The sequence below is a fragment of the Paraburkholderia fynbosensis genome (genome assembly GCF_902859935.1).
Lineage (GTDB): Bacteria > Pseudomonadota > Gammaproteobacteria > Burkholderiales > Burkholderiaceae > Paraburkholderia > Paraburkholderia fynbosensis.
Genome location: NZ_CADIKI010000003.1, coordinates 171,066 through 227,717 on the forward strand (window position 1 = coordinate 171,066; position 56,652 = coordinate 227,717).

Here is a 56,652-nt window from a genome sequence, read left to right on the forward strand (position 1 = left end):
CAGACCGCCGCGCCGCGTGTCTCTCCCACCCCCACACATCGCCACGCCCGCCGCATTATCCCATCGCGCCGGCCCACGCTGCACGCCGGTACAATCACGCGATGACTCCCCGCGACCTCACTTTCGTTCTCGGCGGCGCCCGTTCGGGCAAGAGCATGCACGCCGAACAGCTTGCCGACGACAGCGCTCTCCCCGTCACCTACATCGCCACCGCGCGCGTGGCCGACGACGCCGAATTCAGTGCGCGCATCGCGCATCATCGCGCGCGGCGTCCCGCGCATTGGCAGTTGCTCGAAGCAGGCGTCGACCTCGCGGGTGCCGTCACGCGAAGCGACGCCCCCGGCCATTGCCTGCTGATTGACTGTCTGACCCTGTGGCTCGCCAATGTGCTCTGTCCGGCTGAAGGCGAAGCGCTGCCGATCGATCGTTATCACGCGCAGGTCGCCGCACTCGAAGCGGCGCTCGTGAACGCCCACGGCAAGATCATCGTGGTCAGCAACGAAATCGGCCTGGGCGTGGTGCCGCTCGGCGCGACCACGCGTCTTTATGTCGACGAGCTCGGCCGCCTCAATCAGCGCATCGCCGCATTGAGCACCACGGCCACGATGATGGTCGCCGGCTTGCCGCTCGCGCTGAAAACAGCGGGCCTCGCATGATGCTCTCGCTTCCTCTCCTCGTGACGCTCGCGACCGCGGGCGTGGTCATCGACCGCTGGTTCGGCGAGCCGCGCGTCGCGCATCCGCTGGTGGGTTTCGGCAACTGGGCGAAGCGTCTCGAGAAGCGCTACAACACGGGCCGGCGCTTGCGGCTCAAGGGACTCCTCGCGTGGGCACTGGCGGTGCTGCCGCCGGTGCTGATCGCGTGGTGGCTGGTCGCGGTGCTGCCGTTCTTCGCCGCCTGCGCGGTGCACGTCATGCTGCTGTGGTTCGCGCTCGGCGCGCGCAGCCTGCACGATCACATTGCGCCGATCGCGCGGGCTCTTGTGCAACGCGATCTCGAAGAAGCGCGCCAGCTGACCGCGCGCATCGTGTCGCGCGAAACCGCGCATGCCGATGAAGCCGCGCTCTCGCGTGCGGCCGTCGAATCGGCGCTCGAAAACGGCAACGACGCGATCTTCGGCGCGCTGTTCTGGTTCGCGATCGCGGGCGGCCCGGGCGCGCTCGGGTTTCGTCTGGCCAACACGCTCGATGCCATGTGGGGTTATCGCACGCCGCGCTATCTGCGCTTCGGCTGGGCCGCGGCGCGCCTCGACGACGTGCTCAACTGGATGCCCGCGCGTCTGACCGCCGCCAGCTATGCATTGCTCGGCGACACGCATACCGCCTGGCGTTGCTGGCGCGAGCAGGCACCGCGCTGGGACAGCCCGAATGCGGGGCCGGTAATGGCCTCCGGCGCCGGCAGCCTGAACGTGCTGATCGGCGGGCCGGCGGTGTATCACGGCGCGCTCGAACAGCGCCCGACCCTCGGCTTCGGCCACCCCGCCAAGGCCAGCCACGTGACGGCGGCGCTGGCGCTGGTCGAGCGGACGATCATTCTGTGGCTGGCTGTGCTGATCGTGCTGGCGTTGCTGAGCGTGCCCTTTCATGGTTGATCACATGGCGGACCACCCGAGCAGCGCGGCGAACGACATCGTGGTCCACGGCGGCAATCTGCACGAAGCGGCCGAACGCTACGGCATCCCGTACGCGCAGTGGCTCGACCTCTCGACCGGCATCAATCCGCACGGCTATCCGGTGCCGCCCGTGCCCGCCGATGCGTGGCGGCGTCTGCCCGACGAAGGCGACGACTTCGCCGCCTGCGCCGCGCGCTACTACCGCGCACCCGATGCGGCGCACGTGCTGCCCGTCGCCGGCAGCCAGGCGGCGATTCGCGCGTTGCCCGCGTTACTGCCGCGCGCAAGCGTCGGCATCGCGCCGCTCACGTACAGCGAATACGCGCCGGCGTTCGCACGAGCCGGACATCGCGTCGCGCCGCTCGACGTGTGCTGCGAGCGTTTGCCGGACGCGCTCACGCACGCAATCGTCGCGAATCCTAACAATCCGACGGCCGTGCATCTGAGCGCCGACAAATTGCTGCGCTGGCATGCGCAATTGCGCGCACGCGGCGGCACGTTACTGGTCGATGAAGCTTTCGCCGATACGATGCCCGAGGCGTCGCTCGCGGCCAGCACGCACCTCGACGGACTGATCGTGTTGCGCTCGCCGGGGAAATTTTTCGGGCTCGCCGGCGTGCGCGCGGGCTTCGCGCTCGGTGCGCCCGCGTTGCTCGACACCTTGCGGCGCACGCTGGGCGCGTGGACGGTCGGCGGCCCGGCGCGCCACGCAGTCAAGGCCGCATTCGCCGACCAAGCGTGGCAACGGCAAATGCGCGCGCGACTCGACGGCGAAAGCGCGCGACTGGCCGAGCGATTGCGCGCTTACGGTTTTGCCATACACGGCACGCCGCTTTTCGCATGGACCGATGACGCGCGCGCCGCCGCTTTGCACGAAGCGCTGGCGCGGCGTGGCGTATGGACCCGGCTCTTCACCGCGTCGGGCAGCGTGCGTTTCGGTTTGCCCGCTAGCGAAGCCGAATGGACACGCTTCGAAGCAAGCCTGCGCGAAGCGATGCAGGCACTCGATATCGCGCGAGGCGGTTGACGTAGCGAGGCAGGCACGACCCTGCAGCGTCCCCTCATGCCCTTCACGCACACCAACCTCCTCGCCCGATGACCCGACCCGCCCGCCTCATTCCGCGCTTCATCGCCGCGTTGCTTTGCGTGACTTCGCTGGGCGCCCACGCCGCGATCACCGTCACCGACGACACCGGCGCAACCGTCACCTTGCCCGCTCCCGCGCAGCGCGTGATCAGCCTCGCGCCGCACGTCACGGAGCTGTTGTACGCGGCGGGCGGCGGCGCAAAAATGGTCGGCGCGGTGTCGTACAGCGACTACCCGCCGCAAGCGCAGCAGCTGCCGCGCGTCGGCGACAACAAGGCGCTCGACCTCGAGCGCATCGTCGCGTTGAAGCCCGATCTGATCGTCGTCTGGCGGCATGGCAATGCGCAGCGTCAACTCGAACGCCTGCGCGAGCTGCACGTGCCGCTGTTCTTCAGCGAGCCGCATCATCTCGACGACGTAGCCGTTTCGCTGACGAAGCTCGGGCAATTGCTCGGCACGTCGCCGGCTGCGGATGCCGCGGCGGCCGCGTATCGTCAGGACATCGCACGGTTGCGCACGCGGTATGCGAGCCGGCCGCCGGTCGGGGTGTTCTATCAGGTGTGGGACAAGCCGCTGATGACGCTCAACGGCGAGCATATGGTCAGCGACGTGATCACGCTGTGCGGCGGCCGCAACGTGTTCGCAGGACTTCAGCCGCTGGTGCCGACCGTCTCGACCGAAGCGGTGCTCGCCGCGAATCCGGAAGCGATCGTCACGTCGGCGCCCGGCGCGACGCAGCCGGATACGCGCTTGCCGCAACTCGACACATGGCGCGCGTGGCCCGCGCTCACGGCTGTCGCGCATCAGAACCTCTTCGCCATCGACGGCGATCTGATCAACCGGCCAGCCCCGCGCATCGTGCAAGGCGCGCAGCGGCTATGTGAAGATCTGGAGACGGCGCGCTCGCGCAGGAAGCCGGGGGCGCAGTGATGTGAAGGCATGCCGATCGTCGCGCGATCAACCCGACCTCAAGGGCAACCACGCACCTCGCAATCAGCCCCGCCTTGCTCGCACCACCCGTCCCCACCCCCGTCACGCATTCCACCGCACCAGCGACCACCGCTGTGCGTCATCATTGCGGCGCAACCAGACGACCCCCGCCATTTCGAGCGACCATTTCAGACACCGCTCCAGCGGCACGTCCAGCACCAGCGACGCGATCACGCGCATCACGCCGGCATGCGTGACCACATACGCCGGCGACAGCTCGCGCGTCTGCACGAACGCATCGACCCACGCGCGCACGCGCTCGACGAATTGCGCCACGCTCTCGCCGCCATGCGCACGCGCGTGTTCGAAATTCGCGGCCCAGTCGTCGAGCAGCGTGCGATCGATCTCGTCCCAGCGCTGTGTTTCCCATTCGCCGAAGTTCATTTCCATCAGCTGGTCGTCGTGACTGAGCACGCAACCGAAGTCGTTCGCTATTTCGGCGGCGAGCGCCGAGCAGCGCGTGAGCGGACTCGAGATCAACACGCGCGGCGCCGGCACCTGCAACTTCGCGAGCTTCAACGCGAGCGCGCTCGACGAAATCGCGGCGTCGGCGGCGAGCGCAACGTCGCTGTGGCCGTAGCACACGCCCGCATCGAGCGCCACGGCGGGATGACGAATCAGGACGATATCCATGCAAGCCCCACCAGGTAGATGATCAATTCGAAGATCTGCTGCGCGAAGCCGAGGCAGTCGCCGGTATAGCCGCCAATGCGTTTGACGAAATAGCGGCCCAGTGCAAACCGCAGCGCGATCAGCACCGCCAACGTCACGGCCGCGAAGCGCCAGTCCGGCACGCCAGGCCCATTCGGCCACAGCAGCCAGGGTAAGCCGAACAACGCCGTGCACAGCAACGCAGGGCCGCTCAGGCGCTGCGCGACCGGCTTGGCCTTGCCTTCGGCGCGAACATAGTCGAGCGTGGCCAGATAGCTGATCGCGCACGCGCGGCTCGCCGCATGTGCGGCAATCATCAGACTTGCGGCACGCAACGGCGGCAATACCGTGAGCGTCTGCCACTTCAACGCTAGCGCGATCACCAGTGCGATGGCGCCGAAAGCGCCGATGCGTGAGTCATGCATGATGCGCAACGCATCGCTGCGGTTATATGCGCCACCGAACGCATCGACGCAATCGGCGAGACCGTCCTCATGAAAGGCGCCTGTCGCCAGTAACGACGCGGCCATCGACAGCAATACCGCCACGCCCGCCGGAAGCACGCGCAGCGCCGCCAGATAGACCAGCGCGCTGAGCGCGCCGATCAACGCGCCGACCAAAGGGAAATAGCGCGCGGCCGCATTCAGATAATGCGGCTCGTAGCCGACCCAGCGCGGCACAGGCACGCGCGTGAAATAACCGAGCGCCGTAAAGAAATAGCGCAGTTCCGCGAGCGGGTTCATGAATGGGCCGGGTGTCTGGGGGTATCTGTGAGTGGCTGCGAGCGGCTGGTGCGTCACCGTGAAACGGTTCACGCATCGCGATTCGCGACGCCCGCCGAATCGAAGCTCGCCATTTCGTTGACGAATGCCGCGGCAGCGCGCAAGAGCGGCACCGCGAGCGCCGCGCCGGTGCCTTCGCCCAGGCGCAGGTCGAGCGACAGCAATGGCAGCGCACCGAAATGATCGAGCATGCGCCGGTGCCCCGCTTCGTTCGACGCATGCGCGAACACACAGTACTCGCGCACGCTCGGTGCGAAGGCATCGGCGATCAGCAACGCGGAGGTCGCGATGAAACCATCGACGAGGATCGTCATCCGCGCTTCGGCGGCCGCGAGATACGCGCCGGCCATCATTGCGATCTCGAAACCGCCGAAGGTTGCGAGCACGTCGAGCGGCGCGGTGGCTCCGGCATGCTGCGCGAGCGCCGCTGCGAGCACGTTGCGTTTTTTTGCGAGCCCCGCGTTGTCGAGACCGGTGCCACGGCCGACGCATTCGTCGATCGGCACGTTGCATACACGGCTCATCAGACACGCGGCCGACGACGTGTTCGCGATCCCCATCTCGCCGAAGCCGATCACGTTGGTGCCGAGCGCCGCGTGATGCCGCACGCGCGCCGCGCCCGCCTGCATCGCGGCGAGCGCTTGCGCATGGGTCATCGCGGGTTCGTGCGCGAAGTTGCGCGTGCCGCTCGCCACCGGAACATCGACGAGGCCGTCGGTCGACGGCAACGGCGTCGCGATGCCCGCATTGACCACTTCGAGTTCGATACCGGCGACCCCGCTCAATGCATTGATCGCCGCGCCGCCCGCGAGAAAATTGGCGACCATCTGCGCGGTCACCGCTTGCGGATACGGGCTCACGCCTTCCGCGGCAATGCCGTGGTCGCCGGCGAACACGATCATCGCCGGGCGCTGCACCGTCGGCTTCGTGCTGCGCTGAATCAGGCCCATCTGACGCGCGAGCGTTTCGAGCCGCCCAAGACTGCCCGGCGGCTTGGTCTTGGTATCGATGATGTGTTGCAGCTCGGCGCGCAGCGTTTGATCGAGCGGTGCGACTTCGGGCAAACCGGCCGGGCGTGGCAAAGAGGTCATAAGCGTGGTCTGAAATGAGAGTGTTTTGATCGGGCGATTATCCTGCCGGCGCGTCATCGCCGGCGGGCGATCCATGACGCGCACGCGGCGCAGGAATCAGCGCCTCGTGTTCGCCGTCGCGAATCAGAATCAACGGATAGCCGAATGCGCGGCTCGTCAGCGTGGGCGTGAGCACGTCATGCACCGGCCCGGCATACGCGCCGCCCGCGCCGTCGAGCAGCAGCGCGTGCGTCGCGAAGCGGCGCGCCAGATTCAGGTCGTGGCACGAGAACATCACAGTGCGGCGCGGCTCGCGCGTCCATGCGGCGAGCGCGTCGAGACAGTCGATCTGATGATGCAAATCGAGATGCGACAACGGTTCGTCGAGCAGCAACAATGGCGCGTCCTGACACAGCACCGCCGCCAGCGCGACGCGTTGACGCTCGCCGCCCGACAATGACAGCACGTCGCGCGCGGCGAAGTCGGCGAGGCCCAGCAGGTCCAGCGCGGCACGCGCGGCAGCGCGATCCGCTTCGCGCTCCCAGCCCCAGCCGCTCAGATGCGGAAAGCGATTCAGCGTCACGATGTCGAGCACGCTCGCGCTGAACGCATCGGGTGCGCTTTGCGGCATCAATGCGCGCCGCTGGGCGAGCGGCAACGGCGGCCAGTCGGACAGGCGCAGGCCATCCAGTTCCACATGGCCCGCTGCGGGGCGCAACAGACCCGCGAGCGTGGACAGCAACGTGGTCTTGCCCGCGCCGTTCGGGCCCGCGACGCACCAGATCTCGCCGGCATGGAACGTATGCGTGAACGCATCGAGCAAGGTGCGCGCGCCGGCGCGCAAGGTCAGGCGTTGCGCGCTGAGCGCGGCGGGTTCGAGGTGGGTATGAGCGTGCGTCATCGGCGTTTGCGCAACAGCATCCACAGGAACACCGGCACGCCGACGATCGACGTGATCACGCCGACCGGCAATTGCGCCGGCGCAATCACGGTGCGCGCGATCAGGTCCGCGCCCATCACCGCGACGCCGCCGCCGAGCGCGGCCGCAGGCAACAGCATGCGCTGATCGTTGCCGAACGCGAGCCGCAACATATGCGGCACCACCAGACCGACGAAGCCGATGGTGCCCGCCGTGGTGACTGCCGCCGCCGCCGCGAGCGACGCCACCAGATAGACGCGCAAACGCAGCGGCATCACCGCGACGCCCAATGCTTGCGCAGCTGCGTCGCCGCGCAGCAGCAGGTTCAGGCGCGGGGCCACCGGCACGATTGCCAGCAACGCGACGATCAAAGCAACGAGCGCGGTCCACGGCAGCGCACCGCCGTTGAGGTCGCCGGTCAGCCAGAACAACATGCCGCGCAAACGGCTGTCGGGCGCGAGGTTGAGCAGCAGCGTGATAAGCGCGCCCCACCCCGCCGCGATCACCGCGCCCGTCAGCAGCAAACGCGGCGACGTGTCCTGCGGCTCGCCGCGCCACAATTCGCGGCGCGCGAGACCGAGCACCAGCAGGATCGATACGAAGGCGCCGGCGAAGGCGCTGGCATCGACGATCCACCATGCACTGCCGGCGATCATCGCCACCAGCGCGAAGCTTGCCGCGCCACCCGACACGCCCAATATGTACGGTTCGGCAAGCGGGTTGCGCAACAGCACCTGCAACAGCGCACCGGCCAACGCCAGCAACGCGCCGCATGCGAAGCCGGCCAGCGCGCGCGGCAAACGCAGCGTGCGCACGATCTCGCTCGCCAGATCCGCCGACCCGCCCGGCACCCCAGACAACCCATGCGACGGCAGCAGCGCCGCCAGCACGCGCGACGGCGCGAGCGACACGCTACCCAGCGCGAGCGACGCCATCAGCACCGCCAGCGCGAGCACCGCAAGTGCGAGCCAGATGGCGGCCGCCCGTTTCGCGTTCATCACGCGCACGGCGGCCGGCATCGAACCAGGATGCCGGCTCATTCGCGCACGTTCAGCGCGGCGCAGCCATCACTGCTGCTGCCAACCGATCGTGACATACGCGCCACGTCCCGGCGAGTTATACGAGTAGGCCGTTTCATAGTCCTTGTCGAACAGGTTATGGATTTGCGCGCTCACGTACCACGCTTTCGTGATGTTGTAGCGCGCCGAGAGATTCACGACGCCGTAGCCGCCCAGCTTGCCGCTGCTGTCCTCGCGCGGGCCGCTCACGATCCACTCGCCGCCGACGCGCCATCCCGCGATGCTGCGATTCACCGTCAGCGAGCCGAAACGCCGCGCGCGCCGCACGAGGTCGACATCGTTGTCGAGGTCGACGGGATTTTGCAGCGTCAACGACGCGCGCACGTCCGTCTTGCCGACATGTCCGCTCCACGATCCTTCGAGCCCCTGTACCTTCGCACGGCCGACGTTCTCGGCCAGATAGATGCCGGGCGTCACCTGCGCGTAGTCGATCAGATTCGAATAGCGCGTCTGGAATGCGCTCAGACGCATCACGCCGAGTGCGTTCGACGCGTACTGCACCGCCGCTTCGAGCGAATGACTGTGCTCGGGCTGGATCGACGGATTGCCGCTGAGCGGATAGTACAGATCGTCGAAACTCGGCGCGCGAAACGAATCCGAATAGCTTGCGGTTGCCTTCCAGTGTTCGGCGATGTCGAAACCGTAGCCGAGATAGTAACTGTTCGCCCCGCCGAAATCGGAATACTGGTCGTGCCGCACGTTGGCTTGAATCTGGTTGCGCCCGAAGCGTCCCGTGTAGCCGATGAAGCCCGAATCCACATGACGGTCCGGCGCCGCGAACGTATCTGAGTCGAGGCTTTGATCGAGATGCTCGTAGCCCACCTGCAGTTTCTGCCGCGCGGCCAACGCGAAATCATTCTGCCAGGTGTACTGGCGATTGTCGGTATCGAAACGGCCGTTGTCGATGCCGTTGGTCTTCGACACGCTGCGGTCGTCGCCCTCGGAGACGATGAAGTGCGTGGTCCACCAGTCGGTCAGCTTGCCGTTGGCGAACACCGACGCCTGGCGCACCTTGCTGTACAGGTTGTTCAGATCGGTCGGCGCGCCGTACGGGTTGTCGTAGCTGTTATTGCCGTTCGACTGGAAATAGTTGACGCCCGCGTCCCAGCGGTCGGTGAACTTGTGACGCAACGACGCCGTGATGCTCTCGTTCAGATAGCCGTTCGCGTTCGGATTGGCGCCGGGCGCCAGCTGCGGATCGAGCGACGAAAAGCCGGCGTCCTTCGAACGCGCGAGCGAGAGGCTGAAGGTCGTGCGGCCGTCTTTGTCGAGTGCGCCGTTCACACCTGCCTGCTGCGTCTGCGTGTGATAGCTGCCGTAGCCCACCGAAAAATTGAAACGCGGCGGATGATCGCCGCCCTCCTTCGTGAACACCTGCACCACCCCGCCAATCGCGCCCGAACCATATAACGCGGACACGTTGCCGTTCACTACTTCGACGTGATCGATCTGGTCGAGCGGAATCTGCGCGAGCTGTGGCGCACCGAGGCTCACCGAGTCGACGCGCACGCCGTCGATCAACAATAGCGATTGCGTCGACGACGCGCCGCGCAAATAAAGGCTCGTCGTCGAACCAGGACCACCCGTACGCGAGATTTGCGCACCGGGCGCGAGTTGCAGGAGGCCGGGCAAGTCGGTCGCGGTGGTGTCGGCGAGATCCTGCTGATCGAACAGCGAGGTCTGCGGGATCGCGTCCGCGAGCGCTTGCGGCCCGCGCTCCGCAGTCACGACGACCGGTGACAACACGGCGGGCACGGCATTCTGAGCGGCGGCGTTCGCTTGTGCGTCGGTTTCTGCGTCGGCATCGGAGGCGGACGAAGCACTGGCCGAAGCAGCAGACAAATCAGAGGACGAACCCGGCGACGAGTCGGCGGTGTGCGCATGCACGACGAGCGGCAAGCCCGCAAAAGCGAGCAGCGCCGCGCGGGCGATGGGGGACAGCATGGGATGACGATTCCTGTGGATAGCTCGCGCGGCCCGCTTCCCCGCAGGCCGATGCATAACGAAGCGCCCACGCTTTCTTGCATTTCGCGGGGGACGTGCCTCTCCCTCTGGCCGGTATCCGGGCTAACGACACATCGATCCCGCCTTCCCACGCGTAACGCGCAGTGGCACACTCGCATGTTGAACTTTCAGGCACGCGATCAGGACCGACCTGCATGACGAATGCGGTCGCTTACCGTTGCGGGGGCAGCGCAGGTTCGCGCGTTCAGTTCGATCATCGCGCGCCCTGCTTCCCGTTTAACTGCGCGCACTGTGAACAGCGGCGCGGGCACCAGAGTGCCGGCAGTTTAGGAGCACCCTCGACGTGCGTCAAGAAAGGTCAAACCGGGCGCAAGCCGTTCTGTTAGGTGCAGGTTATTGTCCGATGGGGGAGTACCTTTTCATCATATGGTCGGCAAAAGCCTGCACATAGCGATGTTGTTACGTCTCGAAACGAGACAATTGTCGGAACCTGCAATATTCCGCGCTAAAATGCGATGTCTTTAGAGGACGCAGCACATGCTCACCGAACTCGAATCACTCTCACAGAATATCGGCAAGCTGATTGCGATCAGCCAGCGCCACAACGAAGCGCGGCTCGCGCTCGAAGAGCAACTCGCCCAATCGCGTGCCGAAGCGGAAGCCACGCGCACGGAACTTGCGCTGCTGCGCGAGGAGCGCGATGCACTGCAAGCGGAGCGCGACACGCTGTCCGCCAAGATCGACGACGCTCAGGTGCGCCTGAATGCGATTCTCGAGAAACTGCCGCGGGCCCGCGCGAGCAGCGAACCTGACAACCAGCTCGATCTGCTCGAGCCGGTTCAGGACACCGCCGACGCGCAGAGCGAGGTTACCCGCCACGGAGAAAACGCATGACCGCCAAGCAGATCGAAGTATCGATTCTCGACGTGCCCTATCGCCTCGCGTGCTCGCCGGAAACGGAAGGCGCGCTGCTCGAAGCGGTGGCACGCGTCGACGCCGAAATGTCGAAGATCCGCAATAACAGCAACGTGCGCGGCACGGACCGCATTGCTGTCATGGCTGCGCTGTCGCTGGCATCGGAACTGCTTAAGCTGCAATCGAGCGTACGGCACGGAGAAGCATTTCCCGCTGAGGAAATCCGGCGTACAATGCAGCAAATGAACGAACAACTGGGTACTGTGATTGAGCAGTACAGCATGCAGTAAGTATCGGCCGGTCCTGAGATCTGCCACGAATTCAAACGAAGCGAAGTTAAAAGCAGGTGCATGAGCCAGGTCTCCGCAAACGTTTGAGTTCTATCGTTTAAGCTTCATCGGTTTAGCTTCCCTGCCTGGTTCGCCAAGGTCATATATTCCTTGAACCAATGCCATGTGCACGGTTGCGGAAATTTGTAGCACGGGTGTGCGCGTCACTCTGTCTGATGTACCCGAAGTGTTGCTAACTGCGACCAATTCTGAACCCCCGGTTCAGGATGCCGGCCTAGCGGCTAAGGCGGGGACCTTATCTAGAACGGCATCGGACTTCGGTTCGATGCCGTTTTTTCTTTGTGCGTCCGCCGGCGTGTCTGTGAGCGCGCCTCGCCTCATCGGCTTCGATTTTTTTCACATCGTCCAACCCTTAACGTTCAATTCGATTCATGCGCTACTGGCTAATGAAGTCCGAACCGGACGAGGCGAGCATCGACCATCTCGCCCACGCACCACACCGCACGTTGCCGTGGACCGGCGTGCGCAACTATCAGGCGCGTAACTTCATGCGCGACATGATGCAGGTCGGCGACGGCGTGCTGTTCTATCACTCGAGTTGCCCTGAACCCGGCATTGCGGGGCTCGCGCAAGTGTCGTCCACCGCGTATCCGGACCCGACCCAGTTCGATAAAAAGAGTCCGTACTACGACGCGAAGTCGTCGCAGGAAACGCCGCGCTGGGTGCTGGTCGACGTGGTGTTCAAGAAGAAAATCCCGCTGATTCCGCTGGCCGCGCTGCGCGAGCATCCGGAACTGCAGGACATGCGCGTGCTCGCCAAAGGCAATCGCCTGTCGATCACGCCCGTGACCGAAGCCGAATGGCGCTTCATCACCACGCGGCTCGCTTGAAGGCTCGCTCACCTCGGGAAACGTCGAACGCCGTGCTTCGACGAGCCGTCGCGACTGACCGCCCGCAGTAATCAGGGAACCAAGCTCCGGTTACAAGCGCCTAACAGGCGCACAAACGAGCCCGCAAACGTCATGCCACCGCTGCATGGCGTTCGCGCCAATCGTGCAACACCCCTGTTCAAGCTAGGAGTCCAGCAATGTCGAAAAAAACCGCACGGGCACTCGCACTCGCTCTCGTCTGCACCGCGCCTGTCGCGCTCGCGCTCACCCCGGTCATGGCTCGCGCGCAGGGCGTCATGCAGGCCCAGCCATCGGGCGTGCTGTCGCTGAACGCTCAGGCCAGCGCGGAAATTCCGCAGGACGTCGTCGATATCACGCTGTTTTATGAGCAGGAAGCGAGCGACCCGTCCGCGCTCACCGCCACGCTGAATCAGCGCGCCGACGCGGCGTTGCAGAAAGCGCGAGGCGTCAGCGGCGTAACGGCCCGCACGGGTTCGTTCGCCATCTTCCCGTCCACCGATCGTGACGGGCGCATTTCCGCATGGCGCGGCCGCACGGAGGTCGTGCTCGAATCGCACGACTTCGCCGCGGCGTCGAAGCTCGCGGGACAAATGGCCGCGGTCATGCAGGTCGGCAACGTGCAGTTCTCGCTGTCGCCGCAAGCGCAACGCGCCGCCGAGCAAAAGCTCACCGGCGAAGCGATCCGGTCGTTCCGCGATCAGGCTGCGTCGTCGGCGCAGGCATTCGGCTTCAGCGGCTATTCGATTCGCGAGGTCAACGTGAATCACGGCGGCGTGATGCCCCGTCCGATGATGATGATGAGCGCGCGCGCCATGAGCGCCGACGCGAAGACCATGGCGCCGATGCCGCTCGAAGGCGGCACGTCGACGGTGACGGTCAACGTATCGGGCTCGGTGCAGATGAAGTAACGTTAGCGCGCGGCCGCGTTTGCGCGCTTGGCATTTCTCGTGCTGCACAAGAAAACGCCACGGCATGCCGTGGCGTTTTTTCATCATGCGCTCGCGACGACAAACCGTAGCGCTCAGCTTGCGTTGACCGCCTGCGCCGGCTCACGGCGCGCACGGCGATACGACCACACCAGCATGCCGATGCCCGCGAGGATCATCGGCAGCGACAGCCATTGGCCCATCGACAGGCCCATCGCCAGCAGTCCGAGGAAGTCGTCCGGCTCACGGGCGAATTCGACCGTGAAGCGCGCGAGGCCGTAGCCGATCAGGAACACCGCGGAAATCGCGCCCAGCGGCTTCGGTTTGCGCGAGAAGAAGAACAGCACGAAGAACAGTGCGACGCCTTCGAGCGCGATCTCATACAGCTCCGACGGATGCCGCGGCAGCATGTGATATTGCGCGAACACCTCGTTCAGATGCCATTGCGCGGCCAGTTGCGGATGCGCGGCGAGCCAGGTGGCATCGTCGGGCGCGGCGCCGGGAAACAGCATCGCCCACGGCGCGGACGGATCGGTCACGCGCCCCCACAACTCGCCGTTGATGAAATTGCCGAGGCGCCCTGCCGCGAGCCCGGTGGGCACCATCGGCGCGACGAAGTCGGTGACCTGCAGCCACGAGCGTTTGCGCTGATACGCGAACAGCACCATCGCCAGCGTCACGCCGAGGAAGCCGCCGTGGAACGACATGCCGCCCTCCCACACCTTGAAGATGTCGAGCGGATGCGCGAAATAAAAGCTCGCCTTGTAGAACAGCACATAGCCGAGCCGGCCGCCGAGGATCGTACCCAGCACGCCGTAGAACAGCATGTCGTCGATATCCCTGACGGTCCAGCCTTGCGCCGCGACAAACGGCAAACGCAGCCGCAACCGGCCGACGACGATCGCCGCGATGAATGCGACGAGGTACATCAGTCCATACCAGCGCACGGCGAGCGGCCCCAGATGAATGGCCACAGGGTCGAAATTCGGATGAATGAGCATCGTGTTGTTATGGGCAGTTCAGGTTCAGAAGCGGGGTTGGTGTAATCGGCCGGATTGCGTGCGGCTGGTTAGTCGTTCGTCAGCGGTTCGCGCATTATCCGGCGCATGCATTGGACGGTGCGGGCCGCGATGCGTTCGCCGCGGCGCCGTTAATCACCTGGCGCGAGACCCTGCGCGCCGACGGTCGCGGCATACGCGCGCACGATGTCGATGAAACCGGCAAGCACCGGACTCACCTCGTCGGTGCGCCACGCGAGCCCCGTCTCAATCGCGGGCACCGACTCGGACAGGGGCCGGTACACGACACCCGTGCGGCGCAGATTACGTAACGATTGCGGCACCAGTGCGACGCCCATGCCGGCCGACACGAGGCTGACGATGGTCTGCATCTGGATCGCCTCCTGGCCGATCCGTGGTGCGAGGCCCGCGACGCCGTAGCAATCCATAATGATGTCATAAAAGCCTGGCGCCAGACGTCTGGGGAAGATCACGAGCGGCATGTCGCCGACATCGCGCAGGCTGATCGGCGTGTCGAGCCATTCGGCGCGCGGGTCCGAGCCGGTGGCGTGGCTCACCTGCTCCGCCATGTCCGCCGACATCGCGATCACCAGCGGCTCGCGCACGATCGGCAGCCACGCGAGCTGCGCGGCGTGACGCGACGGCAGCGGCGCGATCACGAGGCCGGCGTCGATGCGGCCGGCCGTCAGCTCGTCCAGTTGCACATCGCTGGTGGCCTCGGTCAGTTCGAGCCGCACCCGCGGATAGCGCGCGCCGAAATCCCGCAGCAGCGGGGGCAGCAAGCCGTAGTCCGCGGTGGACACGAACGCCAGCGACAACATCCCGGCCTCGCCGCGCGCGAGGCTCTGCGCGAGCGGTCGCAAGCCCTCGGCGCTCGCCAGCAGGCGCCGCACCTCGGGCAGCAGATCCGCGCCGACTGGGGTCAGTTCGACCGAGCGCTTGGTGCGCGCGAACAGCTCGACGCCGAGCGTCTGTTCGAGCGCGCGAATCGCCTGCGACAACGGCGGCTGGGTCATCGCGAGGCGCGTAGCCGCGCGCCCGAAGTGCATTTCTTCGGCGACGGTGACGAAATAGCGCAACTGGCGCAGGTCGGGAACGGCAGGCAGCATGATTAATACATTTTACGACCTAAATGCGCCTGAATAATATATTGGACACGCGGTTTGCAAAACTGCATCCTTGCTCGACGCTGCGGAACTACACTGAACTGGCGCGCCGGCAGCAAGGCGGCCAATCCGGCGGCACCGGCAAATCGCAGTGCATACAGCACGCAGCGCGGCTCAAAACAAAACAGATTGGAGATTCCCCCATGGCATACAACCGTCGTTCGAAGAACATCACGCAAGGCGTGGCGCGTTCGCCGAACCGCTCGATGTACTACGCGCTCGGCTACCAGAAAGACGATTTCGACAAGCCGATGATCGGCATCGCCAACGGCCACTCGACCATCACGCCCTGCAACGCCGGCCTGCAGCGTCTGGCCGACGCTGCGGTGGTCGCGGTCAAGCGCGCCGACGCGAACCCGCAGATCTTCGGCACGCCGACCATTTCGGACGGCATGTCGATGGGCACCGAGGGCATGAAGTACTCGCTCGTGTCGCGCGAAGTGATCGCCGATTGCATCGAGACCTGCGTGCAAGGTCAATGGATGGACGGCGTGGTCGTGATCGGCGGGTGCGACAAGAATATGCCGGGCGGCATGATCGGCCTCGCCCGCATGAACGTGCCGGGCATCTATGTGTACGGCGGCACGATCCGTCCGGGCAACTGGAAGGGGACCGACCTGACCATCGTATCGTCGTTCGAAGCGGTCGGCGAATTCACGGCGGGCCGGATGTCGGCAGAGGATTTCGAAGGGATCGAGAAGAACGCGTGCCCGTCCACCGGCTCGTGCGGCGGCATGTACACCGCCAACACGATGAGCTCGTCGTTCGAGGCGCTCGGCATGTCGCTGCTGTATTCGTCGACGATGGCCAATCCGGATCAGGAAAAGGTCGACTCGGCCGCCGAATCGGCGCGCGTGCTGGTCGAAGCGGTCAAACAGGACCTGAAGCCGCGCGACATCATCACGAAGAAGTCGATTGAAAACGCCGTCGCGCTGATCATGGCGACCGGCGGCTCGACCAATGCAGTACTGCACTATCTGGCGATCGCGCACGCGGCCGAGGTGGCATGGTCGATCGAGGACTTCGAGCGCATGCGCAAGAAAGTGCCGGTGATCTGCAACCTGAAGCCGTCGGGCCAATACGTCGCGACCGATCTGCACAAGGCCGGCGGCATCCCGCAAGTCATGAAGATCCTGCTCGATGCGGGCCTGCTGCACGGCGATTGCATCACGATCACCGGCAAGACGCTGGCCGAAGAACTCAAGGACGTGCCGGCCAAGCCGCGCGCGGATCAGCAGGTGATTTTCCCGATCGAGAAGGCGCTGTATAAGGAAGGCCATCTCGCGATCCTGAAGGGCAACCTCGCCCTCGACGGCGCAGTCGCCAAGATCACCGGTCTGAAGAACCCGGTCATCACGGGGCCCGCGCGTGTCTTCGACGACGAGCAAAGTGCGCTGGAAGCGATTCTGGCCGACAGGATCGTCGCCGGCGACGTGGTGGTGCTGCGCTACCTCGGCCCGAAGGGCGGCCCCGGCATGCCGGAAATGCTCGCGCCGACCTCGGCGATCATCGGCAAAGGTCTCGGTGAAACCGTCGGCCTGATCACCGACGGCCGCTTCTCGGGCGGCACGTGGGGCATGGTGGTCGGTCACGTCGCGCCGGAAGCGTTCGTGGGCGGCACGATCGCTCTCGTGCAGGAAGGCGACTCGATCACGATCGACGCGCACGAGCTGCTGCTGCAACTGAACGTCGACGATGCCGAATTGCAGCGCCGCCGTGCCGCATGGCAGCAACCGCAGCCGCGTTACACGCGGGGCGTGCTGGCGAAGTATTTCGCGCTGGCACAGCCGGCGAACCGGGGCGCGGTAACGGGCTGAGCGCACGCACGTGAACTGTCGGCCCGCCCGGTCTCAGGGCAAGGTCGACGCGGCATTGACGGCGGCAAAGTGTCTGCGAGCGCTACGTAAAAGCGCTAAGGGGCGCACGGCAAACGTGCGCTCCTTTCCTTTTATAATGCTCGCACCACGAGTCGGGCACCTGCACCGACGGAGACCACAATGAAATCAATGTCGTATGCAGCGGTCGCAGCAGCCGTCATGCTGGGCGCCACGTTGAGCACCGGCAGTCCAGCGGCGCATGCCGCGGCCTCCGCCGGTCTCGTGTTGGCCCAGCAGCAGAACTGCATGAGTTGTCATTCGGTCACGCGCTCCTTCATGGGGCCGGCACTGCACGAGGTCGCGGCGAAATATGCGGGACACGAAGACGCCGCGCTTTACCTGAAGCACAAGATTCTGGATGGCAGCACGGGCGTGTGGGGTCCGGTGCCGATGCCCGCGAATACTCAACTCACGCCCGATCAGGCGGCCGCGCTGGCGGCCTGGGTGCTGACGCTCAAATGAAACGGGCGCCGCATTGAGGGCGCCCGGTGCGAGCGTCCTTCGACGCCGCCTTGTATGATCCGCCGCGCACGCCTAGCCGCGGCCCGCGCGCCGCGTTATCTCCTCTTCCACCGCTTCACGCACCCAGCCGGCCATTTCGGTTTCCAGCGTCAGTGCCACTTCGCGCGTGATCTGGCTGACGAGCAACGTGGTGTGCTCCTGCAAGGCATCATGGCAACGCGCTTCGATGATGCCGCGTCCCTCGCCCGTCAGGAAACCCGCGAAGCGTCCGCGCAGGCGCTCGGCGATCGCGTCCGCGTCGAAATCCTGCTGCGGTGGCGCGGCGACTGAGGTTTCGCGAGCGATGTCCGGCGGCACGATCGTGCCCGCTTCGAGCGGCGCGCCCGGTTCGGCTCGGTCGAAAACACCCGGCGATACATGCCCGTGATCTTCGTGCTCAGTGCCGTGATGCAGCCGCAAACGCCTCTTGGGATGAGCGTGCTCCACCGCGTGCAGCGCTTGCGGCTGCGGTGCGAGCGCGGGCTCCGCTGGGTGCGCGGCTTGTGAGGGAGCCAAAGAGGCAGGCGTGAAAGCGGGTTCTGCCGCATGCGCAGGCTCTGGCGCAAGAACCGGCTCCGGCGCGCGCGTCTGCTCCGGCGCCAGCACCGGTTGCGGCGCCAACGCAGGCTCCGGCGTCAGGCCGGGTTCGTTCGCCTGCGCCGGTTGCGGCGCAAGCGCGGGTTCCGCCCTGAAACCGGGTTCCCGCGGCATGTCGGATTGTTCAGGCGGCGCCGGCTGAGCCGCCGGTGCATCAGCGGTTCCTTCACGCGCCTGGGGCGCGCGGCCCGGTGCGAGAATCTCGTGCAGAACCGGAATCGAATTATCGTTGGTGTCGGACACGTGCGCTCTCCGTGTTTGAGTCGAAGCCGAAGCAGGATGCCAGCAAATCGCAACCGTCGGTCATGCCACTCCGCACGACGAACCCGGCGCGATGCAGGCGGATGAAACCTAACTGCCTTGCTTGTAGTTGTTCAAAGCATAGCCGCGATCGCGATAGAAGCGATATCGCTCGCGGCCCGCAACGAGTTCTTCGTGTGCGTTACCGACCACTTCCAGCAATCTTTCGAAGCGCGCGAACTGCGCCGGCACCGTCGCCCCGAGATTGAGCAGTATCTGGTGATGCGGCACGTCGTCGAGACTCGAGGTCAGCACGATCGGGGTTTGCGCGGCGAGCGGCGTGCCGGCCATGCAGTGCGGCACGAAGTCGAGCGGCGAGAAGGTCCACAACTGTTCGTCGAGCGCCCCCAGGCGCGCAGGCTCGGCCAGCACGATGGTCGGCTGGCCCGCCTGATACGCCTTGCGCAGCAGCCGGCACGCATACAGCAGCGAGTCGCCGACGTTCGAGTGAAAATCGATTCTCGTCATCGGCGGCTCTTCCCTGCTTCTGCCTCGGCGGTTGTGACTGCGCCCGCAGGCTTACTGCAATGCGTCATTGTGCAGCGCGACCGTCATCGGCCCTGTCGATCAGGAACTGCGCGAGCAACGGCACCGGACGGCCGGTGGCGCCCTTCGCCGCGCCGCTCTTCCACGCGGTGCCGGCGATATCCAGATGCGCCCACGGATAAGCGTCCGTGAAGCGCGACAGGAAGCAGGCCGCCGTGACGCTGCCCGCCGGGCGGCCGCCGATGTTGGCGATATCGGCGAAGTTCGACTTCAGCTGGTCCTGATACTCGTCGTCGAGCGGCAGACGCCAGGCCGGGTCGGACGCTTCACGCGACGCGTCGAGCAGTTCGCCCGCGAGCGCGTCGTCTTTCGAGAAGAGGCCGCTGTTGTGATGGCCGAGCGCGATGATGCACGCGCCCGTGAGCGTCGCAATGTCGATCACCGCGGCCGGCTTGAAGCGCTCGGCGTAAGTCAGCGCGTCGCACAGGATCAGGCGGCCTTCGGCGTCGGTGTTCAGCACTTCGATCGTCAGGCCCTTCATGCTGGTGACGATGTCGCCCGGCTTGGTGGCGGTGGCCGACGGCATGTTCTCGACCGCCGGGATGATGCCGACCACGTTGATCTTCAGGCCCATTTCGGCGACCGCGCGCAACGTGCCCAGCACCGAGCCGGCGCCGCACATGTCGTACTTCATCTCGTCCATGCCCTCGCCCGGTTTCAGCGAGATGCCGCCGGTGTCGAACGTGACACCCTTGCCGACCAGCACCACCGGCGCGGCCTTCGCGGCGCCGCCCTGGTACTGCAGTACGATGAACTGCGCCGGTTCGACCGAGCCGGCCGTGACCGACAGGAACGAGCCCATCTTGAGCGCTTCGCATTGTTTCTCGCCGAGCACTTCGACCTTCAGCTTCCAGTCCTTGGCGAGCTTCTTCGCGGTGCTGGCGAGGTAGCTCGGCGTGCAGACGTTGCTCGGCAGGTTGCCGAGGTCGCGCGTGAGGTCCATCCCGTTGGCGAGCGCCGCGCCCTGCTTCGCGGCCAGCTTGGCGGCTTTCTCGTCGCCAGTGTTCACGCTGAAGACGATGCGCTTTAACGCGCGCGCCGAGTTGTCCGGCTTGCTCTTCATCTGCGTGAACTTGTAGGTCAGCTCGCGCAGCGCGAGGATCGCGGCGCGCACGCCCCAATCGGCGGCGCGCTCGAGCACCGGCGACTGGGCCAGCGTGAAGGTGACCTGGACGATCTTGGTGGGCAGCAGCGCGCGCCATGCGGCCCGCACGGCGTCGCCGTAAGCTTTCTGGCTGAAGGCATCCTGCTTGCCGAGGCCGACCAGCAGCACGCGCGACGCGCCGATCCCCGACACTTCGTGCAGGAACAGCGTGGTGCCGGCCTTGCCGTCCATGTCTCCGGCCTTGATGATGCGGGTCAGCAGGCCGCGGGTGGCCTCGTCGATCTCAAGCGCCGCGCCCGAGAGCGTTTGCGACTCGAACACACCGATTACTATGCAATCCGACTTCCCGGTCAGGAAACCGTTTGACGAGCCTTTGGTCCAATCACAGGCTTTTATGCTAAAGTCCATCGCGCTTGTCCTCGGATAAAATCTGGGCTTAGGATGAAAGCCGCAATTATCCGCTATTTTTCCCGCGGCGGCTGCACCGGAGGCGTGACGGGAACGAACCCGCGCGTCTCTGAGAGCGCCCCCTCTCGTCATCAATAATGATCTTCGAACGCTCCCTCCAGCGCGAACTCGCGTATACGGCTGGTGCCGTGTTCATGGTTCTCCTCACGCTCGTGCTGACGACGATGATGATCCGCATCGTCGGCTTCGCGGCCCAAGGCGAGATCGACCCGCGCGACGTGCTGGTCCTGATCGGCCTGACCGTGATCGGCTATCTGGCGATCATGCTCGTCGCGACCCTGTTCGTGTCGATCCTGTTCGTCCTCACCCGCTGGTACAAAGACTCCGAGATGGTCGTGTGGCTGTCCTCGGGCGTGAGCCTCACGCAATTCATCAAGCCCATCGGTATTTTTGCCACGCCGATCATCATCCTCATCATGTTCTTCGTGTTCGTCGGCTGGCCGTGGTCGAACCAGCAGAGCAAGCTGATCCGCGCGCGCTTCCAGCAGCGCGACGAGGTCTCGCTGCTCGCGCCGGGCCAGTTCCGCGAGTCGGCTGCGAGCCACCGGGTGTTCTTCATCGAGAAGATGTCACCCGACCAGGGGCGCGTGGAGAACGTGTTCGTCACCAGCACGGAAGGCGGCAAGGTCAACGTGGTGGTGTCGAAGTTCGGCCATACCGAGACGCACAAGAATGGCGACCGCTTCGTCGTGCTCGAGAACGGGCGGCGCTATGACGGCGAGCCTGGCCATCCCGACTTCCGCATCATGGAGTTCGAGCGCTATGGCGTGAAAATCCAGAGCCAGCCGGTCGTCAATACGCCGACTACCACCGGCACGCCCACGCTCACGCTGCTGCGCAATCCGACCAAAGAAAACCTCGCGGAATTCGCTTGGCGCGCGGGGCTGCCGCTGATCGCGATCAACCTGATGCTGCTCGCCATTCCGCTTGCGCACCAGAATCCGCGTCGCAGCCGCACCATCAATCTGGTGATGGCCGTGCTGATCTATCTGACCTATTCGAATCTGCTGAACGTGGTGCAGTCGTGGATCGAGCAGGGCAAGATGTCGTTCGGGGTGGGCCTGGTGATCCTGCACGTCATCGTGGCGGCGATCGTCGCGTTCATCTTCTGGCTGCGCGTGCGCAACCGCCCGCTCTTCACGCGGGCCATGTTCAGCCGTTCGCAGGGAGCCTGACCGATGCGCATCTATGAAAGGTATTTCGCGCGTCAGATCTATCTCACGTTCATCTTCATTCTGTTTGCGTTTTCGGGTCTGTTCTTCTTCTTCGACCTGATCAACGAACTGAACTCGATCGGGCACGGCAACTACAAGTTCCAGTACGCGGTGCTGCGCGTCGCGTTGCAAACGCCGTCGCGCTTCTACGAAATCATTCCGGTCGCCGCATTGATCAGCGCGATCTACGTGTTCGCGCAGATGGCGGCGAATTCCGAGTACACGATTTTTCGCGTGTCCGGCCTCGCCACCAATCGGGCGCTGCGCTCGCTGATGAAGATCGGCATTCCGCTCGTGTTCCTCACGTATCTGATCGGCGAAGTGGTCGGCCCGTACACGGATCAGTTGTCCGAGCGGGTGCGGCTCGAGGCGCTGGGTTCGTCGGTGTCGACCAACTTTCAGTCGGGCGTGTGGGTGAAGGACACGCTCACCGCGCGCGCGGACGGCGAGCAGGTGACGCGCTTCGTGAACGTCGGCGAGTTGAAGCCGGACGCGACGATCGCCAACGTGCGCATCTATGAGTTCGATTCGAAGTTCCGGTTGTCGAACGTGCGGACCGCGCAGAGTGGCCGCTTTCAGCCGCCGGGGCACTGGCAACTGACGGGCGTGACCGATACGCAACTGATCGATGTGCCCCCTCCTCCCGGCACGCCGGCCGATGCGCTGAATCCGGTGTATCGCGCGAAGCAGGTGTCGTTGCCGGAATACTCGCTGCGCTCGGAATTGACGCCGCAGATTCTGTCGGTGCTGCTCGTGGCGCCAGATCGGATGTCGATGTTCAATCTGTTCCGCTATATCCAGCATTTGACCGAGAATCATCAGGACACCCAGCGTTACGAGATCGCGCTGTGGCGCAAGGTGTTGTATCCGTTTGCGGTGTTCGTGATGCTGGTGTTGTCGTTGCCGTTTGCGTATTTGCATACGCGGGCGGGAGTTGTAGGTGTGAAGGTGTTCGGCGGGATTATGCTCGGCATGAGCTTCCAGTTGTTCAATACGCTGTTCTCGCACATCGGGACGTTGAATACCTGGCCTGCGCCTTTGACTGCGGCTACGCCTGGGCTCGTTTATCTGGTGCTTGGGTTGGTCGGGTTGAAGTGGGTTGACCGGCATTAGGGGTTATCGTCATGGCTATGCATGGGTTGGTTCTGTTTGGGCATGGCGCGAGGGATGTGCGGTGGCGGGAGCCGTTTGAGAGGTTGGCTGACAAGCTGCGGGCCGCGCGTGGCTCTGGCGATGCGCCAGGGCCTGTGATGTTGGCCTTTCTCGAGTTGATGAACCCGGATTTGCCTACCGCGGTGGGTGGGCTTGTTGCTCAGGGCTGTGATGTGGTCACCGTTGTGCCCGTTTTTTTTGGGCAAGGTGGGCATGTCAGGAAGGATTTGCCTGAGATCATCGAGCGGTGTCGGGCGTTGTACCCCTCTCTTGAGATCAAATGCGCAGTCGCTGTAGGTGAGGAGGAGTCGGTTCTCGATGCCGTCGCGCAATATTGTTTGCGGCTAGTTTGAGGCTTGTTTTGTCTTTCTGCGACGCGCTTTTGCAGTGCTCTTAAGGCGTTGGCCTTTCCTTGAATTCTCGTCGGTCTATTAGTGTTGCCCCTGTGCGGGGCGGCACTTACTTTCTTTGCATGCCGCAAAGAAAGTAAGCAAAGAAAGCGGCTTCAAACCGCCAATTCTTAAGCGGGTCCCCTAGCTTGGAGAGGGCAGTGGTGCATCTGGAATCTGCGTTCCCGCACACTCCGCGTCAGTGACAACGCAGTCATTCTTCCGGCGGCGCTGCGCGCGCCGTCGCGGTGTTTCATCAACCATCCCCTACGTTTTTCGCTGAAGATTTTTACTCGGCGCGGTGACCTTCGTTCATGCGGACATTCGGAAATTTCAGAAATGTTCGCTTCGCACGCTCTTTAGCGTGCCCACGCAATCACTCCCCACGCGATACGTTTTAAACTCATTCTGCCGTCAAGACAGCGACGGTCAGGCTTGGCAGCCTGCACCTCTCACACCTAACCTTGGCTCAGCAGAACGCGTCTGCTTCTGCACGTCCTTCTATGGGCGGGCCGTGACGTAGGAGACCTTTGGGGTCTGCTGGTGTGGGTGTGAGCCAGTCTGCCAACCTTGTCACTGTGCCCGCTCACCCTTGCACCCGAGTGTCGGGCGATCCAGTCAAGTTTCAGGGAGATCGCACATGAGTAAATCCGCTAAGCATTTTCGAACCGCCTCGCGCCCACCTGTCGACGCTCTCCAATACGAAAAACTCGCGCTATCCGCTTTCGGACTCATCGAACGACAGATAAGCCAGTTGGACAAGCTGGTCACACTCGCAGCATCGATCTACAGAAGCCCCGCTCTGACGCGTGACGAAAGATCCCGCCAGCGCAGACTGCTGGGGCTGCTGATCGATACCGGTGAGGAGTACCAGCGAGAAGTCGAGACTGACCTGGAGTTGTATCAGGTCATCGCGCTGGATGCGAAGGGAATCCCTCAAAGCCGCATCACCGCCCGTCGCGCAGCAAACCTCCTGGCAAAAGCGACGACGGCGGCATCAGAGAGTCGCAAGCGGATCAGCGCATCCAAGGCCGTGCAGATCAAGCAGGTGCGCTTCAAAACCACCCCGCGGACCATCGCTACAGCACATTGACACAACCTCGCTGCGCCCGACCCCAGACGTGAAAAAAGGCGCAATCAATGCGCCTTTTCCCGTAGCAAGCGATGTCGCCGAACGCCGATCACTCCCGCAGTGCGGGCAACGCCAAACTACGCCGCTACCAACATCCCATCCACGATTCGCACTACCGCCTGCCGTCGCTCAGCAAACGCCTCGCCGATCATCAGCAAACTCGGCTGCGAGGCGTCCACCCACCGTTGCGCCTCACCCGCAGCCAAGTCCTCGAGCGTCAGCGTCAACATCCGCTCGCGCACCGTGCTGCAAGCCTCGACGATCGCGACTGGCGTCGTTACCGGCTTCCCGGCATCGATCAGTTGTTGCGCGATCTCCACCCCACTATCGCGGCCCATGTAAAACACGAGCGAATCCGCATTCACCTGCTCGCGAATCTCATCGGACCCGGGCGCACGGCTGAACGTCGCCAGCGCCACACTGCGCGACACGCCCCTCAGCGTCAACGACCGCTTCAGCGAAGCCGCACTCGCGAGCGCCGCGGTAATCCCCGGCACCACCTCATACTCGATGCCCGCCTCCTCCAACGCCCGCATTTCTTCATCGGCTCGGCCAAACAGCATCGGATCGCCACCCTTCAGACGCACCACTACCTCGTGCTCCAAAGCAGCATCGACGATCTGCTTGTTGATGAACTGCTGAGCCGTCGACAGTTGCCCGCAACGCTTGCCCACCGCAATCCGCTTCGCGTGCGAAGGCGCATAGTCGAGCATGGCCGGCTCGACCAGCGCGTCGTGCAGCACGACGTCGGCGGCGCCGAGCAGCCGCGCGCCGCGCACCGTAATCAGGTCCGCCGCTCCCGGCCCCGCGCCGATCAGATAAACCTTTCCCATTTGCATCAACCTGTTGGTTAGGGCGCCAGCGCCGAGCAACGACGCATCACATCGCATCGCTGCAGCGCTGCATCGCGCCGCCGGCCGCCCCTCGCCGCTTACGCCGAAAACGCCCGGATCATCCCGGCCGCGACGGTGTGGTGGGTCGCTTCGTCAATCAGCACGAATGCGCCCGTGCCCTGATGCGAGTCGTACACGTCGCATACCAGCGGCTTCTGCAGCGTCAGCGCCACGCGGCCGATATCGTTCATCGCGAGTTCCTTGCGATCGGTCGCCTGCGACAGCGTATGCACGTCGAGCACTTCCTTGATCGCACCGATTCGCGCGAACACCGTGTTGGTGGTCTGCTTCAACAGATACTTGCGTTGCGTCGACAGCGGCGTGTCGTCGAACCAGCACAGGTCGGCTTCGAGCTTCTTCGCCGGTTCCGGCGCCGCTTCACGCAGCACGAAGGTGTCGCCGCGCGACACGTCGACGTCTTCCGCGAGACGGATCGTCACCGTCTGGCCCGCAAACGCGCGATCCACTGCTGCCGTGCCGCCCACCACCGGCGCGATGATCTCGGCAACCGTTGCTTCGCGATTGGCCGGCAACACGACGATCGTATCGCCGAGCTTGACTTCGCCCGCTTCGACACGGCCCATGTAGCCGCGAAAATCGTCGGCCTGGCTGCCGTCCTGGCGCGCCACCCATTGCACCGGGAAGCGCAGCGCCTGACCGGTCGGCACTTCGACCGGCAGCGCTTCGAGCAAATCCAGCAGCGGTTCGCCCGCGTACCACGGCATGCTTTCGCTCGCCGTCACGATGTTGTCGCCCTTGAGCGCCGACACCGGCACGAAGCGCACGTCGGTCAGGCCCAGTTGGCGCGCGAGTTCGACATACGCGTCACGAATCTCGTTGAAGCGTTGCTCGCTGTACTCGACGAGGTCCATCTTGTTGATTGCGACGATTGCGTGCTGCAAGCCGAGCAGCTTGACGATCGCGCTATGACGCTTGGTTTGCGGCAACAATTGCGCGACACCGTCGACGAACGTCACGCGCGTCGCGTCGACGAGAATGATCGCCGCGTGCGCGGTCGACGCGCCCGTCACCATGTTGCGCGTGTACTGCTCGTGGCCCGGCGTGTCGGCGATGATGAACTTGCGCTTCGCGGTAGCGAAGTAACGGTACGCGACGTCGATCGTGATGCCCTGCTCGCGTTCGGCTTCGAGGCCGTCGGTCAGCAACGACAGATCGATTTCATCGCCGACGGTGCGCTTGTTCTTCGCGCGCGACAGCGCCGAGAGCTGGTCGCTCAACACGGCCTTGCTGTCGTACAGCAGGCGGCCGATCAACGTGCTCTTGCCGTCGTCGACGCTACCCGCAGTGATGAAACGCAGCACGCCGAGGTCTTCTGGTTGATGAATACTGCTCATGATTGTCTTACCCCGTGTGCTTAGAAATAACCTTGCTTCTTACGCTGCTCCATCGCGGCTTCGGAGACCTGATCGTCCATCCGCGTCGCGCCGCGTTCCGTGATTTCGGTCACGGCCGTTTCGGCGATGATCTTCTCGATATCGTCCGCATCGCTTTCCACCGGGCACGTGCAGCTGATGTCGCCGACGGTGCGAAAACGCACCTGCGCGTTTTCGCTGACCTCGCCTTCACGCATCGGCGTAAGCGGCGTGACCGGCACGAGCAGGCCGTTGCGGCGCACGATCTCGCGTTGGTGCGCGTAGTAGATCGACGGCAATTCGAGCTGTTCGCGAGCGATGTACTGCCACACGTCGAGTTCGGTCCAGTTCGAGATCGGGAACACACGCAGATGTTCGCCGTTATGCAGACGTGCGTTGTACAGGCTCCACAGTTCGGGGCGTTGCGCCTTCGGGTCCCATTGGCCGAACTCATCGCGGAACGAGAAGATGCGTTCTTTCGCGCGGGCCTTCTCTTCGTCGCGGCGCGCACCGCCGATCAGCGCGGTATAGCCGTACTGTTCGATGGTTTCGAGCAACGTCACCGCTTGCGCGGCGTTGCGCGAATCCGTTTCGCGGCGCAGACGCACGGTGCCGCGTTTGATCGAATCTTCGACGTGGCCCACCACTAGCTCCGCGCCAATCTCCTGCGCGCGGCGATCGCGGAAGTCGATCACTTCGTCGTAGTTGTGCCCGGTGTCGATATGCACGAGCGGGAACGGCAGCACGGTCTTGCGATTCGCCCCGATGCCGAAGGCCTTCAGCGCGAGGTGCAACACCACGACCGAGTCCTTGCCGCCCGAGAACAACAGTGCGGGCTTGCTGCATTCGGCGACCAGTTCGCGCAGGATGTGAATCGACTCGGCTTCGAGCCAGTCGAGATGATCCATACGGTTCGCCGTGTTGGTAAGCGGAGCGTTCACAGTGGAGTCGAGCGTGGTGCTCATGTCGGGTCCTTCGTTGATGGCCCGGCGAGCGGTTGCCCGCCGGAGCACAAGTATTCAAGTCGATCCGGGCGGCGTTCAACCCGTTCAAACCGGGAGCCTGCCCTCAGTGTAGCGAGATATCAGATCGAAGCGTTTTCGCCGCGTTCGAGCGGGATCGGGGTAATCGTCGTGATGTGCAGGCCGCATTCCTTCGTATCGCGCGACTCCCACCACCAGCGCCCTGCGCGGCTGTCCTCGCCGGGACGGATCGCGCGCGTACACGGCTCGCAGCCGATGCTCGGATAACCGCGCGCATGCAGCGGATTGACCGGCACGTCGAACGCTTTCAGGTAATCCCACACCTCGGCTTCGGTCCAGTCCGTCAGCGGATTGAACTTGGCGATGTCGCGCGCGGCATCGTGTTCTTCCGCGTGCAGTTCGGCACGCGTCACCGACTGTTCACGGCGCTGGCCCGTCACCCAGGCGCTGACATCCGACAACGCGCGATTCAACGGCTCGACCTTGCGAATCTCGCAGCAACGCTTGCGCAGATCGACGCTTTCGTAAAACGCATTCAGCCCGTGCGAGCCGATGTATTCCTCGACTGCCGCTGCCTGCGGATGGAACTGTTCGATCTCGTAGCCATAGCGCTCTTTCACGCGATCGAGCATACCGAGCGTTTCCGCATGCAAGCGGCCCGTGTTCAGCGAGAAGATACCGATCTTCACGCCGCGCGAGAGGATCGCGTGCGTGAGCAGCATGTCTTCCGCTGCGAGGCTGCTGGCAAGCTTCACATTCGCGTGACGCGCGGCGATCGAGTCGAGCAGGGCATCGAGGCGCTCGACCTTCGCGGCGAGTTCCGGCGTGAGCGTGGGGGCGTCGCTCATGCTGACGCCTTTTGCAGTTCGCCCGCCTCGCGGCGGCGGAACAGCGGCGACGAATTCACCGCGCCCTGATAGTTGAAGCTGAATTCGTCGAACGCCTTAAGCGCATCGTTGAAGTCCTTGTCCGCGCGCAGTGCATAGGCGTCGAAGCCGCAACGGAACATGAACGTGATCTGATCGCGCAGCACGTCGCCGATCGCGCGCAGTTCGCCCTTGTAGCCATAACGTTCGCGCAGCAGGCGGCCGATGCTGTAGCCACGGCCGTCGCGGAATACCGGGAAATCCACGGCGATCAGCGCAATCTTGTCGAAGTCGGCGACGATATCCGCCGGTTCGCTGTCCGGCGCGAGCCACACGCCGATCTCGGCGGCACTGCGCGACGCAGCGAGCGTTTCACGTTCGGCCTGCCACAGCGCGAGCGGCACCAGCACTTTGCCGGCCGGCAATTCGTTCACCGCGGGCAGCGCGCCGTCTTCCGCCGGACGCACAACGGTCCAGTCATCGTTGACGATTGCGCGGTTCTTGATGATAGAAGCCATCTGTTTAGTATCCTTTTCGCGGTTACGCGTGAGCCGGTTGACGCGAGGCGTACACACGTTCCTTGAACGGGGCGATGCCAATGCGGTTGTACGTTTCGATGAAGCGCTCGCCCTCGTGGCGGTTTTCCACGAAGGTGTCGATCACCTTGCTCATCACGTCCGGCATTTCTTCCGCCGAGAACGACGGGCCGATCACGCGGCCCAAGTGCGCGCCGGTGGCGCCCGTGCCCTGCTCGCCGCCGAGCGTCACCTGGTACCACTCCGAGCCGTCCTTATCGACGCCCAGAATGCCGATGTTGCCGACGTGGTGGTGACCGCACGCGTTGATACAGCCCGAGATGTTCAGCGACACGTCGCCGAGGTCGTACACGTAGTCGAGATCGTTGAAGCGTTCCTGGATCGCCAGCGCGATCGGAATCGACTTCGCATTCGCGAGCGAGCAGAAGTCGCCCCCCGGGCACGCGATGATGTCGGTCAGCAAGCCGATGTTCGGCGTCGCGAAACCTTGCGTCTTGGCCTTTTCCCACAGCGCGAACAGATCGCGCTTCTTGACGTTGGCAAGGATCAGGTTCTGTTCGTGCGACACGCGGATTTCGCCGAGCGAATACTCGTCGGCCCAATCGGCGACCGCTTCCATCTGCGTGTCCGTCGCGTCGCCCGGGGCGATCGTGGTCGGCTTCAGCGACAAGGTCACCGATGCGTAGCCCGACACCTTGTGCGGCCGCACGTTACGCTCGACCCACCGCGCGAACGCGCGGTTTTCCAGCAGATGGTTTTCAAACGAAGCGTCCGTGTCTGGCAGCTTGTCGTAGACCGGCGGCTGGAAGTACTGGGCCACGCGATCCACTTCAGCCTGCGTGAGCGTCGAAGGACCGTCCTTCAGGTGCTGCCATTCCTCTTCGACCTGCGCGGAGAACTTCTCCGGGCTCAGCGCCTTCACGAGAATCTTGATGCGCGCCTTGTACATGTTGTCGCGGCGGCCATAGCGGTTGTACACGCGCAGCACCGCTTCGCAGTACGTCAGCAGGTGCTGCCACGGCAAATCCTTGCGGATGATCGCGCCGATGATCGGCGTGCGGCCCATGCCGCCGCCCGCCAGGATGTCGGCTACCAGCTCGCCCTGCTCGTTCTTCTTCAGATACACGCCCATGTCGTGAATCTGCACGGCCGCGCGGTCTTCCTTCGAACCCGACACGGCGATCTTGAACTTACGCGGCAGCCACGCGAATTCCGGGTGGAACGTCGACCATTGACGCAGGATTTCCGCCCAGGGACGCGGATCGACGACTTCGTCGGGCGCGACGCCGGCGAACTGGTCGGCGGTGATGTTGCGGATGCAGTTGCCCGAGGTCTGAATGCCGTGCATTTGCACCGCGGCGAGCTTGCGCAGAATTTCCGGCGTTTCTTCGAGCTTGATCCAGTTGTACTGGATGTTCGAGCGCGTCGAGAAATGGCCGTAGCCGCGGTCATGTTCACGCGCGATCTGCGCGAGCACGCGCATCTGGTCGCTGCGCAGGTTGCCGTACGGAATCGCGATACGGTGCATGTACGCGTGGCGCTGGTAGTACAGGCCGTTCTGCAAGCGCAGCGGACGGAACTCCTCTTCGCTCAATTCGCCCGACAAGCGGCGGCGAACCTGATCGGCGTATTGCGCGACCCGTTCATCGACGATGGTCTGGTCGTACTGATCGTATTGGTACATTCGGGGACCCCAATTTTTTTGCGTGACACACGGCGGTCCGGTTCCGCCGCGCCTTGCATATCTGTCTTGGTCAGCAACCGCAAACGAGCGTTTAGACCCATCTCTTATTTGCTTATGACAAATACAGATATCCATATTGAAAAAGATGGACAGATCGTAATAAACTCCCCTTATATTTCAAACGACTAAAAAATTCTTTTTATATGCGGAGAGGTTATATATGAACCTGCATCAATTCCGCTTCGTCCGCGAGGCTGTGCGGCAGAATTTCAACCTCACGGAAGCCGCGAAGGCGCTGTTTACCAGCCAGCCGGGCGTTTCCAAGGCGATCATCGAGCTCGAGGACGAGCTGGGCGTCGAAATCTTCACGCGGCACGGCAAGCGCGTGCGCTCGCTGACCGAGCCGGGACGCATCATCTTGCAGTCAGTCGAGAAGATCCTGCAGGAAGTCGAGAGTCTAAGGCGGGTCGGTAAGGATTACGCGGCGCAGGATCAGGGCAATCTCGTCATCGCTGCGACCCATACTCAGGCGCGCTACTCGCTGCCGGCCGCGATCGCCGAATTCAAGAAACGTTTCCCCAAGGTCCACCTTTCAATCCTGCAAGGCAGCCCGACCCAAGTCGCCGAGATGGTGCTGCACGACCAGGCCGATCTCGCGATCGCCACCGAAGCGATCGCCAACTATAAGGAACTGGTGTCGCTGCCCTGCTTCCAGTGGCACCACATCGCGGTCATGCAGCCGGATCATCCGCTGCTCGACCGCAAACTTTTGGCACTGGATGATCTGACCCAGTATCCGCTGATTACGTACGACAACGCGTTCGCCGGCCGCACCAAGATCAACGAGGCGTTCCGTCTGCGCGGGCTGCATCCGGACATCGTGCTGGAGGCGATCGACGCCGACGTGATCAAGACCTATGTGGAACTCGGCCTCGGCGTCGGCATCATGGCGGATATCGCGTTCAACGCCGAGCGCGACCGCCATTTGCGCGCGATGCCGGTTGGTCACCTGTTCGGCAGCAACGTGACGCGCGTCGCGCTCAAACAAGGCGCCTATCTGCGCAGCTATGTGTACACGCTCGTCGAACTGCTGTCGCCGAGCATGAACCGCAAGCTGATCGAACAGGCGCTCAAGGGCGAACACGAAACCTACGAACTTTGATATCACCCTGCTTCCTGCTACGGAGACCCTTCTCGATGAAGTCGCATAACAACAAACTTCGCGGCATTGCCGCTCTCGGCGCGCTATTGCTCGCCACCGCAGCCCATGCCGACCTCAAGGTCGGCATCGATCTGTCGAGCACGGGTCCTGCGGCCGTGATCGGCATCACCAGCAAGAACGCGATGCTGATGTGGCCCGCGACGATCGCCGGCCAGAAAGCCGACTACATCTTCCTCGACGACGCGTCCGACCCGGGCGCGGCCGTGCGCAACATCCGCAAGCTGATCAACGAGGACCACGTGGACGTGATCGTCGGCCCGAACATCACGCCGGCCGCGATGGCCGCGCTCGATCCGGTCGCCGAAAGCCAGACGCCGATGATCACGCTGATCGGCTCGGCCAGCGTGGTCGAGCCGCAGGAAGGCAAGAAGGTGTGGGCCTACAAGATGGCGCAGACCGACAGCGCGATGGCCGACGTGATGACGCGCTACATGGCCAACCACAACGTGAAGACGGTAGGCTTCATCGGGTTCGCTGACGGCTACGGCGAGAGCTGGCTCAACGAGTTCAGCAAGTTCGCGGCGCTGCGCCATATCCAGCTGGTTGCGACCGAGCGCTATAACCGCACGGACGCGAGCGTCACTGGGCAGATTCTCAAGCTGATGGCCGCGAAGCCCGATGCGATCCTGATCGCCGGGGCCGGTACGCCGACGGTGCTGCCGCAGCGCACGCTGATCGAACGCGGCTACAAGGGGCCGATTTACCAGACGCACGGCATCGCCACGCCCGAGTTCATCAAGCTGGGCGGCAAGGACGTCGATGGCACGCTGTTCCCGACCCAACCGGTGGTGGTCGCGCGCACGCTGCCGGCCGATCATCCGGCGAAGAAAGCGGCGCTCGCCTTCACCAACGAGTATGAAGCGAAGTACGGCGCAGGCAGCGTGACCCAGTTCGCGGGCGACGCGGCAGGCGTCTATCCGCGTTTGCAGGACGCGGTAGCGCGCGCGCTGAAGACCGCGCAGCCGGGCACGCCGGCGTTCCGCGTCGCATTGCGCGACGCGTTGGAGCATGCGCATGAACTGGTGGTGCCGAACGGGGTGGTGAACACGAGCCCGAAGGACCACGTCGGTCTGGATCAGCGCGCGAGCGTGATGGGCACCATCAAGAACGGCAAGTTTGTTTATTTGAGCCAGTAAGCAAACGGAAACACCCGTGCGTGCGGCGCTGGCGTCGTCGAACCTGTCGCTCGCCGATACCGTCGTGTGCTCGCCGCTCGACGGACAGATCACGTCGCGCTCGGTCGAGCCCGGCGAAAAAGTCGCCGTCGACGCCAAGCTGTTCGACGCTGATGGTCGTGCCGGTGGTTGATACGGTGGAGGATTGGGCGGATTGGTTGCGGGCGGTGTTCGGCGTAAGGGGTAGCCAGGCGCTCAGGCGCTGACGCCGTGCCGCGCGGCGTCGGCGAAATTGTTAAAGTAGCAGTCTCTCCCCGATCAGCAGTCCCACACCATGCGCACCACCCGAGCCATCCACGCCGTCGAACGGCTGAAAGCGCGCAGCGGCAATCCGCTGTTCGCCGCGATCAGCCTGTCGGGCGGCCTGTTCTATCTGGTCGACAAATCGAGCGGCTCCGACAAGAAAGTCTCCGACCCGTTGACGCTCGACGACTTCGTCAAGTTCGTCGACGCGTACGGTCCGCAGAAGCCACGCAAGGCGAGCAAGCTCGATATCGCGTTCGAAGAGCAGATCAAGAAAAGTAAGGGCGGCTAATCGGCCCCCTCCGCTTTACGCCCCTCCGCTTCACGCCCCTTCAATCTCGCGCCACTGCCCATCCGCCGCGCTACTCGCGAGCACGGCATCGATGAAGCGCAGCCCCGCGACACCATCGTCCACCGTCGTGAGCAGCCGGCTTTCGGCAGGCAACGCGCGGCCTTCGTCCAGCGCTTCGATCTGCAACGCCGCATCCTTGTACAACTGCGCGAACGCTTCCAGATAACCTTCGGGGTGCCCCGAGGGCACGCGCGTCGCGTGCGCGGCGAGTGCGCTTTGCACCCGCCCTCGCGTCAGTCGCTGCGCCAGCCCGCCTAACGGCGTGAACCACAATTCGTTCGGCTGCTCCTGATCGAATGCGAGGCCGGCCTTCGTTCCATACACCCGCAGACGCAGCGCATTCTCCGCGCCGCTCGCCACCTGGCTCGCCCACAACATGCCGCGCGCGCCGTTCGCGTAACGCAGCATCGCCTGCACGTGATCGTCGATGCGGCGTCCCGGCACGAACGTGTTCAACTCCGCCGACAGCGCCCGCGGCGTCATCCCCGTGACGAAGGACGCGAGGTGATACGCATGCGTGCCGATATCGCCGAGACAGCCCGCCGGACCCGCCAGCGACGGGTCCGTGCGCCAGCCGGCCTGTTTGTTCGCGCCGCCCGTCTCGACCGGTTCGGCCAGCCAGTCCTGCGCGTATTCGACCTGCACCACGCGAATCTCGCCCAGCTCGCCGCGCTCGACCAGTTCGCGCGCATGACGCACCATGGGATAGCCGGAGTATGTGTGCGTCAGCGCGAAGAGCTTGCCCTTGTCGCGTGCGAGCTTCGCGAGCGCTTCGCCTTCGGCGAGTGAAATCGCCAGTGGCTTGTCGCATATCACGTGGATGCCCGCTTCGAGGAACGCCGTCGCCACCGGTGCATGCAGATGGTTCGGCGTGACGATTGCCACCGCGTCGATGCCGTCGTCGCGGGCGGCTTCGGCGCGCGCCATCTCGCGCCAGTCCGCATAGCTGCGCGCAATGCCCGCCTCGGCGGCGCTCGCCTGCGCGCGCTGCGGGTCGGACGACAACGCGCCCGCCACCAGTTCGAAACGATCGTCGAGCCGCGCCGCGATCCGATGCACCGCGCCGATGAACGCGCCCTGTCCGCCGCCGACCATGCCCAATCCGAGCCTTCTGTGTGGCATCGCGTTACTCCCCATCAAAGCCCCAGCACACGCTTCACCTGCGCATCGTCCACGCCACTCCCGGCAAAATCATCAAACGCATGCTCGGCCACGCGAATGATGTGCCGGCGAATGAACTCCGCGCCTTCACGCGCGCCATCGTGCGGATGCTTCAGCGCGCACTCCCATTCGAGTACGGCCCAGCCGGGGAAATCGAATTGCGCCATCTTCGAGAAGATCGCCCCGAAGTCGATCTGGCCGTCGCCGAGCGACCGGAAACGCCCCGCCCGTTCGACCCAGCCGCTGTATCCGCCATACACGCCCTGCTTGCCGTTTGGCCGAAACTCCGCATCCTTCACATGGAACGCCTTGATGCGCTCGTGATAGATGTCGATGAACGCAAGGTAGTCGAGCTGCTGCAAAACGAAATGGCTCGGATCGTAGAGGATGTTCGCACGCGCGTGCTGCCTGAGCGCGTCGAGAAAGCGCTCGAACGTCACGCCGTCGTGCAGGTCCTCGCCCGGATGCAATTCGTAGCAGACATCCACGCCGGCCTCATCGAACGCATCGAGAATCGGCGTCCAGCGGCGCGCGAGTTCATCGAAGGCAGCTTCGACGAGGCCTGCCGGACGCTGCGGCCACGGGTACAGATAGGGCCACGCCAACGCGCCGGAAAACGACACGTGCGTGTTCAGGCCCAAGCGCTGCGACGCCTTCGCCGCAAGCTTCAGCTGGTGGATCGCCCACTGCGTACGCGCGGCAGGATCGCCGCGCACCTGCGGCGCGGCGAAGCCGTCGAACAGCGCGTCGTACGCCGGATGCACGGCCACCAGTTGCCCTTGCAGATGCGTCGACAGTTCGGTGATCGTCACGCCCGCATCGTCCGCGGTCTCGCGCAACTCGTCGCAATAGGCCTGGCTCGCGGCCGCCTGCTCCAGATCGATCAGGCGCGCGTCGCACGGCACCTGAATGCCCTTGAAACCGAGACCCGCGGCCCAACTCGCCAGATGCGCGAGATTGTCGAACGGCACCTCGTCGCCCATGAACTGGGCCAGAAAAATCGCCGGCCCTTTGATGGTTTTCATCGTACGGTTCCTCGAACGATCACGCGCTCGCCGTGCATGTGCGGCAAAAACTACGGCGAGCGCGCTGACTCGGCACTCACGCTCAGAACGGCGAGTCCGGAAAGTAGAACTGCTGCGCGTTTTCCTTCGTGATCAGCACCGACGGAATGATCGTCGTCGCCGGCAACTTGTCGCCCTTCAAACGCGCTTCGGCGGTGAGCTTGATCGCGTCGTAGATGAATTTGGGCGAGTACGACACGTCGGCCTTGATCATCGGCGCGCCGTCCATCACGTTCTTCACCATGCCCTTCGAGCCCGCGCCGCCGAACACGATCTTGATGTCGGTGCGCTTGGCCTGATCGATCGCCTTGATGACGCCGACCGCCATGTCGTCGTCGGCGGCCCAAACGGCGTCGATGTGCTTGAAGCGCGTCAAGTAGTCCTGCATCACCTTGAACGCGTCGTCCCGGTTCCAGTTCGCGTACTTGCCGTCGAGTATCTTGATCTCCGGATAGTTCTTCAGCACGCCGGTGAAGGCGGCCCAGCGCTCGTTGTCGAGCGTGGTCGGAATGCCGCGCAGCGCGACGATGTTGCCCTTGCCGCCCAACTCCTTCGCCAGAAACTCGGCGGGAATCTTGCCGAACGCGGTGTTGTCGCCCGCCACGTACGCGTCCTGCGCGCTGGTGTCGGTCAGGCCTCGATCGACCACCGTCACGTAGACACCTTTCTTCTTCACCTGCGCGACCGGCTGCGTGAGCGACGCCGACTCGAACGGGAAGATCACGAGCGCGTTGATCTTGTTGACCGTGACGAGATCCTGCAACTGGTTCGCCTGTTCGGGCGCGCCGGCCGCGGTCTTGACGATCACCTTCAGATCGGGATGCGCTTTCTCCAGATCGGCTTTCGCCTTGTTCGCCCACCAGACGATGCCACCCGTGAAGCCGTGGTCGGCTGTCGGAATCGCCACGCCCAGCGTGACCTTGTCGTCAGCACGCGCAACGCCTGCCGTGCCCAGTATCCCCAACGCCAGCATGCCGGCGCCGACCGCTCGAATGACGTGTTTCATGGTTGTGTCTCCATCCAGTTGGTGAGGCGTTCCGGCGCCCCGATTTTTGGACCTGCTGGTTTTGCCCGCTATTGCCTGGTGTTGCCTGGTATTGCAGCTTGAAACACCAAAACTATCGCCGTCCGCGCTGCACGAACGCGACGAAAATAATCACCACGCCCTGCACCGCCGCGTTCAGATACACGCTGATGATGCTGGTCAGATTCAGAATATTGGCGATCACGGAAAGCAGAATCGCGCCGATCACCGTGCCGATCACGCGCCCTTCTCCACCTTTGAGCGCGGTGCCCCCGACCACCACCGACGCGATCGCCTCCAACTCCCATAAGAGTCCCGTGGTCGGCGTGGCCGAACCGAGCCGCGGCACATAGAGCACGGTGGCCACGCCGACGCAGATGCCGAGCAGCACATACGTGACGATCTTCACGGTATCGACGCGAATCGCCGCATAGCGTGCGACCTGTTCGTTCGAGCCGATCGCCTGCACATGCCGGCCAAACGCGGTGCGATTGAGGATCAGCGCGCCGCCCGCGGCCATCACGAGAAACACCCAGATCGGGACCGGCACGCCGAACAGGCTCGCGTAGTACACCGGCCCATAAAGATCGGATAACGAATTATCCAGAGTCAATGCGCCGCCGTCGGCGAGCCACGTGAGCACCGCGCGAAAGATTCCCAACGTGCCCAGCGTGACGATGAACGGCTCGATGCGTCCTTTGGTGATCAGCAACCCGTGCGCGCAGCCGAACAACCCGCCCAGCACCAGCGCCGCGACGATGCCGATCGTGACGATCGCGAGCGGCGCGAACATGTGCCCGGCCGCGCCCGACGCGAGCCCGTTCATCAGCCAGATCATGCTGCCCGCGATCAGCGCGGCCATCGAGCCGACCGACAGATCGATGCCGCCCGAAATGATCACAAAAGTCATGCCGACCGCGATGATGCCGATGAACGAGGTGCGCGTGAGCACGTTCATCATGTTGTCGACGGTCGCGAAATCGCGGTTCAGCAGCGTGCCGGTCACACACAGCAGAATCAGCCCGACGAGCGGCCCGAGCGCATACAGACGATGCGCGACGCGCAGCGCGCGGCCGGATTGCACGGCTTCAGTGGGTGCCGGTCGCATGAGCGATCAACTCCTCTTCGGTCAGATGGTCGAGCGTCAGCGTGGCTTGCAGGCGTCCCGCGCGCATCACGGCGACGCGGTGGCACAAGCCGATCAGTTCGATCAATTCGGATGAAATGACGATCACCGCGCGGCCTTGCGCGGCGAGCCGGTGAATCAGGAAATAGATGTCGCGTTTCGCGCCGACGTCGACGCCGCGCGTCGGCTCGTCGAGCACGATCACGTTCGGATCAGGTTGCAGGAATTTGGCGAGCGCGAGCTTCTGCTGATTGCCGCCGGACAGCGTGCGCGCGCGGCTCGACAGGTCGCCGGTGCGGATGCCGAATTCGCCGACCGCCTTCGTCAACGCCGCGCGTCCGGCCTTCAGATCGAGCAGCGGATGCGTGTAGCGTTCGAGCGTCATCAACGTGACGTTATCCTGCAGGCTCAGGTTCACGTGCAGCCCTTTGCCCTTGCGATCCTCGCTGAGATACGTGAGGCCGTGTCGCATCGCGCCGCGCGGGCTCTTCAGATCGGCGCGCTTTCCCGCGATTTCGATGCGCCCCGCCGTGCGCTTGCGCAAGCCGATGATCGCCTCGAACGCCTCGGTGCGGCCCGCGCCGACCAGCCCCGCGAAGCCCAGCACTTCGCCCGCGCGCACGTCGAAGCTCAGGTCCTCGACCCAATCGGGCACCGCGAGCCCTTCCACCTTCAGCGCGAGCGGCGCGTCGGCGGGTACGGTCAGCTTGTCCGGGAACATGTCGGACAGCTCACGCCCGACCATCAGGTTCGCCATCTGCTGACGCGCGAGCCCCGCCGTCTCGCCGCGCGCGACGAAGCGGCCGTCGCGCATCACGATCACCTCGTCGGTGATGCGCTCCACTTCGTCGAGCTTGTGCGAGATGTAGACGATCGTCACGCCATCGGCCTTGAGCTTCGCCATCAGCGTGAAGAGCCGCTCGGTTTCGGACGGCGTGAGCGTCGCGGTCGGCTCGTCCATGATCAGCAGGCGCGCGCGGCGCGACAGCGCCTTCGCGATCTCCACCATCTGCTTTTCCGCGACGATCAGTGCGCGCACCTTCGTATCCGGCGTTTTCTCCAGGCCGACCTGCGCGAGATAGCGCGCGGCCTCGGCGCGCATCGCGGCGTCGTCGACGAACCAGCCGCGCCGCTTCTCGTGGCCGAGGTACATGTTCTGCGCGATCGTCAGATGCTCGGCGAGGTTGAACTCCTGGTGGATCAGCACGATGCCCAGCGCTTGCGCGTCGCGCGACCCGGCGAACTGCTGCGCGTGGCCGTCGACCAGCAGGCTGCCGGAGGTGGCCGTTTCATAGCCGGCGAGAATTTTCATCAGCGTCGATTTGCCCGCGCCGTTCTCACCGAGCAGACCGTAGATGCGCCCCGGCGCAAGTTCGAAGCTCACGCCGTGCAGCACGCGCACCGGCCCGAAGTCTTTGCGGATGTCGTCGAAGCGGATCGCGAGGCTCATGTCACGCGCTCCCGCGAATCACAAGCCGATGCGGCAGCAGCACGCCCGGCACGTTCGCCAACGGATTCGCGAGCCGCTGCAACAGCAGCCGCGCGGCGGTTTCGCCGAGTTCGCGCATCGGCTGCGCGATGGTGGTAAGCGGCGGATCGATTTGCGCGGCGAGCGAGATGTCGTCGAAGCCGACCACCGCGACGTTGTCGGGCACGCGCTTGCCGACGCTGCGCAAACCGTGGATCACGCCGATCGCCAGCGTGTCGGACACCGCGAAGATCGCGCTCGGCGCGTCCGGTTGCTCGGACAGCGTGATGGCGGCGGACGCGCCCGCCTGGTAGTCGAGGCTGTTCAGGTTCATGCGCCAGCGCGGATCGGGCGAGATGCCGGCTTCGGTCAGCGCATCCAGATAGCCCTGCTGACGCTGCCGCGCGTACAGGTAGTCGACGTCGGAATTGATCAGACCAATGCGCCTATGGCCGCGCGCAAGCAGGTGCCGCACCGCGTCGCCGGCCGCGCGGTAGTTGTCGATGCCGACGTATGGCACGCCGACCGCCGGATCGAACTCGCAGCACGCGACCCACGGCAGCGCGTGCGACGCCTCGCCGAGCGCCTGCTGGATGGTGGCCGGGTCGAGACAGATCGCGCCGTCGGCGCGGCGACGGCGCAGCAGGTCGAAGTAGCTGCGCTCGCGCCCCGGGTCGGCGCCCGTGTCGCACAGCAGCATGAAGTAGCCGTGCTGACGCGCGACGCTGTCGATGCCGCGCACGATTTCCGCGTAAAACGGATTGCCGACGTCGGGCACCATGGTCAGCAGCAGCCGGCTCTCGGCGGTGCGCAGATTGCGCGCGAGTTCGTTGACGCGGTAGCCGCTCGCGTCGATCGCGGCGAGCACCTTGTCGCGCGTGGCGGGCCGCACGTTCTCGTGACCGTTCAGCACGCGCGACACCGTCGCGACCGAGACCCCCGCCTGCTCGGCCACCCCGGCGATCGACAGACCATCGGCCGCGCGCAGCGGCCGAATCCCGGGCTGAGGTCGCGCCCCGGACAGGGGCGCCGGGGCCGCTTTGGACGACGATCTGGTCAAGTGAGTTCGCACCGAAATGTAATCGATTACATTTTTGGGCGATCGAAGCACGAAGCGCAAGGACGGATCGCTAGGGATTAACACGGAGGCCCTCGCGGCTGACGACGCGCCGCGTCGGCGCGCGAGCCGCGTGCCGCGCAGCCCGTCGCCCTGCCCGCGAGAGCGCGGCTGCGCCCCGCCATTTGGTACAATCCCGCAGTTACCCTGGCGCGGCTTGCATCCGGAATCGTTTTCGCGAGGCGGCCGGTCAGAGGCAAAAAGTCAGCGGCGGCGTTGGCCGGGCTCGGGGGCAAACCCCCGGTCAAACCCACGGTCAAGCTCGTCGCCCGCTCGCCAAACCAAAACCGCCGAATCCACCATGAACATCGAGCAAGCGCGTTTCAACATGATCGAACAGCAGATCCGCCCCTGGGAAGTGCTCGACCAGGACGTGCTGAATCTGCTCTCGATCGTCAAACGTGAGAATTTCGTCCCCGCCGCGTACCGCGAGCTGGCCTTCGTCGACTTCGAAGTGCCGCTGCCGGCCGGCCAGCACATGCTGGCGCCGCGCATCGAAGCGCGCGTACTGCAGGAACTGGCGGTGAAGAAGCACGAAAGCGTGCTCGAAATCGGCGCTGGCTCGGGTTATATGGCGGCCCTGCTCGCGCATCGCGCGCAGCACGTGCTCACGGTGGATATCGAACCCGAACTGGCGGAACTGGCCAAAAGCAATCTGATCGCCAACGGCGTGCTGAACGCCGAAGTCGTGACGGGCGACGCGTCGCGCGGCTGGGCTGGCGCCGCGCCTTACGACGTGATCTGCGTGTCGGGCGGCCTGCCGGTGCTGCCGCAGGAAATCCTCGAACAGCTGAAGATCGGCGGGCGCCTCGCGGCCTTCGTCGGCACCGCGCCGGTCATGAAGGCACAGATCATCACGCGTATCGACGAGAAGCAGTACCGCATCGCCGACGTGTTCGAAACCTATGTCGAGCCGCTGATCAACGCGGTGCAGCCGCCGCGTTTCAAGTTCTAGGCGATACACACGCTACACGTCGATCCGCACGGCCGCCACGCGGCCGTCATCTGAACTGGATGTCCCGCTGATGCAAAATCTGACCGCTCCCGCACTCGCCGAATGGCTTGCCGACACTTCGCGTCCCGCGCCCGTGCTGCTCGACGTGCGCGAGCCGTGGGAACTGCAGACGGCGTCGATCGCCGGCGCCGTGTCGATTCCGATGCGTGAAATTCCCGCGCGCAGCGAAGAACTCGACGACGACGCGCAGATCGTCTGCGTCTGCCATCACGGCGCGCGCAGCGCCCAGGTCGCGATGTTCCTCGAATCGCGCGGCCATACCAACGTGTTCAATCTGCAAGGCGGCATCGACGCGTGGTCGCGTCAGGTCGATCCGTCCGTTCCCACCTACTGAGCTCACTGCCGCGGTGACGCGCCAGCGGGCGCCGATCCGCGCGGCCGTTCTGGCGCCGACGCTGGCCGGCGCGTTTCACACGCTGCCCGCGCAGGCCGTCGGCCTGTCCTAGCTCTACGAAGGCGCTCGCTGGCGACGCGCAACTGCAAAGCGCGCGCGCGCGACGCTCGCCGCCGACAGCGAAGAACTGCCGCTCGCTCGCGCCAGGCTGCTGCGGCAAGTCTCGGCATCGCTCACTGGCAGCCGCCAGAACACCGATTTCGACCGGGCTTTCCCGCTTCTTCCGGCAATAGCAACGGCTATGTGATCTCGCTCACGCAGCCGCTGATTCACGTCGATAGCTGGTACGGCTATGCGCAGGGCCAGCTTGCGGTGGACCCGGCGCAGGCGTCGTTTGCGCAGGCCCGCCAGGATCTGATAGCGCGGCTCGGTCAGGCTTATTTCGACGCGCTCTCCGCCTAGGACAGCCTCGCCATCGCGCGGTCGCAGAAGGTGCCGAGCGCGCAGCAGCTCCAATCGGCGCGGCGCTCGTTCGAGGTCGGCAACACCACCATCACCGATACCAACGAAGCGCAGGCCAAATACGATCAGGCCGTGTCGCAGGAAATCGCCGCGCAGAACCCTCTCGCGGTGAAGCTGGCTGCGTTGCGGCAGATCGTCGGCCATCCGGTCGGGCAGGTGGACGGGCTCGCGGCCGGCGCGCCGCTGTCGCCGCCCGTGCCCGCCGATATCAACCAGTCGGTCGATGCAGCGAGCGACGCGAACTATCGGGTCGTGGTCAAACAGAGTGCGCTCGCCAGCGCGCAGCGCGAAACGTCCAAGGCCCGCGCCGGCCACCTGCCCACCGTCAATCTGGTCGCGAGCCGCTCGCGCAGCAGCCTCGGCGCAGCGGGTGCGGGCAACTTCGGCGGCAATTTCGGCGGCCGCTTCGGCAGTGGCGCGAACACGCTGTCGTTCTTCCATAGCGCACCGTCTATTCGCGGAATGGCAATGCGAGGATCGGCCAACCGAGCGGGCCGTTTGGCGCGTTCTGAAGACAGCATGAATGTGAGAGCGCCGCTAGCCGACCGCGTCACCCAACGCCCTTTCCCATTCTCCATTCGGAATTTTCCTGCAATCCCAATAACGGCCCACGGGCACCATGCTGCGATCTGTTTCCGGAGTGTTGAGATGAAATTTTCGAAGATCGCACTAGCGCTCGCGACGCTGGCGCCGCTCGCCGCTTACGCGACATTGGGCACGCAGCCAGTCGCGCGTACGCGTGCGGTGGCGGCGTCGCGGTCGTTGCTGCAGTCGTCGGTGGCAACCGGCGCTTCGGCCGCGTCGTACACGGTGCGCGAGGCCAAGGACGCCGACGGCGTGACGATCCGCGAATACGTGTTGCCCACCAACGTGGTGTTTGCCGTCTCGTGGCAAGGTCCGGTGCGCCCGGACATGAGCGAACTGCTCGGCAGCTACTTTCCGAACTTCGTCACCCCCCGCGAAGGACGCGCGCAAGGCATCGGCCCGATGGTCCAGCACAACAGCGGGTTCCATATCGAGTCGGCCGGCCATACAGGCTACTTTTTCGGCAAGGCGTACCTGCCACGCCTCGTTCCCGCCAATGTCCGCATGGAGACTCTGCAATGAAGCGGCACGTGCATTCATCGAACGGCCACTCCATGGCCTTATTCAACAAGAAACTTTGCTGCGCGCTTGTGTGCGCCAGTGTGACGCTGTCCGCGTGCGGGGGTGGCGGGGGCGATGAGGGTGGCGGTCAGACGGCGCCGACTCCGACTCCGACTCCAACTCCAACTCCAACTCCAACTCCAACTCCAACTCCAACTCCAACTCCAACTCCAACTCCAACTCCAACTGTAACTCCAACCTCAACTTCGAATCCAAGCGCGAACCCGAACCCGAACCCGAACCCGAACCCAAGCCCAAGCCCGAGCCCGACACCAAGCCCAAGCCCAACACCAAGCCCAAGCCCAATACCAAGCCCAAGCCCAAGCCCGACACCAACTCCCGTCACCAACACCGTCCCCCTGACCGTGGAACGATGGACGAGCTACGTCAACATCCCCTATGTCAGCGTCACGATCTGCATTCCAGGGGGCCAGGGCGCGAACCAGTGCGCGACGATCGATCACATGCAGGTCGACACCGGCTCGGTCGGCGTGCGCGTGCTCGCCAGCGCATTAGGTTCGGCGCTCACCGCCAGCCTGCCAGCGCAATCGGGCGCCACCGACGATCCGACGGGTAGCGCAGCGATCGCCGAATGCGCGCAGTTCAACACCGGCTTTACATGGGGAGCAGTCAAACGCGCCGACGTCACGATCGGCAGCAAGATGGCGGGCAACCTGCCTATCCAGGTAATCGCCGACGGCAAGTACTCGACACCGTCGGACTGTCTGTCGCGCGGCGGCACCAACCTGGACACGAAGGCCGGCATGGGCGCGAACGGCGTAGTCGGCATCTCGACGGCACAGCGCGATTACGCGGCGGCCGCGAACACCGCGCTGCCGGCAACCTATTACTACTGCTCGTCCGCAGCGTCGTGCACGAGCACGCGAGTGCCGCTCGACATCCAGGTCATGAATCCGGTCGCCAATTTCACGTCGGATAACAACGGCACGATCATCCGTCTGCCGGCGTTGCCGGCGGGCGGCCAGGCCAACGCGACGGGTGAACTGGTGTTCGGCATCGGCACGCAGGCGAACAATGCGCTGCCGTCGAATGCGAACATTCTCACGCTGAACCAGTACGGCTATTTCACGACCACGTACCAGGGCTACTCGTATCTCAGCGCAATCGACAGCGGCTCCAATGCGAACTTCTTCACGGACTACACGACGCCTTATTCGGGCGACTGGTTCGTGCCGATCACCACGCTCAGTCTGTCCGCGACCCTCGTTGGCGCCACCAGCGGATCCAAGCCGGTGAGCGTGCCGTTCTCACTAGCGAACGGCTTTACGCTATTGGCTAATCCCTACGCGGCCTATGACAGCCTCGGCTCGCCCATGTACAGCATGTTCGTCTGGGGACTGCCGTTCTTTTACGGCCGCAGCGTCTACACCGCACTCAACAACGCAACGATCGGCACCCATACGGGGCCGTTCATCGCGTTCTGATCGGGCAGCACAAGCAAGGGATCTAAACGTAGATGGCCGGCGCCTCACGGCGCCGGCCTTCTCGCCAGCAGCACCATCGCATCGTCCACGACAAGCACGCGCGGATCACACACGAGCCATCCCTATTCGAATCGCAACGACCACATCTAGTCCGTCTCCCTCAACACCTCCGCCACCGTCCCGAAGATCTCCTCGAGCTGCGCCTCCTCGACGATCAACGGCGGCGAGAACGCCAGAATATCCCCGGTATAACGCGTCAACACTCCCTTCTCGAAGCAGCGCACGAACACGTCATACGCACGCGCGCCCGGCGCGCCGTCGCGCGGCGCCAACTCCACGCCACCGACAAGACCCAGATTGCGCACGTCGATCACATGCCGTTCACCGCGCAGCTTGTGGATCGCACTCTCGAACAGCGGCGCCATGCGCGCGGCCCGCTCGAACAGTTGCTCGCGCTCATATAGATCGATCGTTGCGCACGCCGCGGCGGCCGCGATCGGATGCCCCGAATACGTATAGCCGTGAAACAGCTCGATACCACCCGGCGCGCCGTTCACGATCGCGTCGTGAATCTTCGCGCTCGCCGCGACCGCGCCCATCGGCGCGGCGGCATTGTTGGTGCCCTTGGCCATCGTCAGCAGATCGGGCGTGACGCCAAAGTACTGCGCGGCGAACGGTGCGCCGAGGCGTCCCCAGCCGGTGATCACTTCGTCGAAGATCAGCAGGATGCCGTGCCGGTCGCAGATCTCGCGCAGCCGCTGCAAATAGCCTTGCGGTGGAATCAGCACGCCCGTGGATCCGGCCACCGGCTCGACGATCACCGCGGCGATCGTCGACGCATCGTGCAGCGTCACGAGCCGCTCGAGTTCGTCGGCGAGATGCGCGCCCCACGCGGGCTGTCCCTTCGAAAATGCCGCTTCCTTGAGGTTCAGCGTATGCGGCAGGTGATCGACCGCCGGCAGCAGGCCGCCTGAAAACGCCTTGCGGTTCGGTGCAATGCCGCCCACCGAAATGCCGCCGAAGCCGACGCCGTGATAACCGCGCTCGCGTCCGATCAGGCGCGTGCGCTGCCCTTCGCCGCGCGCGCGGTGATAGGCGAGCGCGATCTTCAGCGCGGTATCGACCGCCTCCGAGCCCGAGTTGGCAAAGAAGATGTGCTTCAGATCGCCCGGCGTGTGGCGGGCAATTTTCGTCGCGGCTTCGAAGGCCTTCGGGTGGCCCATCTGGAAGGTCGGCGCGAAATCCATTTCCGCCGCCTGCGCCTGCACCGCCGCGACGATCTCGTCGCGGCAATGGCCCGCGTTCACGCACCACAGCCCGGCCGTGCCGTCGAGAATGCGCCGTCCATCGTGCGACGTGTAGTACATCCCCTTCGCGCTCGCCAGCAGGCGCGGCGCGCTCTTGAACTGACGGTTCGCGGTGAAGGGCATCCAGAAAGCGGACATATCGGGTGGGCTGACGGCGCGCTCGTTCATGTTGGTGTCTCCTCGCGTGAGTGGTCTTTCAGTGTAGGCAGAGCGCGGCGCATGCACAAAGGCGCGGCGGCCATGCACCGTCGACGCCCGCTGGCGGACGCGCGCGCTTCGTTGCGGCGCCGCGCGCACCCGAACGAGGCGCTTGCCGCGATCCTGCACCACTTTCGCGCGGCGGGGCGCCCCGCCGCCTCGGCGCGCAGCCGCGCCATGGCGCGCTGCCTATGCAATACGAGTCGAAATTGCCGCATGGCATGTGGCTTGCAGTACAAGAGCGGCAAGTCACGCGGGATAAGCCCTGCTGGCCGAAATCGATGCCCATAAACAGTCACCATCAATGGCAAGGGGAAACACATGAAACGTCGCAGTCTGCTGAAGTTCGGCTCCATGTCCGGCGCATTGGCGCTTGCTGGTCAGGTGCCGTTCGCGAATGCGCAGTCCGGCAGTGGTCCGATCAAGGTGGGCATTCTGCATTCGCTGTCGGGCACGATGGCAATCTCCGAAACGTCCCTGAAGGACACCGCGTTGATGACCATCGCGGACATCAACAAGAACGGCGGCGTGATGGGCCGTCAGCTTCAGCCGGTGGTGGTCGACCCGGCGTCGAACTGGCCGCTGTTCGCCGAGAAAGCACGTCAGCTCATCACGCAGGAGAAGTGCGCGGTGGTGTTCGGCTGCTGGACTTCCGTGTCGCGCAAATCGGTGCTGCCGGTGTTCGAGGAACTGAACGGCCTGCTGTTCTATCCGGTGCAGTACGAAGGCGAAGAAATGTCGCGCAACGTGTTCTACACAGGCGCAGCGCCGAATCAGCAGGCGATTCCCGCGACCGAATATCTGATGAGCGCCGAAGGCGGCGGCGCCAAGCGCTTCTTCCTGCTAGGTACCGACTATGTGTATCCGCGTACGACCAACAAGATCCTGCGCGCGTTCCTCAAGTCCAAGGGCGTGCAGGAAGCCGATATTCAAGAGGTCTACACGCCGTTCGGCCATAGCGACTATCAGACCATCGTCGCGAACATCAAGACCTTCTCGCAAGGCGGCAAGACCGCGGTGATCTCGACCGTCAACGGCGACTCGAACGTGCCGTTCTACAAGGAACTCGGCAACCAGGGACTGAAGGCCTCGGACGTGCCGGTGGTCGCGTTCTCGGTCGGTGAAGAGGAACTGCGCGGCATCGACACGAAGCCGCTGGTCGGCAACCTCGCCGCATGGAACTACTTCATGTCGTTGCGCAACCCGGCCAATGAAAAGTTCAAGAAGGAATGGGCGACCTGGGTCAAGGACAACAACCTGCCGGGCGGCTCGAAGCGCGTGACCAACGACCCGATGGAAGCGACCTTCGTCGGCATCCATATGTGGAAGCAGGCGGTCGAGAAAGCGAAGAGCACCGACGTCGACAAGGTGCGCGTGGCGATGATCGGCCAGACTTTCGCGGCGCCCTCGGGCTTCACGCTGGAGATGGACGGCAACCACCATCTGCACAAGCCGGTGATGATCGGCGAAGTACGCGCCGACGGCCAGTTCAACGTGGTGTGGCGGACCAAGACCGCGATTCGCGCCCAGCCGTGGAGCCCGTTCATCGCCGGCAATTCGAGCAAGCCGGATGTGGTCAGCTCGATTCCGGCGTTCCTGAAGCGCTCGCGCATCGCCTGAGCGGACTGACAGGACGGCGCGGCGGTGCGGTTGGTTAGCCGCCTCGCCGCGTCGCGAGCCGATGTATGTGATTCCACCGGGGCGCGCTTGCCGCACCGCGCGTTCGGCCATCGTGAAGGGGCTTCGGGCGCGCCTGTGCATTCGCATCGTCGGTCTGGATTGGCGCGGTTGAATTCGCGGAACTCACGCCCTTGCACGTACCCGCCGACTGCGTCTGCGCAGTCTCGGCGGCCGAAGCGGATTCACGGCGCGCACCCGCGCAGCAGTAACCCGACCGCGCGGCACGACCGCTTGTGTTGCATCCACGCCGCGCTGCGGTTTTTTCTTCAAAGGCCACCATGGCGTTTTCATTTTTCACAGACGCACGACGGCTCGCACGGCGCAGTATCGCCGGTGCTGCGCTGGTGCTCGTCGCCGGCGCCCCGCTCGCCGCGTTCGCGCTGACTCCCGCCGATGTCGCGCCGCTTGCCGCCGACGACTTCGACGCCAAATCCGCGGCGATCGACAAGCTGATCGCCAACCACGACAAGGAATCGCTCGCGGTGCTCAAGGCGCTGTCCGACGACAGCGCGCTCGCGACCGACGCGGGCGCCGTGCTGCTGCAGGACGGCGACACTGCACGCGATGCCGTCACCGGCAAGACGGTGGCCGCCGGCGACGCGCAGCCGGTCACCCTGAACAACCTGCTGCGCTCAAAAGTGTCCGGCGCACTTGCAGGCCTGCAACTCGACTCGCCCGACCGGGCCACCCGCGAAGCCGCGATCGGCGCGCTGCTGCAAAACCCCGATCCGGCGATCAAGCCGCTGGTCGACGCGGCCCGCGCGAAGGAAACCGATCCGGCGCTGAAGAAGCGCCTCGACACGCTGTGGGCGATGACCGCGCTGCACGACGCCGACCCGGCCAAACGGCTGGAGGCCGTGCAACTGGTGGCCGCGCGGCACGATCTCGACATGAACGAACTGCTGCGTCCGCTGGTCGCGAAGAAAGCCGACGGCAGCTTCGCCGAAGCCGACGAGCGCGTGCGCGCCGCCGCGCAAACGGGCATCGACGAACTCGATGCGATCCAGCGCCGCGGCCAGATCGCCGGCACGCTGTTCGCCGGGCTGTCGCTCGGCAGCGTGCTGCTGCTCGCCGCGCTCGGCCTTGCGATCACGTATGGGCTGATCGGCGTGATCAACATGGCGCACGGCGAATTCCTGATGATCGGCGCGTACGCCACTTACGTCGTGCAGAACCTGTTTCAGCGCTTTGCCCCCGGCGCGTTCGACTGGTACCCGCTGCTCGCGGTGCCGGCGTCGTTCATGGCGGCGGCCCTCGTCGGCATCGTGCTCGAACGGCTGGTGCTCAAGCATCTGTATGGGCGGCCGCTCGAAACGCTGCTGACCACCTTCGGCGTGAGCCTGATCCTGATCCAGGCGACGCGCATGCTGTTCGGCGCGCAGAACGTGCAGGTGATCAACCCGGCCTGGATGAGCGGCGGCGTGAGCGTGCTGCCGAATCTGATCCTGCCGTACAACCGCCTCGCGATTCTGGCGTTCTCGATGATCGTCGTCGGCATCGCGTGGGCGGTGTTGACCAAGACCCGCCTCGGCCTGTTCGTGCGCGCGGTTACGCAGAATCGCCGCATGGCTGCGTGCGTCGGCGTGAAGACCGCGCGCGTCGATTCGTATGCGTTCGCGTTCGGCGCGGGGATCGCGGGTCTCGGCGGCTGCGCGCTGTCGCAGATCGGCAACGTCGGGCCGGACCTCGGCCAGAGCTACATCATCGATTCGTTCATGGCGGTCGTGCTCGGTGGTGTCGGGCAGTTGGCGGGCACGGTCATCGGCGGCTTCGGGCTCGGGCTCGTCAGCAAGGCGATCGAGCCGTTCTGGGGCGCGGTGCTCGCGAAGATCGCGGTGCTGGTGCTGATCGTGTTGTTCATCCAGAAGCGTCCGCAGGGCATGTTCGCCCTCAAGGGCCGTAGCGCGGAGGCATGAGATGACTTCTGCTACTTCGACGACTTCGACGACTTCGTCGGCTCACGGCGGCGCGACGAGCGGCGGCGCGGCCGCCGCACGCGACGCGCAGTCCGGCTTCGCGCTCGGCCTGCCGCCGCGCCCCGCGCTGCTGTCGCGGCGCGCGTGGCTTGCGCTGATGGCACTCATCATCGTGTTCGGACTCGGCGTGCCGTTCGCCACGCTGGTGTTGCCGGAGACGAGCCCGCTGCATCTGTCCGCGTACGCGACGACGATCACCGGCAAGTTCATGTGCTACGCGATCGCGGCGCTCGCGCTCGATCTCGTGTGGGGCTACTGCGGCATTCTGAGCCTCGGCCACGCGCTGTTCTTCGCGCTGGGCGGCTACGCGATCGGCATGTACCTGATGCGCGCGATCGGCCACGACGGCAAATACGGCAGCGATCTGCCGGACTTCATGGTGTTTCTCGACTGGCATCAACTGCCGTGGTACTGGCAGGGCACGCAGCATCTCGGCTACGCGCTCCTGCTGGTGGTGCTGGTGCCGGCGGTGGTCGCGTGGGTGTTCGGCTTCTTCACGTTCCGCTCGCGCGTGAAGGGCGTGTACCTGTCGATCATCACACAGGCGATGACCTTCGCCGCGATGCTGCTGTTCTATCGCAATGAAACGGGCTTCGGCGGCAATAACGGCTTCACCGACTTCAAGCGCATCGGCGGTTTTCCGATCACGCATGCGGGCACGCGCACCGCGCTCCTGCTGATCACGTTCGCGGTGCTGATCCTCGCGTTCCTCGGCGCGCGTGCGATCGTCACGTCGAAGCTCGGCCGCGTGGTCACCGCCGTGCGCGACGGCGAAACGCGCCTGATGTTCCTCGGCTACAGCCCGCTCGCCTACAAGCTGTTCGTGTGGACCGTGTCGGCGGTGCTGTGCGGGATCGCGGGCGCCTTGTACGTGCCGCAGGTCGGCATCATCAATCCGGGCGAGATGTCGCCGGGCAACTCCATCGAGATGGCGATCTGGGTGGCGGTGGGCGGACGCGGCACGCTGATCGGGCCGATCATCGGCGCGTTCGCGGTGAACGGCGCGAAGAGCTTTTTCACGGCGAATTTCCCCGAATACTGGCTGTTCTTTCTCGGTCTGATCTTCGTGCTGGTCCCGCTGCTGCTGCCCAACGGCATCATGGGGCTGATCGAACTGGTGACGCGCAAAAGGAACCGCTCATGAACGAAAACCCGATGGTTCCTGATCTGGCTTTACCGGAAGCGCCCGCCGAGCATTCGCTGAGCGGCGTCGCGAACATGGGGCACGTGGTGGTGCCCGGCGAGATCGACGTGTCGCACGGCACGATCCTGTATCTCGAGGACGTGACGGTGAGCTTCGACGGCTTTCGCGCGTTGAACGCGCTGTCGCTCGCGATCGACGCCGGCGAACTGCGCTGCATCATCGGCCCGAACGGCGCCGGCAAGACGACGATGATGGACGTCATCACCGGCAAGACCGAGCCGGACGCCGGCAAGGTCTTTCTCGGCCAGTCGATCGACCTGACGCGGATGAACGAGCCGTCCATCGCGCGGGCGGGGATCGGCCGCAAATTCCAGAAGCCGACCGTGTTCGAGCAACATCCCGTGTGGGAAAACCTCGAACTGGCGATGAAAACCGACAAGGGCTGGTTCGCGTCGTTGCGTGCGCGGCTGGATCGCGAGGCCCAGGCGCGCATTGAAGAAACATTGGCGCTGATCGGTCTGGAAAGCGAAGCGCGGCGCTCAGCCGGCGAGCTGTCGCATGGACAGAAGCAGCGCCTCGAAATCGGCATGCTGCTCATGCAGCAACCGGCGCTGCTGCTGCTCGACGAACCGGCCGCCGGCATGACCGACGACGAAACCATGCAGCTGGCCGAGTTGCTCAACCATTTGCGCGGCACCTGTTCGATGATGGTCGTCGAGCACGACATGGAGTTCGTGGCGGCGTTGTCGGGCGACACAGGCAAGGTAACGGTGATGGCCGAAGGCCGCGTGCTCGCGCACGGCACGCTCGACGAAGTCAAACAGGACGAGACGGTCATCGAGTCGTACCTGGGTCGATGAGCGGCCAATGAGTGTGCCGATGAATCAAAGCTTCGAACGGATAAAACGACCATGCTGGAAGTAGACAAGCTGAACCAGTACTACGGCGGCAGCCACATCCTGCGCAATGTGAAGCTCACCGTGCCCGACGGCAAGCTCACTGTCCTGCTGGGCCGCAACGGCGTCGGCAAGACCACGCTGCTGCGCTGCCTGATGGGCGTGGTGCAGACGAGGAGCGGCTCGATCGCCTGGCGCGGCACGCCGATCACCAAACTGCCGACCTATTCGCGCGTAGAACACGGGCTCGCCTATGTGCCGCAAGGCCGCGATATCTTTCCGCGGCTGAGCGTCGAGGAGAATCTGCTGGTCGGCGCGGCCAGCAAGAAGGCGCCGAAGAAAATCCCCGACCGTATCTACGAACTGTTCCCGGTGCTCAAGGACATGCGCAGCCGGCGCGGCGGCGATCTGTCCGGCGGTCAGCAGCAGCAGCTAGCCATCGGCCGCGCGCTGATGAGCGATCCGCAATTGCTGATTCTCGACGAACCGACCGAAGGCATTCAACCTTCGATCATTCAGGACATCGGCCGCACGCTGCGTCAACTGGTGGAGGAAATGGGCATGACGGTGCTGCTCGTCGAGCAGTACTACGACTTCGCGAAGGACATCGCCGATCGCTACTGGGTGATGAGCCGCGGTGAGATCGTCGCGGGCGGCGAAGGCGCGAATATGGACACGGATGGCGTGCGCGCATTGATCGCGGTTTGATCATCGAGTCATCGTCGTGCGACCGGCTCGCGCCAACGCGCGTGCTATTCTCGTCGCATCGCCAGGCGGCGCGGCTCGCGTCCGCGTAACGGGCGCAAGCTCCCTTCGCCTAACACGCCGCCTTCATACGCCGCTTCAACACGTCTGCACGCCCATTCGCATGTCGCTTCACGAAAATCACGCCACGCTCGCTGGTGCGCAACCTGCCGCACAACCCGCCGCGCCTTCGTCATGGCAAGCGCGTCTCGAACTCGGCTTCGTCAAACGGGACACGCGCACGACGCTCGTGCACCGGCGGCATGACGGACCGTTGCGGGTGCAGCGCACGCTGCATCCCGAAGGCGAGGCGATCTGCCATGCGGTGATCGTGCATCCACCCGGCGGCATCGCCGGCGGCGATCAGCTCGATATCGACATCGCGCTCGGCGCCGGTTCGCATGCGGTCATCACCACGCCCGGCGCGACCAAGTGGTACAAGTCGAATGGCCGCGCCGCGCGCCAGCAGATCGCGGTGCGTGTCGGCGAGCATGCGAAGCTCGACTGGCTGCCGCAAAACAACATCGTGTTCGACCACGCGAACGCGCATCTGGACTTCTCGCTGACCCTGGCCGAAGGCGCCACCGCGTTGGGATGGGATGCGACCCAGCTCGGGCGCCAAGCCGCCGGTGAATGCTGGTCGGATGGCCGCTTGCGCGCCGTCTCGCGGATCGTGGGTCCGCAAGGCGAGCTGTTGTGGCTCGAACGCGCGGCCCTCGACGCCGACGATCCGCTGCGCAATGGCCCCCAAGGGCTGGCAGGCTTTGCCGCCTACGGCACGCTATGGGCCGTCGGCGCCGCGTGCGACGACGCGCTCGCCGAGTCGCTCACGGCGCGATTGCCGTTCGACGATTCGCTGCGCGCCGCCGCTTCGTGCGTGACGAACGGCGTGCTGCTCGTGCGCGCGGTATCGCGTTCGATGGAAACACTGCAGCACGCATTGACGGGCTGCTGGCTGCAACTGCGTCCGCTCGTGCACGGCGTCGCGGCAAAGCCTTTGCGAATCTGGTCCACCTGAACGATCCGGCGAGGGGCTTGCCCGTTCGCACAGCTTTCCCCTCTGCAAGGCTACTCGCGCACCACGGCGGCGCAGCCGCTCGCCCCAATCGGGTGCGCCGCCCGCTTTTTCGGCCGCTTCCCCAAGCTGCACGGCGATGGCACACACCTTGCGTCGTCCAGCGCCACGACGCTGTCGCACTCGACGGCAGCCCGCCGGCTCACCGCCGTCACGACACCATCACCACACCGCGCCACCGCTGACGACCATGAAACTATCGCTTACCCGCCCCACGCGCCGCGCGTTGCTCGCCGCGCTGCTGTCCGTGCCCATCGTCGCGCACCTCGCCTTTCATGCGGTCGCCGCTCACGCGGACACGCTCGACAACATTGCCAAGGCGGGCGTGCTGAAAGTAGCCGTGCCGGAAGACTATCCGCCGTTCGGCGCGGTCGGCCCCGACATGAAGCCGCAAGGCTATGACATCGACACCGCCGCGCTGCTCGCGAAGTCGATGAACGTGAAGCTCGAACTCGTGCCGGTCAATAGCGCGAACCGGATTCCGTATCTGCAAACGGGCAAGGTCGATCTGGTGATCTCGTCGCTCGGCAAAACGCCGGAGCGCACGAAGGTGATCGATTTTTCGAGCGCCTATGCGCCCTACTACCAGGGCGTGTTCGGCCCCGCCGACATCAAGGTGAGCGGCCCCGCCGATCTCACCGGCAAGACGATCGGCGCGACGCGCGGCGCGCTCGAGGAAATCGGCCTGTCGCAGATGGCGCCGAACGCCACCATCAAACGCTTCGAGGACAACAACGCGACCATCGCCGCGTTCCTGTCGGGCCAGGTGCAATTGATCGCCGCGGGCAATATCGTCGCAGCCGCGATCATCGCGAAGAATCCGCCGCGCCGGCCGGAGCCGAAGTTCGTCATCAAAAATTCGCCGTGCTTCGTCGGCATGAACAAGAATGAGCCGCGCCTGCAGCAGAAAGTGGACGCGGCGATCGCCCAGGCCAAACACGACGGTACGCTCGACACGATGTCGAAGAAGTGGTTCGGCGCGCCGTTGCCGGCCGACCTGTGAGCGAGCGCCGTTTGTAAGCGGGCCGTTAGCCGGACTTGTTACCGTGAGCGGCCCGGCGAGTTCATCCGGCTTTGCCTGCGTCGCCGGCTCGCCGCGTTTGCATGGCGCGCTCGCGGCCGCGACGCACAACGCCTATCATGGTCGCGGCTGGTGGTCCCTGCGGGGACCGCCCTGACGACCTGTCCGGACCATCACCCCGACCGTCCTAACCGAACCCACACATTCGATGAAGCTCACACCTCGCGAGAAGGACAAGCTGCTGATCTTCACCGCCGCGCTGCTTGCCGAACGGCGCCGCGCGCGCGGCCTCAAACTCAACTACCCGGAAGCGATCGCGTTCATCACCGCGGCGCTCATGGAAGCGGCGCGGGACGGCAAGACCGTCGCCGAGGTCATGTACTACGGCACCACGCTGCTCACCCGCGACGACGTGATGGAAGGCGTGCCGGAGATGATCCCCGACATTCAGGTCGAAGCCACCTTCCCCGACGGCACCAAGCTCGTCACCGTTCATCACCCGATCCCTTAAGCGTACAAGGCAAGCCCCATGATTCCCGGCGAACTCATCACCGACGACGGCGAACACGAGCTCAACGCAGGCCGCGCGACGGTCACGGTGGTCGTGTCGAATACCGGCGACCGCCCGGTGCAGATCGGCTCGCACTATCACTTCTACGAGGTGAACGAGGCGCTCTCGTTCGATCGCGACACGGCGCGCGGCTTCCGGCTGAATATCGCGGCGGGCACCGCCGTGCGCTTCGAACCCGGCCAGGAACGCACCGTCGAGCTGGTCGCGCTGGCGGGCGAGCGCGTCGTCTACGGTTTCAACGGCAAGGTGATGGGCAAGCTCTGACGCCCCCATGCGTCCTATGCGCCCGACTGCCCGAACCGCCCTGCCCCATTCCGGACTCACACCATGACCTTACGCATTGACCGCCGCGCGTACGCGGAAATGTTCGGCCCCACTACCGGCGACCGCGTGCGTCTTGCCGACACCGAGTTATTGATCGAAGTCGAACGCGATTTCACCACCTACGGCGAAGAGGTGAAATTCGGCGGCGGCAAGGTGATTCGCGACGGCATGGGCCAGTCGCAACGCGTGCATGCCGACGTGGTCGACACCGTCGTCACGAACGCGGTGATTCTCGACCATTGGGGCATCGTCAAAGCCGACATCGGCATCAAGGACGGCCGCATCGCGGCGATCGGCAAGGCGGG

At 64.7% G+C, this 56,652-nt stretch carries 57 protein-coding genes, 1 other RNA gene and 1 riboswitch (1 of these 59 cut by a window edge); of the genes, 34 read left to right on the forward strand and 24 right to left on the reverse strand.

From position 1 onward, the window contains the following. Positions 1-101 precede the first annotated feature (101 nt). The 4 genes from cobU to HV770_RS06450 all read left to right on the forward strand — a co-directional run bounded on the left by cobU (position 102) and on the right by HV770_RS06450 (position 3,628). Positions 102-656 (forward strand): bifunctional adenosylcobinamide kinase/adenosylcobinamide-phosphate guanylyltransferase, encoded by a 555-nt coding sequence (cobU, locus tag HV770_RS06435; RefSeq protein WP_175158620.1) that lies wholly within the window; start codon positions 102-104, stop codon positions 654-656. Continuing rightward, entirely contained in the window at positions 656-1,591 is a 936-nt protein-coding gene (cbiB, locus tag HV770_RS06440) for an adenosylcobinamide-phosphate synthase CbiB (protein WP_175158839.1), read from the forward strand. The genes cobU and cbiB overlap by 1 nt, the downstream gene beginning before the upstream one ends. Continuing rightward, the gene (cobD, locus tag HV770_RS06445; protein ID WP_175158621.1) at positions 1,584-2,639 is read left to right on the forward strand and encodes a threonine-phosphate decarboxylase CobD; all 1,056 of its coding nucleotides are present in this window, start codon (positions 1,584-1,586) and stop codon (positions 2,637-2,639) included. Before cbiB ends, cobD begins: the two co-directional genes overlap by 8 nt. A gap of 68 nt (positions 2,640-2,707) precedes the next feature. Further along, positions 2,708-3,628, forward strand: coding sequence for a cobalamin-binding protein (locus HV770_RS06450; RefSeq protein ID WP_175158622.1), 921 nt, complete (start codon positions 2,708-2,710; stop codon positions 3,626-3,628). A 102-nt stretch (positions 3,629-3,730) separates the two neighbouring features. On the opposite strand, the gene cobC is transcribed toward HV770_RS06450, so the two are convergent. The 6 genes from cobC to HV770_RS06480 form a co-directional block, all read right to left on the reverse strand. Next, positions 3,731-4,321, reverse strand: coding sequence for an alpha-ribazole phosphatase (gene cobC / locus HV770_RS06455; protein WP_121316772.1), 591 nt, complete (start codon positions 4,319-4,321; stop codon positions 3,731-3,733). Continuing rightward, entirely contained in the window at positions 4,306-5,082 is a 777-nt protein-coding gene (locus tag HV770_RS06460) for an adenosylcobinamide-GDP ribazoletransferase (RefSeq protein WP_175158623.1), read from the reverse strand. The genes cobC and HV770_RS06460 overlap by 16 nt, the downstream gene beginning before the upstream one ends. 68 nt (positions 5,083-5,150) lie before the next feature. Beyond that, positions 5,151-6,212: a nicotinate-nucleotide--dimethylbenzimidazole phosphoribosyltransferase gene (gene cobT, locus HV770_RS06465; RefSeq protein ID WP_175158624.1), complete on the reverse strand. Its 1,062-nt coding sequence runs from the start codon at positions 6,210-6,212 to the stop codon at positions 5,151-5,153. A gap of 37 nt (positions 6,213-6,249) precedes the next feature. Further along, positions 6,250-7,092, reverse strand: a complete 843-nt coding sequence (locus HV770_RS06470) for an ABC transporter ATP-binding protein (RefSeq protein ID WP_175158625.1) — start codon at positions 7,090-7,092, stop codon at positions 6,250-6,252. Beyond that, positions 7,089-8,150, reverse strand: coding sequence for a FecCD family ABC transporter permease (locus tag HV770_RS06475; protein ID WP_175158626.1), 1,062 nt, complete (start codon positions 8,148-8,150; stop codon positions 7,089-7,091). The genes HV770_RS06470 and HV770_RS06475 overlap by 4 nt, the downstream gene beginning before the upstream one ends. Before the next feature lie 27 nt (positions 8,151-8,177). Continuing rightward, positions 8,178-10,133 (reverse strand): TonB-dependent receptor domain-containing protein, encoded by a 1,956-nt coding sequence (locus HV770_RS06480; RefSeq protein WP_175158627.1) that lies wholly within the window; start codon positions 10,131-10,133, stop codon positions 8,178-8,180. A gap of 92 nt (positions 10,134-10,225) precedes the next feature. Then, a riboswitch (cobalamin riboswitch) is annotated at positions 10,226-10,484 on the reverse strand. A gap of 207 nt (positions 10,485-10,691) precedes the next feature. Here HV770_RS06480 and HV770_RS06485 point away from each other — a divergent pair. The 5 genes from HV770_RS06485 (at position 10,692) to HV770_RS06505 (ending at position 13,178) form a co-directional block, all read left to right on the forward strand. After that, positions 10,692-11,048: an ATPase gene (locus HV770_RS06485; protein ID WP_168664899.1), complete on the forward strand. Its 357-nt coding sequence runs from the start codon at positions 10,692-10,694 to the stop codon at positions 11,046-11,048. Next, positions 11,045-11,359: a cell division protein ZapA gene (locus tag HV770_RS06490; protein WP_121316766.1), complete on the forward strand. Its 315-nt coding sequence runs from the start codon at positions 11,045-11,047 to the stop codon at positions 11,357-11,359. Before HV770_RS06485 ends, HV770_RS06490 begins: the two co-directional genes overlap by 4 nt. A 115-nt stretch (positions 11,360-11,474) precedes the next feature. Continuing rightward, positions 11,475-11,656: non-coding RNA, 6S RNA (gene ssrS, locus HV770_RS06495), on the forward strand. 134 nt (positions 11,657-11,790) lie between these two features. After that, positions 11,791-12,249, forward strand: coding sequence for an EVE domain-containing protein (locus HV770_RS06500; protein WP_175158628.1), 459 nt, complete (start codon positions 11,791-11,793; stop codon positions 12,247-12,249). 197 nt (positions 12,250-12,446) lie between these two features. Next, the gene (locus HV770_RS06505) at positions 12,447-13,178 is read left to right on the forward strand and encodes an SIMPL domain-containing protein (RefSeq protein WP_175158629.1); all 732 of its coding nucleotides are present in this window, start codon (positions 12,447-12,449) and stop codon (positions 13,176-13,178) included. Positions 13,179-13,291: 113 nt separating this feature from the next. Here the strand turns inward: HV770_RS06505 and lgt are convergent, their stop codons facing one another. Further along, positions 13,292-14,197, reverse strand: a complete 906-nt coding sequence (gene lgt / locus HV770_RS06510) for a prolipoprotein diacylglyceryl transferase (RefSeq protein WP_121316763.1) — start codon at positions 14,195-14,197, stop codon at positions 13,292-13,294. Positions 14,198-14,346: 149 nt separating this feature from the next. After that, positions 14,347-15,324: a LysR family transcriptional regulator gene (locus HV770_RS06515; protein WP_175158630.1), complete on the reverse strand. Its 978-nt coding sequence runs from the start codon at positions 15,322-15,324 to the stop codon at positions 14,347-14,349. Between the two features lie 200 nt (positions 15,325-15,524). Here HV770_RS06515 and ilvD point away from each other — a divergent pair, with 200 nt between their 5' ends. Together ilvD and HV770_RS06525 are read left to right on the forward strand one after the other, a co-directional pair. Then, positions 15,525-17,198 carry a dihydroxy-acid dehydratase gene (ilvD, locus tag HV770_RS06520; protein WP_175158631.1) on the forward strand — a complete coding sequence of 558 codons (1,674 nt, stop codon included), beginning with the start codon at positions 15,525-15,527 and terminating at the stop codon, positions 17,196-17,198. Between the two features lie 180 nt (positions 17,199-17,378). Next, positions 17,379-17,720 (forward strand): c-type cytochrome, encoded by a 342-nt coding sequence (locus HV770_RS06525; protein ID WP_175158632.1) that lies wholly within the window; start codon positions 17,379-17,381, stop codon positions 17,718-17,720. 72 nt (positions 17,721-17,792) lie between these two features. Here HV770_RS06525 and HV770_RS06530 read toward each other — a convergent pair whose 3' ends face one another. From HV770_RS06530 to HV770_RS06540, 3 genes are all read right to left on the reverse strand, one after another. Beyond that, positions 17,793-18,599, reverse strand: a complete 807-nt coding sequence (locus tag HV770_RS06530) for a DUF2486 family protein (protein ID WP_175158633.1) — start codon at positions 18,597-18,599, stop codon at positions 17,793-17,795. A 108-nt stretch (positions 18,600-18,707) separates the two neighbouring features. Beyond that, positions 18,708-19,124, reverse strand: a complete 417-nt coding sequence (locus HV770_RS06535) for a DNA polymerase III subunit chi (protein ID WP_175158634.1) — start codon at positions 19,122-19,124, stop codon at positions 18,708-18,710. Between the two features lie 64 nt (positions 19,125-19,188). After that, positions 19,189-20,715: a leucyl aminopeptidase gene (locus HV770_RS06540; protein ID WP_175158635.1), complete on the reverse strand. Its 1,527-nt coding sequence runs from the start codon at positions 20,713-20,715 to the stop codon at positions 19,189-19,191. 137 nt (positions 20,716-20,852) lie between these two features. Here HV770_RS06540 and lptF point away from each other — a divergent pair, with 137 nt between their 5' ends. The 4 genes from lptF to HV770_RS06560 all read left to right on the forward strand — a co-directional run bounded on the left by lptF (position 20,853) and on the right by HV770_RS06560 (position 24,623). Next, complete coding sequence (lptF, locus tag HV770_RS06545; RefSeq protein WP_168664888.1) at positions 20,853-21,950, forward strand: LPS export ABC transporter permease LptF; 1,098 nt, start codon at positions 20,853-20,855, stop codon at positions 21,948-21,950. A 3-nt stretch (positions 21,951-21,953) separates the two neighbouring features. Next, positions 21,954-23,102 carry an LPS export ABC transporter permease LptG gene (lptG, locus tag HV770_RS06550; protein WP_175158636.1) on the forward strand — a complete coding sequence of 383 codons (1,149 nt, stop codon included), beginning with the start codon at positions 21,954-21,956 and terminating at the stop codon, positions 23,100-23,102. Between the two features lie 11 nt (positions 23,103-23,113). Beyond that, the gene (locus tag HV770_RS06555) at positions 23,114-23,494 is read left to right on the forward strand and encodes a sirohydrochlorin chelatase (RefSeq protein ID WP_175158637.1); all 381 of its coding nucleotides are present in this window, start codon (positions 23,114-23,116) and stop codon (positions 23,492-23,494) included. Between the two features lie 676 nt (positions 23,495-24,170). Beyond that, entirely contained in the window at positions 24,171-24,623 is a 453-nt protein-coding gene (locus tag HV770_RS06560; RefSeq protein ID WP_175158638.1) for a hypothetical protein, read from the forward strand. 116 nt (positions 24,624-24,739) lie between these two features. Here the strand turns inward: HV770_RS06560 and cobA are convergent, their stop codons facing one another. From cobA to HV770_RS06590, 6 genes are all read right to left on the reverse strand, one after another. Beyond that, a complete protein-coding gene (gene cobA, locus HV770_RS06565) occupies positions 24,740-25,495 on the reverse strand; it encodes a uroporphyrinogen-III C-methyltransferase (protein WP_175158639.1) in 756 nt (251 codons plus the stop codon). A 98-nt stretch (positions 25,496-25,593) separates the two neighbouring features. Beyond that, positions 25,594-26,910: a sulfate adenylyltransferase subunit 1 gene (locus tag HV770_RS06570; protein WP_175158640.1), complete on the reverse strand. Its 1,317-nt coding sequence runs from the start codon at positions 26,908-26,910 to the stop codon at positions 25,594-25,596. A 20-nt stretch (positions 26,911-26,930) separates the two neighbouring features. After that, positions 26,931-27,893: a sulfate adenylyltransferase subunit CysD gene (cysD, locus tag HV770_RS06575; protein WP_168664882.1), complete on the reverse strand. Its 963-nt coding sequence runs from the start codon at positions 27,891-27,893 to the stop codon at positions 26,931-26,933. A 119-nt stretch (positions 27,894-28,012) separates the two neighbouring features. After that, entirely contained in the window at positions 28,013-28,759 is a 747-nt protein-coding gene (locus HV770_RS06580; RefSeq protein ID WP_175158641.1) for a phosphoadenylyl-sulfate reductase, read from the reverse strand. After that, positions 28,756-29,295: a DUF934 domain-containing protein gene (locus tag HV770_RS06585; protein ID WP_175158642.1), complete on the reverse strand. Its 540-nt coding sequence runs from the start codon at positions 29,293-29,295 to the stop codon at positions 28,756-28,758. Before HV770_RS06585 ends, HV770_RS06580 begins: the two co-directional genes overlap by 4 nt. A gap of 22 nt (positions 29,296-29,317) precedes the next feature. Then, positions 29,318-30,997, reverse strand: coding sequence for a nitrite/sulfite reductase (locus HV770_RS06590; protein WP_175158643.1), 1,680 nt, complete (start codon positions 30,995-30,997; stop codon positions 29,318-29,320). Between the two features lie 220 nt (positions 30,998-31,217). Here HV770_RS06590 and HV770_RS06595 point away from each other — a divergent pair, with 220 nt between their 5' ends. The 4 genes from HV770_RS06595 to HV770_RS06610 all read left to right on the forward strand — a co-directional run bounded on the left by HV770_RS06595 (position 31,218) and on the right by HV770_RS06610 (position 33,929). Beyond that, positions 31,218-32,159: a CysB family HTH-type transcriptional regulator gene (locus HV770_RS06595; protein ID WP_175158644.1), complete on the forward strand. Its 942-nt coding sequence runs from the start codon at positions 31,218-31,220 to the stop codon at positions 32,157-32,159. A gap of 35 nt (positions 32,160-32,194) precedes the next feature. Next, a complete protein-coding gene (locus tag HV770_RS06600; protein WP_175158645.1) occupies positions 32,195-33,355 on the forward strand; it encodes an ABC transporter substrate-binding protein in 1,161 nt (386 codons plus the stop codon). Positions 33,356-33,371: 16 nt separating this feature from the next. Continuing rightward, positions 33,372-33,527 (forward strand): hypothetical protein, encoded by a 156-nt coding sequence (locus HV770_RS06605; protein ID WP_175158646.1) that lies wholly within the window; start codon positions 33,372-33,374, stop codon positions 33,525-33,527. Between the two features lie 141 nt (positions 33,528-33,668). Next, complete coding sequence (locus tag HV770_RS06610; RefSeq protein ID WP_121316744.1) at positions 33,669-33,929, forward strand: hypothetical protein; 261 nt, start codon at positions 33,669-33,671, stop codon at positions 33,927-33,929. A gap of 30 nt (positions 33,930-33,959) precedes the next feature. Here the strand turns inward: HV770_RS06610 and HV770_RS06615 are convergent, their stop codons facing one another. The 6 genes from HV770_RS06615 to HV770_RS06640 form a co-directional block, all read right to left on the reverse strand. Then, complete coding sequence (locus tag HV770_RS06615; protein WP_175158647.1) at positions 33,960-35,111, reverse strand: Gfo/Idh/MocA family protein; 1,152 nt, start codon at positions 35,109-35,111, stop codon at positions 33,960-33,962. A 14-nt stretch (positions 35,112-35,125) separates the two neighbouring features. Further along, complete coding sequence (locus tag HV770_RS06620) at positions 35,126-36,175, reverse strand: sugar phosphate isomerase/epimerase family protein (protein WP_175158648.1); 1,050 nt, start codon at positions 36,173-36,175, stop codon at positions 35,126-35,128. Between the two features lie 82 nt (positions 36,176-36,257). Then, entirely contained in the window at positions 36,258-37,220 is a 963-nt protein-coding gene (locus tag HV770_RS06625) for a substrate-binding domain-containing protein (RefSeq protein WP_121316741.1), read from the reverse strand. Between the two features lie 112 nt (positions 37,221-37,332). Next, complete coding sequence (locus tag HV770_RS06630; protein WP_175158649.1) at positions 37,333-38,346, reverse strand: ABC transporter permease; 1,014 nt, start codon at positions 38,344-38,346, stop codon at positions 37,333-37,335. Beyond that, positions 38,327-39,814 (reverse strand): sugar ABC transporter ATP-binding protein, encoded by a 1,488-nt coding sequence (locus HV770_RS06635; protein ID WP_175158650.1) that lies wholly within the window; start codon positions 39,812-39,814, stop codon positions 38,327-38,329. The genes HV770_RS06630 and HV770_RS06635 overlap by 20 nt, the downstream gene beginning before the upstream one ends. Before the next feature lies 1 nt (position 39,815). After that, a complete protein-coding gene (locus tag HV770_RS06640; RefSeq protein ID WP_175158651.1) occupies positions 39,816-40,892 on the reverse strand; it encodes a LacI family DNA-binding transcriptional regulator in 1,077 nt (358 codons plus the stop codon). Between the two features lie 358 nt (positions 40,893-41,250). On the opposite strand from HV770_RS06640, the gene HV770_RS06645 reads away from it, so the two are divergent. From HV770_RS06645 to HV770_RS06665, 5 genes are all read left to right on the forward strand, one after another. Next, a complete protein-coding gene (locus HV770_RS06645) occupies positions 41,251-41,904 on the forward strand; it encodes a protein-L-isoaspartate O-methyltransferase family protein (RefSeq protein WP_175158652.1) in 654 nt (217 codons plus the stop codon). Between the two features lie 70 nt (positions 41,905-41,974). Beyond that, the gene (locus tag HV770_RS06650; protein ID WP_121316736.1) at positions 41,975-42,298 is read left to right on the forward strand and encodes a rhodanese-like domain-containing protein; all 324 of its coding nucleotides are present in this window, start codon (positions 41,975-41,977) and stop codon (positions 42,296-42,298) included. 303 nt (positions 42,299-42,601) lie between these two features. Further along, entirely contained in the window at positions 42,602-42,760 is a 159-nt protein-coding gene (locus HV770_RS40020) for a hypothetical protein (RefSeq protein WP_484555938.1), read from the forward strand. A 30-nt stretch (positions 42,761-42,790) separates the two neighbouring features. Continuing rightward, a complete protein-coding gene (locus HV770_RS40025; protein WP_175158653.1) occupies positions 42,791-43,927 on the forward strand; it encodes a DUF2844 domain-containing protein in 1,137 nt (378 codons plus the stop codon). Positions 43,928-43,959: 32 nt separating this feature from the next. Continuing rightward, positions 43,960-45,411, forward strand: a complete 1,452-nt coding sequence (locus tag HV770_RS06665) for a DUF3443 family protein (RefSeq protein WP_281366197.1) — start codon at positions 43,960-43,962, stop codon at positions 45,409-45,411. Between the two features lie 146 nt (positions 45,412-45,557). Here HV770_RS06665 and aptA read toward each other — a convergent pair whose 3' ends face one another. Then, the gene (gene aptA / locus HV770_RS06670) at positions 45,558-46,886 is read right to left on the reverse strand and encodes an omega-aminotransferase AptA (RefSeq protein WP_175158655.1); all 1,329 of its coding nucleotides are present in this window, start codon (positions 46,884-46,886) and stop codon (positions 45,558-45,560) included. Positions 46,887-47,237: 351 nt separating this feature from the next. On the opposite strand from aptA, the gene urtA reads away from it, so the two are divergent. The 10 genes from urtA to ureC all read left to right on the forward strand — a co-directional run. Beyond that, positions 47,238-48,536 carry an urea ABC transporter substrate-binding protein gene (gene urtA, locus HV770_RS06675; protein WP_175158656.1) on the forward strand — a complete coding sequence of 433 codons (1,299 nt, stop codon included), beginning with the start codon at positions 47,238-47,240 and terminating at the stop codon, positions 48,534-48,536. A 338-nt stretch (positions 48,537-48,874) separates the two neighbouring features. Further along, on the forward strand, positions 48,875-50,512 hold the full coding sequence (gene urtB, locus HV770_RS06680) for an urea ABC transporter permease subunit UrtB (RefSeq protein WP_175158657.1): 1,638 nt from the start codon (positions 48,875-48,877) through the stop codon (positions 50,510-50,512). A gap of 1 nt (position 50,513) precedes the next feature. Continuing rightward, a complete protein-coding gene (urtC, locus tag HV770_RS06685) occupies positions 50,514-51,716 on the forward strand; it encodes an urea ABC transporter permease subunit UrtC (protein ID WP_175158658.1) in 1,203 nt (400 codons plus the stop codon). Further along, positions 51,713-52,576: an urea ABC transporter ATP-binding protein UrtD gene (gene urtD, locus HV770_RS06690; RefSeq protein ID WP_175158659.1), complete on the forward strand. Its 864-nt coding sequence runs from the start codon at positions 51,713-51,715 to the stop codon at positions 52,574-52,576. Before urtC ends, urtD begins: the two co-directional genes overlap by 4 nt. Positions 52,577-52,627: 51 nt before the next feature. Then, complete coding sequence (urtE, locus tag HV770_RS06695) at positions 52,628-53,320, forward strand: urea ABC transporter ATP-binding subunit UrtE (protein WP_175158660.1); 693 nt, start codon at positions 52,628-52,630, stop codon at positions 53,318-53,320. A gap of 160 nt (positions 53,321-53,480) precedes the next feature. Next, the gene (locus HV770_RS06705; protein ID WP_175158662.1) at positions 53,481-54,374 is read left to right on the forward strand and encodes an urease accessory protein UreD; all 894 of its coding nucleotides are present in this window, start codon (positions 53,481-53,483) and stop codon (positions 54,372-54,374) included. 247 nt (positions 54,375-54,621) lie between these two features. Further along, positions 54,622-55,434, forward strand: coding sequence for a transporter substrate-binding domain-containing protein (locus HV770_RS06710; RefSeq protein WP_175158663.1), 813 nt, complete (start codon positions 54,622-54,624; stop codon positions 55,432-55,434). Between the two features lie 226 nt (positions 55,435-55,660). Then, a complete protein-coding gene (gene ureA / locus HV770_RS06715) occupies positions 55,661-55,963 on the forward strand; it encodes an urease subunit gamma (protein ID WP_042327793.1) in 303 nt (100 codons plus the stop codon). 18 nt (positions 55,964-55,981) lie between these two features. Continuing rightward, a complete protein-coding gene (locus HV770_RS06720; protein WP_121316726.1) occupies positions 55,982-56,287 on the forward strand; it encodes an urease subunit beta in 306 nt (101 codons plus the stop codon). 63 nt (positions 56,288-56,350) lie between these two features. Then, positions 56,351-56,652, forward strand: partial view of an urease subunit alpha gene (gene ureC / locus HV770_RS06725; protein ID WP_121316725.1) — the start only. It continues 1,405 nt past the right edge of the window; only the first 302 of its 1,707 coding nucleotides appear in the window; it begins with the start codon at positions 56,351-56,353; its stop codon lies beyond the right edge, outside the window.

Coding starts and splice junctions, on each gene's coding strand:
- cobU (WP_175158620.1), top strand. CDS start 102: ATGACTCCCCGCGACCTCACTTTCGTTCTCGGCGGCGCCCGTTCGGGC.
- cbiB (WP_175158839.1), top strand. CDS start 656: ATGCTCTCGCTTCCTCTCCTCGTGACGCTCGCGACCGCGGGCGTGGTC.
- cobD (WP_175158621.1), top strand. CDS start 1,584: ATGGTTGATCACATGGCGGACCACCCGAGCAGCGCGGCGAACGACATC.
- HV770_RS06450 (WP_175158622.1), top strand. CDS start 2,708: ATGACCCGACCCGCCCGCCTCATTCCGCGCTTCATCGCCGCGTTGCTT.
- cobC (WP_121316772.1), bottom strand. CDS start 4,321: ATGGATATCGTCCTGATTCGTCATCCCGCCGTGGCGCTCGATGCGGGC.
- HV770_RS06460 (WP_175158623.1), bottom strand. CDS start 5,082: ATGAACCCGCTCGCGGAACTGCGCTATTTCTTTACGGCGCTCGGTTAT.
- cobT (WP_175158624.1), bottom strand. CDS start 6,212: ATGACCTCTTTGCCACGCCCGGCCGGTTTGCCCGAAGTCGCACCGCTC.
- HV770_RS06470 (WP_175158625.1), bottom strand. CDS start 7,092: ATGACGCACGCTCATACCCACCTCGAACCCGCCGCGCTCAGCGCGCAA.
- HV770_RS06475 (WP_175158626.1), bottom strand. CDS start 8,150: ATGAGCCGGCATCCTGGTTCGATGCCGGCCGCCGTGCGCGTGATGAAC.
- HV770_RS06480 (WP_175158627.1), bottom strand. CDS start 10,133: ATGCTGTCCCCCATCGCCCGCGCGGCGCTGCTCGCTTTTGCGGGCTTG.
- HV770_RS06485 (WP_168664899.1), top strand. CDS start 10,692: ATGCTCACCGAACTCGAATCACTCTCACAGAATATCGGCAAGCTGATT.
- HV770_RS06490 (WP_121316766.1), top strand. CDS start 11,045: ATGACCGCCAAGCAGATCGAAGTATCGATTCTCGACGTGCCCTATCGC.
- HV770_RS06500 (WP_175158628.1), top strand. CDS start 11,791: ATGCGCTACTGGCTAATGAAGTCCGAACCGGACGAGGCGAGCATCGAC.
- HV770_RS06505 (WP_175158629.1), top strand. CDS start 12,447: ATGTCGAAAAAAACCGCACGGGCACTCGCACTCGCTCTCGTCTGCACC.
- lgt (WP_121316763.1), bottom strand. CDS start 14,197: ATGCTCATTCATCCGAATTTCGACCCTGTGGCCATTCATCTGGGGCCG.
- HV770_RS06515 (WP_175158630.1), bottom strand. CDS start 15,324: ATGCTGCCTGCCGTTCCCGACCTGCGCCAGTTGCGCTATTTCGTCACC.
- ilvD (WP_175158631.1), top strand. CDS start 15,525: ATGGCATACAACCGTCGTTCGAAGAACATCACGCAAGGCGTGGCGCGT.
- HV770_RS06525 (WP_175158632.1), top strand. CDS start 17,379: ATGAAATCAATGTCGTATGCAGCGGTCGCAGCAGCCGTCATGCTGGGC.
- HV770_RS06535 (WP_175158634.1), bottom strand. CDS start 19,124: ATGACGAGAATCGATTTTCACTCGAACGTCGGCGACTCGCTGCTGTAT.
- HV770_RS06540 (WP_175158635.1), bottom strand. CDS start 20,715: ATGGACTTTAGCATAAAAGCCTGTGATTGGACCAAAGGCTCGTCAAAC.
- lptF (WP_168664888.1), top strand. CDS start 20,853: ATGATCTTCGAACGCTCCCTCCAGCGCGAACTCGCGTATACGGCTGGT.
- lptG (WP_175158636.1), top strand. CDS start 21,954: ATGCGCATCTATGAAAGGTATTTCGCGCGTCAGATCTATCTCACGTTC.
- HV770_RS06555 (WP_175158637.1), top strand. CDS start 23,114: ATGGCTATGCATGGGTTGGTTCTGTTTGGGCATGGCGCGAGGGATGTG.
- HV770_RS06560 (WP_175158638.1), top strand. CDS start 24,171: ATGAGTAAATCCGCTAAGCATTTTCGAACCGCCTCGCGCCCACCTGTC.
- cobA (WP_175158639.1), bottom strand. CDS start 25,495: ATGGGAAAGGTTTATCTGATCGGCGCGGGGCCGGGAGCGGCGGACCTG.
- HV770_RS06570 (WP_175158640.1), bottom strand. CDS start 26,910: ATGAGCAGTATTCATCAACCAGAAGACCTCGGCGTGCTGCGTTTCATC.
- cysD (WP_168664882.1), bottom strand. CDS start 27,893: ATGAGCACCACGCTCGACTCCACTGTGAACGCTCCGCTTACCAACACG.
- HV770_RS06580 (WP_175158641.1), bottom strand. CDS start 28,759: ATGAGCGACGCCCCCACGCTCACGCCGGAACTCGCCGCGAAGGTCGAG.
- HV770_RS06585 (WP_175158642.1), bottom strand. CDS start 29,295: ATGGCTTCTATCATCAAGAACCGCGCAATCGTCAACGATGACTGGACC.
- HV770_RS06590 (WP_175158643.1), bottom strand. CDS start 30,997: ATGTACCAATACGATCAGTACGACCAGACCATCGTCGATGAACGGGTC.
- HV770_RS06595 (WP_175158644.1), top strand. CDS start 31,218: ATGAACCTGCATCAATTCCGCTTCGTCCGCGAGGCTGTGCGGCAGAAT.
- HV770_RS06600 (WP_175158645.1), top strand. CDS start 32,195: ATGAAGTCGCATAACAACAAACTTCGCGGCATTGCCGCTCTCGGCGCG.
- HV770_RS06610 (WP_121316744.1), top strand. CDS start 33,669: ATGCGCACCACCCGAGCCATCCACGCCGTCGAACGGCTGAAAGCGCGC.
- HV770_RS06615 (WP_175158647.1), bottom strand. CDS start 35,111: ATGCCACACAGAAGGCTCGGATTGGGCATGGTCGGCGGCGGACAGGGC.
- HV770_RS06620 (WP_175158648.1), bottom strand. CDS start 36,175: ATGAAAACCATCAAAGGGCCGGCGATTTTTCTGGCCCAGTTCATGGGC.
- HV770_RS06625 (WP_121316741.1), bottom strand. CDS start 37,220: ATGAAACACGTCATTCGAGCGGTCGGCGCCGGCATGCTGGCGTTGGGG.
- HV770_RS06630 (WP_175158649.1), bottom strand. CDS start 38,346: ATGCGACCGGCACCCACTGAAGCCGTGCAATCCGGCCGCGCGCTGCGC.
- HV770_RS06635 (WP_175158650.1), bottom strand. CDS start 39,814: ATGAGCCTCGCGATCCGCTTCGACGACATCCGCAAAGACTTCGGGCCG.
- HV770_RS06645 (WP_175158652.1), top strand. CDS start 41,251: ATGAACATCGAGCAAGCGCGTTTCAACATGATCGAACAGCAGATCCGC.
- HV770_RS06650 (WP_121316736.1), top strand. CDS start 41,975: ATGCAAAATCTGACCGCTCCCGCACTCGCCGAATGGCTTGCCGACACT.
- HV770_RS06665 (WP_281366197.1), top strand. CDS start 43,960: ATGGCCTTATTCAACAAGAAACTTTGCTGCGCGCTTGTGTGCGCCAGT.
- aptA (WP_175158655.1), bottom strand. CDS start 46,886: ATGAACGAGCGCGCCGTCAGCCCACCCGATATGTCCGCTTTCTGGATG.
- urtA (WP_175158656.1), top strand. CDS start 47,238: ATGAAACGTCGCAGTCTGCTGAAGTTCGGCTCCATGTCCGGCGCATTG.
- urtB (WP_175158657.1), top strand. CDS start 48,875: ATGGCGTTTTCATTTTTCACAGACGCACGACGGCTCGCACGGCGCAGT.
- urtC (WP_175158658.1), top strand. CDS start 50,514: ATGACTTCTGCTACTTCGACGACTTCGACGACTTCGTCGGCTCACGGC.
- urtD (WP_175158659.1), top strand. CDS start 51,713: ATGAACGAAAACCCGATGGTTCCTGATCTGGCTTTACCGGAAGCGCCC.
- urtE (WP_175158660.1), top strand. CDS start 52,628: ATGCTGGAAGTAGACAAGCTGAACCAGTACTACGGCGGCAGCCACATC.
- HV770_RS06705 (WP_175158662.1), top strand. CDS start 53,481: ATGTCGCTTCACGAAAATCACGCCACGCTCGCTGGTGCGCAACCTGCC.
- HV770_RS06710 (WP_175158663.1), top strand. CDS start 54,622: ATGAAACTATCGCTTACCCGCCCCACGCGCCGCGCGTTGCTCGCCGCG.
- ureA (WP_042327793.1), top strand. CDS start 55,661: ATGAAGCTCACACCTCGCGAGAAGGACAAGCTGCTGATCTTCACCGCC.
- HV770_RS06720 (WP_121316726.1), top strand. CDS start 55,982: ATGATTCCCGGCGAACTCATCACCGACGACGGCGAACACGAGCTCAAC.